Source organism: Modestobacter sp. L9-4, from assembly GCF_019112525.1.
Taxonomy (GTDB): Bacteria; Actinomycetota; Actinomycetes; order Mycobacteriales; family Geodermatophilaceae; genus Modestobacter.
The window spans coordinates 967,989-1,025,122 of sequence record NZ_CP077800.1 but is presented as its reverse complement, the minus strand read 5'-3'; the positions used below and the strand labels follow the sequence as shown (position 1 = coordinate 1,025,122).

The window sequence follows — 57,134 nt, the reverse complement described above, 5'->3', positions numbered from 1 at the left end:
GACGGCAGCTCGCGCACGGTGCCGTCGGCCTCGCGGACGGCGAGCCGGTCGGCGCCGTCCCGGCCGTACGCCAGCGCCACCCGGCCACCGGACAGCAGGGCGAACCGGCTCTGCCCGAACACCCACTGCGGGCCGGCGATGTCACTGCCCGGGTCGAGCACGAGCTCGATGCCCGCGGCGGGGGTCCAGCGGTAGAGCGCCCACACGTCGGTGCGGTCGGCGAAGAACCACAGCGACCCGTCCGCGGCCCAGGTCGGCTGCACGACCGACTCCGGCTGCGCCCCGGACCGGCCGCCGGCCACCACCGTCTCGGTGCCGTCGGGCGCGCGGACCACCAGCTCGGCGGCGTCCCAGGGCATGTCCGGGTGCTGCCACTGCAGCCAGGACAGCGAACCGTCGGGGGAGCGGCGCGGGTCGGAGACGAAGTCGGGCCCGTGCACCAGCACCTCGGTGGTGCCGTCGACGGCGACCCGCACCACCTCGTGGACGACGTCGGCGGAGGCGCCGCTCGCGGTGTGGGTCTCCCGGACGGCGAGCACCGCCGCGCCGTCCTCGACGACGGACAGGTCGGCGTACCGGACGCCGGCGGGCAGCTCCGGCTCGGGCGTCACCGCCACCGGCTCGGTGCTGCCGGCCGCGACCCGGTACAGCCGCTGGTCGTCGTAGGCGGTGAGCCACACGGCGCCGGCCGAGACCGTCCACGCGCCGCCGCCGTACTCGTGCACGCGGGTGCGGGCGTTCCACGGCGGCGGGAGCAGGTCGGTCGTCGTCCCGTCGGGGGAGCGGCGGACCAGGGCGGTGCGACCGCCCTCGCTGGGCCGGCCCTCGGCCCACCAGACGTCGTCCCCGTCGACGACGACCTCGCCCAGCCGGGCGGCGGCGCGCACGACGAGCTCGGAGGTGATCGGGGTGGGCCAGCTGCCGAAGGGGAGCGTCTGCGCAGGAGCGGTCACGGGTCTGACCGTAACGAGCGTGGCCGGTGGGCGCTGCGACCGTCCAGCCGGCGCCGGGACTGGACGATCGGAACCGGATCCGGACACGCTGTGCGCAATGGGGCCGGGGTCTCCGGTCGCGGTTTACCGTCGGAGCATGCCTGCTCGCGCGACGACGTCGAACCGGGCGCCTGCTCGCGGCGGCAGCCCTGCCCGCCCGCGCGCCGGCGGCTCGACTGCCAAGAAGCGGCCCCCCGCGAAGAAGACCGGTGCCACGGCCGCCCGCCGTCCCGCGCCGAAGAAGAGCTCCCCGCTCGCCGGCAGCCTGTGGCGCGGGGCGTCGGGTGCCTGGGGCCTGCTGGCCCGCGGCGCCGGCGGCGTGGCCCGCTCCGTGGCCCGCCCGTCCGAGACCGAGCCGCTGGGTCCCGAGCACCGCCGTGACGGGGTCGGCCTCGCCGTCCTCGGTCTGGCCATCGTGCTGGGCGCCGCGGCCTGGACCGACGGCATCGGCCCCGTCGGCTCGCTGCTCACCGACGCCGTCCACTGGGCCATCGGCTCGCTGACCATGGTGCTGCCGGTCGTGCTGTTCCTGGTCGCCGTCCGGCTGCTGCGCCACCCACCGCACCCCGAGGCGCGCGGGCGGCTGCTCATCGGCTGGGTGAGCGTGGTCGCCGCGGTCGTCGGCACCACCCACGTCGTCGGCTCGCACGCCGACGCCGGGCCCCGCTCGGGTGCCGGTGGGCTGCTCGGCTGGGCGGTCGGCACCCCGCTGACCGCCGGCGTCGGCAGCGTCGTCACGGTCATGCTGCTGGTCCTGCTGGCGTTCTTCGGCCTGCTCGTGGTCACCGCGACCCCCGTGCACCAGGTCCCCGAGCGGCTGCGCGGCTGGGTCGACCGGCAGCTGGGCCGCGACGACGAGGACGCCGACTACGACGCCTTCGACGAGATCTACGAGGAGGACGAGCCGCCGACGCCGCGCAGCCGCCGGGGCCGCAAGACCGCTGTGGCGGAGCTGCAGGACACCCTGGACACCGGGGAGATCCCGCTGCCGCGCGTCGACCACGGTGCGATGGCCGAGGCGCCGCTGGCCGTCGTCACCGAGCCGCCGCCCCCGCCGGTGCCCACCCGCCGCCCGATCGTCGACCGCACGGCCCCGCCGGAGGACCTCCCCCCGATCGAGGAGCCCGAGCAGCTGCGCATCCAGCCGGTCGAGGGCACCTACACGCTGCCCTCGGTCAGCGTCCTGCGCCCGGGCACCCCGCCGCGGGCCAAGTCCAAGGCCAACGACGTCGCCATCGAGGCGATCACCGGCGTGCTCGAGCAGTTCAACATCGACGCCGCCGTCACCAGCTACACCCGCGGCCCGACGGTGACCCGCTACGAGATCGAGCTGGGCAACGCGGTCAAGGTCGAGAAGATCACCGCGCTGACCAAGAACCTCGCCTACGCCGTCGCCAACGACAACATCCGCATCCTGGCCCCGATCCCGGGCAAGTCCGCGGTCGGCGTCGAGGTGCCCAACACCGACCGCGAGACCGTCAGCCTCGGCGACGTCATGCGCTCCCAGGTGGCCAAGCAGGACCCGCACCCGATGCTGGTCGGCCTGGGCAAGGACATCGAGGGCGGCTTCGTCTGCGCCAACCTGGCGAAGATGCCGCACCTGCTGGTGGCCGGTGCCACCGGCGCCGGCAAGTCCAGCTGCATCAACTCGCTGCTGACCTCGCTGCTGCTGCGGGCGACCCCGGACCAGCTGCGGATGATCCTGGTCGACCCGAAGATGGTCGAGCTCACGCCCTACGACGGCATCCCGCACCTGATCACGCCGATCATCACCGACCCCAAGAAGGCCGCCACCGCGCTGGCCTGGCTGGTGGAGGAGATGGAGCAGCGCTACCAGGACATGCGCGCCACCGGGGTGCGGCACATCGACGACTTCAACAAGAAGGTCGAGCGCGGGGAGATCACCGCCCCGCCCGGCAGCGAGCGGGTCTACCAGCCCTACCCCTACATCCTCACCATCGTCGACGAGCTCGCCGACCTGATGATGGTCGCCCCGCGGGACGTCGAGGAGTCGATCGTCCGGATCACCCAGAAGGCCCGTGCGGCCGGCATCCACCTGGTGCTGGCCACCCAGCGCCCCTCGGTCGACGTCGTCACCGGTCTGATCAAGGCCAACGTGCCCTCGCGGCTGGCGTTCTCCACCTCCAGCCTCACCGACAGCCGGGTCATCCTCGACCAGCCGGGCGCGGAGAAGCTGATCGGCATGGGCGACGCCCTGTTCCTGCCGATCGGCGCCGGCAAGCCGATCCGCGTCCAGGGCGCCTACGTCTCCGACGCCGAGATCGAGGCGGTCGTCGAGTTCACCAAGCGGCAGGCCGAGCCGGAGTACCGCGAGGAGGTCTTCACCGCCGCGGCGGGGGAGAAGAAGGAGATCGACGAGGACATCGGCAGCGACCTGGAGCTGCTGGTCCAGGCCGTCGAGCTGGTCGTCACCAGTCAGTTCGGGTCCACCTCCATGCTGCAGCGCAAGCTGCGGGTCGGCTTCGCCAAGGCCGGCCGGCTGATGGACCTGATGGAGAGCCGCGGCATCGTCGGGCCGTCGGAGGGCTCCAAGGCCCGCGACGTGCTGCTCAAGCCCGACGAGCTGGAGTCGACGCTGTTCCTGCTGCGCGGCGGCGGCGGCGACGTCTGAGGAAGGACCCCCGTGCCCCCACGACTCGCCCCGCTCGCCGCGGGTCCCTGCACGGGGGCCGGGGGACGGCGGGGGCCGGGGTGAGGGTGGCGCTGGTCTCCCCGGCGGTCGGCCTCCCGGCGCATAGGATGGTCAGGTGCCTGCCCTGCCCCGTCCCATGACGTCCCCCGAAGGGCAGATCCTCGCTGCTCAGCACTCCGGCGCTCGGCGGGTCGCCGTCGTCACGCTGGGCTGCGCCCGCAACGAGGTCGACTCCGAGGAGCTCGCCGGACGCCTCGCCGGTGACGGCTACGAGCTGGTCGCCGACGCCGAGGACGCCGACGCGGTCCTGGTGAACACCTGCGGGTTCATCGAGAGCGCCAAGAAGGACTCCGTCGACGCGATCCTCGCCGCCACCGACTCCGGTGCGCAGGTCGTCGCGGTGGGCTGCATGGCCGAGCGGTACGGCTCCGAGCTCGCCGGCGCGCTGCCGGAGGCCACCGTGCTGGGCTTCGACGACTACGCCACCATCGGCGACCGGCTCGACGACGTCCTCACCGGGCGCCCGCTGGTGCCGCACACCCCGCAGGACCGGCGGATGCTGCTGCCGATCAGCCCGGTCGACCGCACCGCCGCCGTCCAGGCGCCCGACGCCCCCGCCATCCCCGGCCACGACTGGCTGCGCCGCAAGCGGCTGGCCAGCGGCCCCTCGGCGGCGCTGAAGATCGCGTCGGGCTGCGACCGCCGCTGCTCCTTCTGCGCCATCCCGGCGTTCCGCGGCTCGTTCGTCTCCCGCCCGGCCGGTGAGGTCCTCGGCGAGGCGCACTGGCTGGCCTCGCAGGGCGTCACGGAGATCGTGCTGGTCAGCGAGAACTCCACCTCCTACGGCAAGGACGTCGGCGACCTCCGCTCGCTGGAGAAGCTGCTCCCGCAGCTGGCCGCGGTCCCGGGCATCGTGCGGGTGCGGGTGGCCTACCTGCAGCCCGCCGAGCTGCGCCCCGGCCTGCTGGAGACCATCGCCACGACGCCGGGTGTCGCGCCCTACTTCGACCTGTCGTTCCAGCACTCCTCGCCGACCCTGCTGCGCCGCATGCGCCGGTTCGGCGGCACCGACGACTTCCTCGGCATCATCGACCGGGCGCGCTCGCTGGCCCCGGGTGCGGGGTTCCGCACCAACGTCATCCTCGGCTTCCCCGGCGAGACCGAGGCCGACGTCGCCGAGCTCGAGCGCTTCCTCGTCGAGGGCCGCCTGGACGCCGTCGGCGTGTTCGGCTACTCCGACGAGGACGGCACCGAGGCGCTCACGCTGCCCGGCAAGCTCGACCAGGACGAGATCGACGCCCGGGTGCGGCGGATCACCGACCTGGTCGAGGAGCTCACCGCCCAGCGGGCCGAGGAGCGCATCGGCACGGTCGTCGAGGTGCTGCTCACCGACGACCTGGGTGCTGCGACCGAGCCCGGCACCTGGGGCGGGCACGCCGCCCACCAGGACCCGGACGCCGACGGCACCACCACCGTGACCGGGGTGCCCGAGGGCGCGGTGGCCGGGCAGGTCGTGCGCGCCGAGGTGGTCGACACCGAGGGCGTGGACCTCGTCGCCCGGGTGGTCGTGTCCACCGGCTCGACCGCCTGGGACCCGACGCTGGCCGTGCCGGCCGGGGTCTGAGGCCATGAGCGCGCTGGTACCGGACGGGGCAGCCGATCCTGCGGCGACCCCGCCGCAGACCGCGCGCCTGGTCAACCTGCCCAACGCGCTGACCGTGCTGCGGCTGGCGGTCGTCCCGCTGTTCGCGCTGCTGCTGCTCTCCGACGGCGGGATGGACGACGGCCGCCGCGGCTGGGCCACGCTGTTCTTCGCCCTGGCGATCATCACCGACCGCTACGACGGGATGATCGCCCGGCGCACCAACCAGGTCACCGAGTTCGGCAAGCTCGCCGACCCGATCGCGGACAAGGCGCTCACCGGCACCGCGCTGCTCGGGCTCTCGGTCCTGGGGCTGCTGCCGTGGTGGGTCACCACCGTCGTGCTCGTCCGCGAGGTGGGGGTGACCCTGCTGCGGTTCTGGGTCATCCGGCACGGCGTCATCGCCGCCAGCCGCGGCGGCAAGGCCAAGACCGTGCTGCAGGCGCTGGCCATCGGCATGTACATCCTGCCGCTGGACGGGCTCTTCGGCACCGCCCGCTGGTGGGTCATGGCCGCCGCGGTGGTGCTCACCGTGGTCACCGGGATCGACTACGTCTACCGGGCGCTCACCCTGCGTCGCACCAGCGCGCGGGCCATGGCGGCCGCCGCCCAGCGCCGCTCCGCCGGTGCGACCGGGGACGCCGCCGACGCCGGTGAGGCCAGGCGGGACACCGCGGCATGACCGGGCCCGGCCCCGGGACCTCGACGGTCCAGCGCGTCCACGAGGCCCTGCTCGCCCGCCGGGAGACCGTCGCGGCCGCCGAGTCGCTCACCGCCGGCCTGTTCTGCGCCACCCTCGCCTCGGTGCCCGGGGCGAGCGCCACCCTGCGCGGTGGGGCGGTCGTCTACGCCACCGACCTGAAGACCACCCTCGCCGGCGTCCCCGCGGACCTGCTCGCCGCCCACGGCCCGGTCAGCGAGCCCGCCGCCGCCGCGTTGGCCGAGGGGATCCGCAGTCGGTGCGGGGCGACCTGGGGGATCGGGCTGACCGGCGTGGCCGGCCCCGACCCCGTCGACGGGCACGCCCCGGGTCGGGTCTACCTGGGGCTCAGCGACGGCCTGGTCACCGTCGTGCACGAGCTGGACCTGCCCGGCGACCGGGCGCAGGTGCGGGCCGCCGCGGTCGAGACGGCGTTCCGGCGGCTGCTCGACCGGCTGGCCGAGCACCCCCTCCCCGACGGTCCGGCGGAGGGGAACGCGGACGGTGCACGGAGCGTTACGCCTGGAGCGGACGGGCCCGGCTCCGCACGGTGACCGGGGTCTCGGCCGCGTACGGTGAGCACACGGTGTCCGGCGGACCTCCGCCGGTGCCGCTGCTCGTTCGACGCGCTCGCCAGAGTGGACAGGAGACGGCCATGACGCTGCTGCGGACCCAGCTCGGCAACACGCTGCGGGGTCACCGCCTGCGGCAGCGGCGCACGCTCCGCGACGTCTCCGGTGAGGCCCGGGTCAGCCTGGGCTACCTCTCGGAGGTCGAGCGTGGGCAGAAGGAGGCCTCCTCCGAGCTGCTGGCGTCCATCTGCGACGCCCTCGACGTCGAGCTCGCCGACCTGCTGGCCGAGGTGAGCCTGGAGATGCGGCTCGCCGACCCGGCCGGCCGCCCGGTGCGGCCGGTCGCGCTGGCCCACCCGGGCACCCGCGAGGACGACGCTGCTGCCGCTGCCGGCGACGAGCCCGCCGGGCAGGACACCGGAGCCGTCGAGGCGCCGGTCGCCGAGCCGGCCCTGGCGCTGGTCGGCGGGGGTCAGGCCCCCCGGTCGGCCGCCCGCGCGCGCGGCGCCGTCTCCCTCGCTGCCTGAACGAGGCCGCACCGCTCGCAGGCTCGCAGCGGGTCCCCGCCAGCGACCGACCGTGGGGCGGGTGGGACTGGTCCTCGGTGGGACCGGCGGGCAGCTCTGGACGCTGGTCGTCCTGGGCCGGGTCCGTACAGGCTGGTCAGCGGCGCGTCCCGGTTCCGGTCACGGGGCTGCCGGATCGTCCACGGCGGGTGTGGGCGTACGACACGCACATCGCTCGGTGTCCACCTCCTTGACCCGGTGCGACCGGGGAGGCACAAAGAGTCCATGTCTTCCCCCGGATCCCGCTCCTCGCAGCCGCAGCACCCCTCGCTCCCGGTGCCGGCCGCCGGCGCGCGTGGCGGGGTCACGGTGCTGGAGGCCCACGCCGCCGAGGCGGCCGCTGCCGAGGCCGCGGCCGTCGGCGGGCAGCACCTGACCACGCCGGTGCCGGCCGGCGCCGCGTTCCTGCAGCCCCCGGCCCCCGGTCACCAGTACACGGCGCCGGTGCCGTCGCTGGCCGTCGCCGTCCCCGCGCCGCGGCCCATCGCGACCGGCCCGCGCCCGGACCCCCGCCGTCCGGCGGCCCGCACCGGCACGGCCATGAGCCGCACCCGCCGCGGGCTGCTCGCCGGGGCCCGCACCGCCTTCGCCGAGCGCGGGGTCAAGAAGACGACCATGCAGCACATCGCCGCGGCGGCCAACGTCGCCAAGGCCACGCTGTACAACCACTTCCGCACCAAGGACGACGTCGCGCACGCCCTGATCGCCTTCGAGCTCGACCGGCTCTCGGCCCTGGCGGCGGAGCTGCCGCTGACCGTGGCCGTGCCGGCGCTGGCCGAGGAGGTCGGCGGCCACCCGGTGCTGCGCCGGCTGGCGGAGAACGAGCCCGAGACGCTGGTGCACATGATGACGCTGGACGCCGAGCGCTGGGGCGACATCGTGGTGACCCTGGGGTCCGCGCTGCGGATCTCCCGCCCCGAGGCCGAGCTGGTCTGCCGCTGGCTGCTCGGCCTGGTGCTGCAGCCGGGCACGGTGCAGGAGCGCGCCGCGCAGGCCGCCGTCGTCACCGGGCAGCTCGTCGGCTGAGGCCGGGGGAGCGCCGGCGAGGGGGAGCGGACCGGGGGGTGCTCACCGGCCGGCGCCGGGAGCACCGGGGAGCGGATCGGGGTGGTCGACCCGGACGGCCGTCGTCCCGGCCGACCTCACACCGCAGCGGGACCGTCCGGTCGTGCCATCCGTGACAAGGTGACCCGGCGGCACCCCGGCGCCGCCTCCTCCCGACCCACCCATTCCTGGCCCTCCACCTCCTGACCCACCACCCCGGGAGCGCGCGATGCGGTACCTGTTCCGGCCCCCGGCCGCCGAGGCGGCGGGCTTGCTGTCCCTGCCGTGGGACCAGCCGCTGGAGGAGTGGGACGAGGACCTCCTGCTGGAGGTGCCGCAGCGCGGCATCTCCCGGCACGTCGTCCGGTTCACCGTGAGCGAGGGCAACGTCTACGCGCTGAAGGAGATCGCCGAGCCGCTGGCCCGGCACGAGTACGCGCTGCTCGGCGAGTTCGAGGCCGAGGGGCTGCCCTCGGTCACGGCGCTGGGCATCTGCTTCGACCGGCCCGACGACCAGCAGGCCATCCTGGTCACCCGCTACCTCGAGTACTCCATGTCCTACCGCTACCTGTTCTCCGGGCCGCGCGCCGGGGAGCCGGACCTGCTGCTGGACACCCTGGTGCAGCTGATCGTGCGGCTGCACCTGGCCGGCGTCTACTGGGGTGACTGCTCGCTGTCGAACACGCTGTTCCTCCCCGACGCCGGCACCTACACCGCCTACCTCGTCGACGCCGAGACCGCCGAGCGCTACCCGAGCCTGTCGGCGGGCAAGCGCGCCTACGACCTCGAGCTGGCCCGCGAGCGGGTGGGGGCCGAGCTGATGGACCTGCAGGCCGGTGAGCTGCTGCCGCCCGAGCTCGACCCGGTGGAGATCGCCAACAGCCTGCCGGCGCGCTACGAGGCGCTGTGGGACGAGGTGACCCGCGAGGAGGTCTTCCGGGTCGACGAGCAGGCGGTGCGGGTCGCCGAGCGGCTGCAGCGGATCAACGACCTGGGCTTCGACGTCGGCGAGATCGAGCTGGTCACCTCGCCCGAGGGGGCGCGGCTGCGGGTGGAGACCCGGGTCGCCGAGCCGGGCCAGCACCGGCACGAGCTGGTCCGGCTGACCGGGCTGGAGGTGCAGGAGAAGCAGGCGCTGCGGCTGCTCAACGACCTGCGCTCCTACCGGGCCTACCTCGAGCAGCGGACGGGGGGCACGGTGCCGGAGGGGGAGGCCGCGCGGCGCTGGCTCACCGACGTCTACCAGCCGGTCGTGCGCGCGGTGCCCGAGGAGCTGGCGGGACGGCTGGAGCCCGCGGAGGTCTTCCACGAGGTGCTCGAGCACCGCTGGTTCCTCTCCGAGCAGGCCGGCTTCGACGTGGGCACGTGGGCGGCCGCCCGCTCCTACGTGCAGAACGTGCTGCCCCGCACCCCGGCGGTGCTCACCACCCCCTCGGTGCGGGCCCACCGCGCGACGCCGGCCCACACGCCCGCGTGAGCTGATCAACTCGGCGTCCGCCCGGTTGACACCGCCTGTGACCCAGGCCACTCTCCGAGGTCCACGGGGACGACGAGGTCCCCGCGGACCGACGGAGGCGGTGCACCGTGCCGGACGCGTTCAGGGCTGGGGACGACGCAGGACGGGGTGGGCGCGCAGGTCCGCTCGGCCGGCGGTGGCGGCGGGCCCTGGCCGGTGCGGCCGCGGCCGGGGTGGTCGCCTCCACGCTAGCCGCCTGCGGCGGCGGGTCCGGCGGCGTCCCGACGCTGACCTGGTACACCAACCCCGACGCCGGTGGGCAGACCGAGATCGCCGCGCGGTGCACCGAGGCCGCCGGTGGCCGCTACCGGATCGAGACCGCGACGCTGCCCCGTGAGGCCTCCGCGCAGCGCGAGCAGCTGGTCCGGCGGCTGGCCGCCAACGACACCTCGATCGACCTGATGAGCCTGGACCCGATCTTCGTCCCGGAGTTCGCCCAGGCCGGCTTCCTCGCCCCGGTGCCCCCGGAGCTGGCCGGCCGCGTCACCGAGGACGTCGTCCCGGCCGCGGTGGAGACCTCGACCTGGGAGGACCAGCTGGTCGCCGTCCCGTTCTGGTCGAACACCCAGCTGCTCTGGTACCGCAAGTCCGTCGCCGAGGCCGCCGGGCTGGACATGACCAAGCCGGTCACCTGGGACCAGGTGGTGTCCGCGGCCCAGGACCAGGACAAGCTCATCGGCGTCCAGGGGATCCGCGCCGAGGCGCTGACCGTGTGGTTCAACGCGCTCATCGAGTCCGCCGGTGGGTCGATCATCGCCGAGAACTCCACCGACCCCGAGCAGGTCACCCTCGGCCTGGAGTCCGACGCCGGACGCCGGGCCACCGAGCTGATGCGCGACATCTCCAACAGCGGGCAGACCGGGCCGGCGCTGTCGACGGCGAACGAGGACTCGACGGCCACCGGCTTCGAGTCCGCCGACGGCGGCTTCATGGTCAACTACTCGTTCGTCTACGCCCGGGCCCTCGGCAAGGTCGAGGACGGCACGATGGACCAGGCCACCGTCGACGACTACGGCTGGGCGCTGTACCCCCAGGTCGACGAGGGCACCGAGAGCGCCCCGCCCTACGGCGGGATCAACCTCGGCGTCGGTGCGCTGAGCGAGCACCCCGACCTCGCCTACGACGCGACCGAGTGCATCACCTCGACGGAGAACCAGGCCTACTACTTCGTCCACGACGGCAACGCGGCGTCGGACACCACGGTCTACGACGACCCGGAGGTGGTCGAGGCCTTCCCGATGGCGGAGACGATCCGGGAGTCGCTGGAGCAGGCGGCGCCGCGACCGCTGACCGCCTACTACAGCGAGGTCACCGGCGGCCTGCAGCGCCGCTACCACCCGACCGGGTCGGTCGACCCGGCCACGACGCCGCGCGAGGCCACCGAGTTCATCACCGCGGTGCTGCGGAAGGAGCAACTGCTGTGACCACCACGACCCTCCCACCGTCGGAGAAGACCCAGCCGGTCTCCGCACCGGGGCACACGACCAGCGACCGGGCGCGCAGCGAGCGCAAGCTCGGCTGGCTGCTGGCCGGCCCGGCGCTGGCGGTGATGCTGCTGGTGACCGCCTACCCGATCCTGCAGGCGGTCTACGACTCGCTGTTCGACTACCGGCTCACCGACCCGGACAACCGCTCCTTCACCGGGCTGAGCAACTACCTGGTGATCCTGTCGGACTCCACGTGGTGGATCTCGATGGGCGTGACCGTCCTCATCACCCTCGTCACCGTGGCCGTCGAGCTGGTGCTCGGCTTTGCGCTGGCCTTCGTGATGGCCAAGGCGCTGAAGGCGATCCGGCCGGTGCTGCGGGCGGCGATCCTCATCCCGTACGCGGTCATCACCGTGGTCTCGGCGTTCGCCTGGCGGTTCGCCTTCGCCATCGACACCGGGTTCGTCAACACCTGGTTCGGCTGGCTGCCGGGCATCGGCGCGGACACCGACTGGTTCGGCGGGCAGTGGTCGGCGCTGTTCGTCGTCTGCATCGCCGAGATCTGGAAGACGACGCCGTTCATCTCCCTGCTCCTGCTGGCCGGCCTGGCGCAGGTGCCGGAGGTGCTGCAGGAGGCGGCCAAGGTCGACGGCGCCACCTGGTGGCAGCGGCTGCGGAAGGTGACGCTGCCGAACATGAAGGCCGCGATCATGGTCGCGCTGCTGTTCCGCACCCTGGACGCCTTCCGCGTCTTCGACTCGATCTTCGTGATGACCGCCGGGGCCAACAACACCGAGTCGGTGTCCTTCCTGGCCTATCGGCAGACCATCTCCCGGCTGGAGATCGGCCTGGGGTCTGCGGTGTCGGTGCTGCTGTTCCTGGTGGTCGTGGGGATCGCGGCGCTGTTCATCAAGGGCTTCAAGGTCGACCTGGCCTCGGCGCGAGGGGAGGGCTGATGTCGACGAAGGAGAAGACCTGGTGGATCGTCGCCGGGGTCGCGATCGTGGTCTACGCGCTGTTCCCGGTCGCCTGGATCGTCTCGCTGTCGTTCAAGGCGCCCGGTGACCTGGCCAACGGCCAGTTCCTGCCCACCGGCGGGACGGCGACCCGGGAGAACTACACCGGCATCCTCACCGGCGCCGGCGGGGACCTGTTCCTCCCGGCGCTGCGGAACTCCTTCGGGATCTGCCTGATCGCCACGTTCATCTCGTGCCTGCTGGCGATGTTCGCCGCCTACGCGATCGCCCGGCTGGACTTCCCCGGCAAGAAGCTGATCCTGGGTACCGCCCTGGGCGTGGCGATCTTCCCGGTGATCTCGATCGTGACGCCGCTGTTCAACCTGTGGCGCAACATCGGCCTCTACGACACCTGGCCGGGGCTGATCATCCCGTACCTGTCGCTGACCCTGCCGATCTCGATCTGGACCATGTCGGCGTTCTTCCGCGAGATCCCCTGGGAGATGGAGCAGGCCGCCCAGGTGGACGGGGCGACCACCTGGCAGGCGTTCCGCAAGGTGATCGTGCCGCTGGCCGCACCCGGGGTGTTCACCACCGCGATCATCGCCTTCTTCATCGCCTGGAACGACTTCGTCTACGGCATCTCGCTGACCTCGACCAGCGCCGCCCGGCCGGTGCCGGCCGCGCTGGGCCTGTTCTCGGGGGCCTCCCAGTTCGAGGACCCCACCGGTGCGATCGCGGCTGCCGCGGTCATCGTCACCATCCCCGTGGTCGCCCTCGTGCTCGTCTTCCAGCGGCGCATCGTCGCCGGCCTCACCAACGGCGCCGTCAAGGGCTGAGCACCCCCCACCCGCCCCACCGACTCCGCACAACCGAGAGGACTCTGCTGTGGCATCGATCGAGATGAAGCACATCGTGAAGCAGTACGGCGACGGGTTCCCGGCGGTCAACGACGTGAGCCTGGACGTCGCCGACGGGGAGTTCATGATCCTGGTCGGGCCCTCGGGCTGCGGGAAGTCGACCCTGCTGCGGATGATCGTGGGCCTGGAGGACATCACCAGCGGCGACATGGTCATCGGCGGCACCCGGGTCAACGACAAGGCCCCGCGGGAGCGGAACCTGTCGATGGTCTTCCAGAACTACGCGCTGTACCCCCACCTGACGGTGTTCGAGAACATCGCCTTCCCGCTGCGGCTGGCCAAGATGGAGGACGGCGAGGTCCGCAAGCGGGTCAACGAGGCCGCCGACGTCCTGGAGCTGCACGAGCACCTGGAGCGCAAGCCCGCCAACCTCTCCGGCGGCCAGCGGCAGCGGGTGGCCATGGGCCGGGCGATCGTGCGGCAGGCCGAGGCGTTCCTCTTCGACGAGCCGCTGAGCAACCTCGACGCCAAGCTGCGCGGCCAGATGCGCACGGAGATCTCCCGGCTGCAGCGCCGGCTGGGCATCACCACCGTCTACGTCACCCACGACCAGACCGAGGCGATGACCCTCGGCGACCGGGTCTGCGTGCTGCGCAAGGGGAAGATCCAGCAGGTCGCCTCCCCGCGGGAGCTCTACGACCAGCCGGTCAACCTCTTCGTCGCCGGCTTCATCGGCTCCCCGCCGATGAACTTCCTGCCCGCCACCGTGGACGGCGCCCGGCTGACCACGCCGTTCGGCACGATCGACCTCGACGAGCGCCGGGCCGCCGCCGTCGCCGGCCGCGACCTGCTGCTCGTCGGCATCCGGCCGGAGTACTTCGAGGACGCCTCGCTGGTCGACGAGGCCAAGCGCCCGCTGGGCTCGGTGTTCCGCGCGCGGGTCGACGTCACCGAGTGGCTGGGCGACCAGCAGTACGCCTACATCCCCTACGAGGCGCCGGAGGCGATCCGCACCCAGCTGCGCGAGCTGTCCAAGGAGCTCGACGCCGAGGAGCTGCGCACCCAGGCGATCGTGTCCATCGACTCGACCAGCCGGATCCGCGAGGGCCGGGAGGCGGAGTTCTGGCTCGACACCCGCAAGGTGCACGTGTTCGACCCGCACTCGGGGGAGAACCTCACCCGGGACGCCGAGGCCGGCGCCGCGCTGACCCGGATGGCCACCGAGGACCGGCTCGAGCAGGTCGGGGAGGCGCAGCAGCGGAGCGCCGGCACCAGCGGCGCCCGGACCGGGGCGACGTCGGTCGGGGCGGCCTGACCGGCCGCCGGGACCGCTGTGCGGGGGCCGGGTGCGGCCGGGGATGATCGCGCCGGGGGTTTGTCGCGTGTCCCGGCTGCGCACTCCCCGACCGACCCTGGCCGGACCGTTGGAGGCACCAGCATGGACATCACCTCGACCGACGAGTGGGCGGCCCTCGCCGACCACCACCGCGGGGTGTCAGCCCGCACGCTGCGCGAGCTGTTCGCCGAGGACGCCGAGCGTGGCACCCGGCTCACCGGCACGGCGGGTGACCTCTACGTCGACTGGTCCAAGCACCGGGTCACCGACGAGACGGTGCAGCTGCTGGTCGCCCTCGCCGAGAAGGCGGGCCTGCCGGCGAAGATCGAGGCGATGTTCACCGGTGAGCACATCAACGTCACCGAGGACCGCGCCGTGCTGCACACCGCGCTGCGCGCCCCGGCGTCGGTGCCGCTGACCGTCGACGGGCAGGACGTCACGGCCGACGTGCACGCGGTGCTGGACAAGATGGGCGACTTCGCCGACCGCGTGCGGTCCGGTGAGTGGCGGGGCGCGACCGGCGAGAAGATCACCGCGGTGGTCAACATCGGCATCGGCGGCTCCGACCTCGGCCCGGCGATGGCCTACCTCGCGCTGGCCGACTACAGCGACCGCGGCCTCACCGCCCGCTTCGTGTCCAACATCGACCCGACGGACTTCTTCGAGAAGACCCGCGACCTGGACCCGGCCACCACGCTGTTCGTCGTCTGCTCCAAGACGTTCACCACGCTGGAGACGCTGACCAACGCCACCGTGGCCCGCGACTGGCTGCTCGCCGGCGTGGGCGGCGACGCCTCGGCCGTGGCCAAGCACTTCGTCGCGGTGAGCACCAACGCCGACGCCGTGGCCGAGTTCGGCATCGACACCGACAACATGTTCGGCTTCTGGGACTGGGTGGGCGGGCGCTACTCCTTCACCTCCGCCGTCGGCCTGTCGCTGATGGTCGCCATCGGCCGCGAGCACTACGGCGAGATGCTGGCCGGCTTCCATGCCGTCGACGAGCACTTCCGCACCACCCCGCTGGCAGAGAACCTGCCGGTCCTGCAGGGCCTGCTCAACGTCTGGTACACGAACTTCTTCGGGGCCCAGACCCACGCCGTCCTGCCCTACAGCCAGTACCTGTCGCGGCTGCCGGCCTACCTGCAGCAGCTGACGATGGAGAGCAACGGCAAGTCCGTGCAGTTCGACGGCGAGCCGGTGACGACGTCGACCGGCGAGGTCTACTGGGGCGAGCCGGGCACCAACGGCCAGCACGCGTTCCACCAGCTGCTGCACCAGGGCACCAGCATCGTCCCGGCCGACTTCATCGGCTTCGGCGAGCCCAACCACGACACCGGCGACATGCACGACCTGCTGATGGCCAACATGTTCGCGCAGAGCTCCGCGCTGGCCTTCGGCAAGACCGCCGAGGAGGTCGCCGCCGACGGCACCGCTGCCGCCGTCGTCCCGCACAAGGTCATGCCGGGCAACCGGCCCTCGACCACGATCCTGGCGCCGAAGCTGACGCCGTCCACGCTGGGTCAGCTGATCGCCTTCTACGAGCACACCGTGTTCGTCGAGGGCGTCATCTGGCAGATCGACTCCTTCGACCAGTGGGGCGTGGAGCTGGGCAAGGTCATGGCCCGTGAGCTCGCTCCGGCCCTGACCAGCGAGACCGCGCCGGAGATCGACTCCGACCCCTCGACCGTCGCGCTCGTGCAGCACTACCGCCGCCTCCGCGGCCGCCCCTGACGGCGCACCCCGGGCACGCACCTGCACGGGGGACGTGGACGGGGTGACCTCGGTCGACGGCTGTCCTCCCGCACCGACGCCGGTGCGGGAGGACAGCCGTCGGTGCACCCGGACGTCGCCCGACGGCGGGTGCCGGCGGCGGCGCGGGTCAGCGGTGGCTGCCCGGGTACTGAGCCTGAGACCATGATCGACGACAGCGTCGCCCGGATCGCGCCGTCCACCGCCCGGTGGACCGGCGCACCGGATCAGGAGGAGCCATGCCGAACCCGTTCGTGAAGCTGTGGAAGTACCTCACGGCCTCGGCCAACGACCAGATCGACCAGCGCGCCGACCCGAAGATCCAGATCCAGCAGGCGATCGAGGCCGAGCAGCAGCGGCACCAGGCCCTGGCCAACCAGGCCGCCGCGGTGCTGGGCAACCAGCGCCAGCTGGAGATGCGGCTCAACCGGCAGCTGGGTGAGATCGAGAAGCTCCAGGCCTCGGCGCGGCAGGCGCTCAACCTCGCCGACCAGACCCGGGCCGCCGGTGACGCGAACAAGGCCGGCGAGTACGAGCAGGCCGCCCAGGCGTTCGCCACCCAGCTGGTCAGCGCCGAGCAGGCGGCGGAGGACCTCAAGCGGAGCCACGACGAGGCGCTGCAGGCCGCCGAGCAGGCCAAGGGCGCGGTGGAGACCAGCCGGATGCGGCTGCAGTCGACGCTGGCCGAGCGCACCAAGCTCATGTCGCAGCTGGAGCAGGCCAAGATGCAGGAGCAGGTCTCGGCCTCGCTGCGCTCGGTCAACGAGCTCTCCGCGCCGGGCAACACCCCCTCGCTCAACGACGTCCGCGACAAGATCGAGGCCCGCTACGCGAACGCCCTCGGCTCCGCCGAGCTGGCGCAGAACTCGGTCGAGGGCCGCATGCTCGAGGTGCAGAAGGCGACCATCGACGTCGCCGGTGCCTCGCGGCTCGCCGAGATCCGCGCCTCGATGGGCGGCGGCACGCAGGCCATCAGCGGCAACCAGGCCGCCGGGGCGATCGAGTCCGGCGGCACGGTGGGCGGCACCGCGCTGGGCGCCGACCAGTCGGCCGAGCGGCCCGACCACGCCTGAACGACCTGATCGACCGGCCCACCCTCTCGGGGCGAGCTGGAGCCGGAGCCCCGTCGTCCTGGTGGACGGCGGGGCTCCGTCGTGTCCGGCGGTGGTGGGTCAGGTGGCGGCGATGGACGCCGGGTGGCCGGGCTCGCCGGTGCGCGCGAGCGGGTCGATCGGGCTGCGCGCGGCCTGGCACTGCGGGCACCAGTAGGTCACCCGCTCCTGGGTGTCCGGCCCCTGGTCTCCCAGCAGGATCGTCGTGCGGCAACGGCGGCACGGTCGGCCCCTGCGGCCGAACACCCAGTGGTCCTCCCCGCGCCGCATCGAGCCGGTGGTGCTCTGCTCGGGGTGGTCGCGGTTGGCCTGCATCAGGGTGCGGGCGCGGGTGACCAGGCCCGGCAGGTCGGGGACGTCGGCGACCCGGGTCCAGGGGTGGGTGCGGGTCATGAACAGCGTCTCGACCTTGTAGAGGTTGCCGATGCCGGCCAGGTTCCGCTGGTCCAGGATGGCGACGCCGATCTGCTCGTCGGGGTGCGACCGCAGCCGGCGCAGCGCCTCGTCGAGGTCCCAGTCCGGGCCGAGCACGTCGGGGCCGAGGTGGCCCACCAGGTCACCCTCGGCACTGGTCGGGACGATCGTCATGTCGTGCAGCCGGTACCCGACGCAGTCCCACGCGTCGGTGGACAGGACAGCCCGGATGCTGTGCGCCGGCCCGCCCTTCCACGGGGTGCCCTTGCGGTAGATGTGCCAGCTGCCGTCCATCCGGTAGTGCGTGCGCAGCGTGCGGCCGTCGGCGAAGCGGGTCAGCATGTGCTTGCCGCGGGGGACGACCTCGGTGACCGTCGCGCCGGCGAGGTCGACCGTGGCCAGCTGGGGCACCCGCAGCTCGCCCTTGGTGAGCGTGGCACCGGCGAGTGCGGTGTTCATCCGGTTGGCGGCCAACCAGACGGTGTCTCCTTCGGGCATCCCCCCATGATCCCCGGCCGCCGGGGTCCGCGCCTCAGTAGGAGGCGCGACGGGGCTCGGTGCCGGGCAGGCCGGTGCGGGCCCGCGGGTCGACCGGCAGCGGCGTCGCCTGGCAGGTGGGGCACCACCAGGTGACCCGCTCCTGCAGGTCCGGGCCCTGGTCGCCCAGCGCGATCGGTGTCCGGCAGCGTCGGCACGGTCGGCCCTTCCGGCCGGCGACCCAGTGGTCCCAGCCGCGGCGGGTGATCCCGGTGGTGCTCTGCGCCGGGCGGTCGCGGTTGGCCAGCATCAGCGTGCGGGCCCGCTCGACCAGCGCGCGCAGGTCCGGGACGTCGGCGACCCGGGCCCACGGGTTCACCCCGGTGAGGAACAGGGCCTCGGTCTTGTAGAGGTTGCCCGGGCCGGCCAGGTTGCGCTGGTCCAGGATCGCGACGCCGATCTGCTCGTCGGGGTGCGCCCGCAGCCGGCGCAGCGCCTCCTCGACGTCCCAGTCGGGACCGAGGACGTCGGGTCCGAGGTGGCCGACCACGTCGTCCTCGCGGGCGGTGGGCACCAGCGCCATGTCGTGCAGCCGGTAGCCGACGCACTCCCACTCCTCGGTGACCAGCACCGCCCGGACCTCGTGGGCCGGCCCGCCGCGCCACCGGGCGCCGGGGCGCTGGATGTGCCAGCTGCCGTCCATCCGGTAGTGGGTGTGCAGGGTCCGGCCGTCGGCGAGCCGGGTGAGCATGTGCTTGCCGCGCGGCACCACCTCGGTGACGGTGGCGCCGGTCAGGTCGATCGCGGCGAGCCGGGGGACGCGCAGCTCGCCCCGGGTGAGGACGGCCCCGGCGAGGGCGGTGTTCATCCGCTGGGCCGCCAGCCACACGGTGTCTCCCTCGGGCACGCCGTCCATCGTCCCCGTCCGGTGCCGCCTGCGCCCGTGCCACGATCGCCGGGTGACGCTCTCCGGACCGCCGCGCGGGCCCCTCGAGGTGCCGCCGGTGGTGCGCGCGCTGGCCGGTGGCGTCCCGGCAGCGCCGGTCTGGCAGAACTGGGCCGGCGGTGTCACCTGGCAGCTGGGGTCGGGCGCTGGGCGACGGTTCCTCAAGTGGGCACCGGCCGGCAGCGGGCTGCCGATCGCCCGCGAGGCGCAGCGGCTGCGGTGGGCGGCGCGGTTCACGCCCGTGCCGCCGGTGCTGGACGCCGGCAGCGACGCGGACGGCGACTGGCTGCTCACCGCGGGGCTGCCCGGCGACAGTGCCGTCGACGCGCGCTGGACGGCGGATCCACTGACCGCGGTGCGGGCGATCGGCACCGGCCTGCGCGCCCTGCACGACGCCCTCCCGGTGGCGGACTGCCCGTTCGACTGGTCCGCGCGCACCCGGGTGGCCGACGTGCACCGGCGCGCCGCCGTCCTCCGCCCGGCGTCGTGGCACCCCGAGCACGCCGGGTTGTCGGTGCCCGAGGTGCTCGCCCGGCTGGCCGACGTCCCCGACGACGACCTGCTGGTGGTCTGCCACGGCGATGCCTGCGCGCCCAACACTCTCCTCGCCGAGGACGGCACGTGGGCCGGCCACGTCGACCTCGGCTCCCTGGGCCTGGCCGACCGGTGGTCGGACCTGGCCGTGGCGACGTGGAGCACGCAGTGGAACCACGGCCCCGGCTGGGAGCGCCCGCTCCTCGACGCCTACGGCATCGCGGAGGACCCGGAGCGGACGGCGTACCACCGGCTGCTCTGGGACGCCGGTCCCTGACCGGTCCCGCTGCTCGCCCGTGAGGGTGACCCCGCTGTGAACGCGCTGACAGACGGGAAGAGGGCGGTCGGCAGCAGCGCTCTGCACCTCGTGACCGTGACGACCCGCCTGCGCAGCCTGCCGGTTCGACTGACCGGGAACTCGGTGGCCCGGCAGCCGGTCACCCCGGCGCCCGAGCCGGTGACCGTGACCGTGGCCCGGGTCGTGCGGCCCGAGGAGCACGAGGCGTTCGAGCGGTGGGCGGCCGACGTGCAGGAGCTGGTCGGCAGCTTCCCGGGTGCGCTCGGGTCGTCGCTGCTCCGGCCGGGTCCGGCCAGCGACGAGTACCACCTCGTCTACCGGTTCAGCGACGACGCCGCGCTCGCGGTCTGGGAGCGGTCGCCGGAGCGCCGGGCTGCGCTGGAGCGGGTCAGCCGGCTGGTCGAGCAGGAGCGCACCGCCCGCGCCGTCGGCCTCGAGACGTTCTTCGCGGTGCCGGCCCGCCCGGGCCCGGCCTGGCGCAGCTGGGCGCTGACCGTCGCCGTCGTCCTCGTGCTGACGTCGAGCTTCCAGCTGGTCGCGGTGCCGTTCGTGGGCGGCTGGCCGTGGCCGGCGCGGCTGCTGCTGTCGGCGCTCTACGTGGTGACGTCGCTGCGGCTGCTCATGCCGCGGGTCAGCCGCTGGCTGGGCCCCTGGCTGCAGGGCACCCGCCGCCGCTGACGCCTGCCCGCCGCCAGCGCACGACGGGCCGCTGACCGGGCGGGGACGTGTTCGACGTCGGTCGCCCGGCCGGCGGCTCAGCGGCGGAGTCGGAGGCCCTGGGGCGTGGCGATGAACCCGGCCGCCTGGAGGGCGGCGGACAGTGCGCCGGACTCGTGCACCGAGGCGCCGTCGGCCTTCTGCACGGTGATCCGGCCCAGTGCCCCGGAGGCCACCGCACTGGACAGCGCCGTGGCCGCCTCCTTGAGCGCGGTCTCCTCCTCGGTCCACGACAGCAGCGTCTTGCCGCCGCGCTCGACGTAGAGCACCAGCTCGCCGTCGACCAGCACGACCAGGGCCCCGGCCTTGCGCCCGGCCCGGTGCCCGGTCTTCTTCGCCGTCGGAGCCGCGGTGCCCTCGCCGAGGTCGACGCCCTCCTCGGTGCTGCCGGCGGTGCGCTCGGGCCAGGGCAGGGCCGCGCCGTAGACGTTGGCCGGGTCGGTGGCGGCCAGCACGACCGGGCCGGCCGGCACCCGGTCGGGGCTGGCGAAGCTGCGCAGCCGGTCGACCGAGCCGGGCGTGCCGAACTGGGCCGCGCCCAGGGTCTCGACGAAGTAGCCGCGGCGGGCCCGGCCGTTCTCCTCGAAGGCCCGCAGCACCGGGTAGACGGCGGAGAAGCCGCCGGTGACCTGCTCGGCCTGCACCGCGCCCCGGGTCAGCACACCGTGCCGCTCCAGCAGCGCCTCGGCGCGGGCGGTGGTGCGCTTGGTGGTGTTGGTCTCCAGGTCCGGCAGCCGCGACCAGCGCCCGGCCATCGACGGCGGGCCGGTGCGGCTGGGCATGGCCGGGCGGCCGAGCCGGGTGCGGCCGTAGCGGCTGCGGTCGAGCCGGGCGCGCGGCGCGGCCGGCGTCTTCTTGTGCGTCCCGCCCCCGGACAGCCGGGTGCGCAGCGGGGCGAGGGTGTCGTTGGTGAGCGCCCCGGCCCACACGAGGTCCCAGATCTCCTCGGCGAGCGCCGGGTCGTCGGTGGCGCCCACCCGGTCGGACAGCGAACGGAAGAACATCGCCTGCCCGCCGGAGAGCTCGTCGAGCAGCTGCTGTCCGACCCCGCCCTCCAGCACGGCACCGGCCGGGGGCTCGGGCAGCAGCAACGGGGCCAGGTCGGCCGGCACGAGGGTCACCCAGCCGTCGCCACCGGACAGGCCCCCAGCGCCGGCCCACAGCACCTCACCGGCGCTGGTCAGCTCGTCGAGCATCGCGGGGGAGTAGCCCTGCACCCGGGAGGGGAGCACCAGCGACTCCAGCGCGGAGGCCGGCACCAGCGCACCGGCCAGCTGCTCGACGACCGCCAGCACGCCGTCGACCCCGCGCATCCGCCCGCCGACGGACTGCCAGCTGGGGGTGAACCGGGCCAGCGTGTCGATCGGGACGGGCTCGACCTCCTGGCGCAGCTTGGACAGCGACCGCCGACGGACCGAGCGCAGGACCTCCGCGTCGCACCACTCCTGGCCGATGCCGCCGGGCCGGAACTCACCCGTCACCAGCCGGCCGGTGCCGACCAGCCGCTGCACGGTGGCGGTCACGACCGCGACGCCCAGCCCGAGCCGGGCGGCGACCTCGGGGGGTGCGAACGGGCCGTGGGTGCGCGCGAAGCGGCCGATGAGGTCACCGAGGGGGTCGGCGACCGGTTCGGTGAAGGCCTCGGGCACGCCGACCGGCAGGGCGGTGCCGAGCGCGTCGCGGAGCCGGCCGGCGTCCTCGATGGCGACGTACCGCTCCTCACCGGCGATCCGCACGACCAGCGCGCGCCGGGAGACGACGAGCTCCTCCAGCCACGCGGCCGGCACCCCGCGGGCGGCGGCCTCGGCGACGGTCAGGTCGCCCACCCCGCGCAGCAGGTCGCTGGCGCCGTCGACGTCGCGGGGGTGCCGCTGCTCCGGCAGCCGCTGCAGCTCGGCCTCGATCTCGGCCATCGCGTCGCCGTCGAGCAGCTCGCGGAGCTCCGAGCGGCCCAGCAGCTCGGCCAGCAGCCCGGTGTCGAGGGCCAGGGCCTGGGCGCGGCGCTCGGCGAGCGGGGCGTCGCCCTCGTAGATGAACTGTCCGACGTAGCCGAAGAGCAGCGACTGGGCGAAGGGCGAGGCGCTCTGGGTCTGCACGTCGACCAGGCGCACACGGCGGGCGCGCACGTCGCTCATCAGCTCGACGAGGCCGGGCACGTCGTAGACGTCCTGCAGCACCTCCCGGACCGCCTCGAGGGTGATCGGGAAGGAGGAGAACTCGCTCGCCACCGACAGCAGCTGGGCGGCCCGCTGTCGCTGCTGCCACAGCGGGGTCCGCCGGCGCGGGTCGCGGCGGGGGAGCAGCAGCGCGCGGGCGGCGCACTCGCGGAACCGGCTGGCGAACAGCGCGGAGTTGCCGACCTCGGCGGTGACCTCGCGCTCGACGTCGTCGGGGTCGAGCAGTGCCAGGTCTGCCTCCGGCGGCTCGCCGGTGGTGTCGGGCAGGCGCAGCACGATGCCGTCGTCGGCGTGCATGGAGGCGACGTCGACGCCGTACCGCTCGCGCAGCCGGGCGGCGAGCACCAGTGCCCACGGGGCGTTGACCTGGGCGCCGAAGGGGGAGTGGACGACCAGCCGCCAGTCGCCGAGCTCGTCGCGGAACCGCTCGACCAGCAGCGTGCGGTCGTCGGGCAGGTGGCCGGTGGCGGCCTTCTGCTCGGCCAGGTAGGCGAAGAGGTTGCTCGCCCCCCAGGCGTCCAGGCCAGCGGCGCGGGCGCGCTCCATGCCGGCCTCGGGGGTGGCCGTGCCGACCTCGCGGAGGAAGGCGCCCAGCGCGCGGCCGAGTTCCAGCGGGCGGCCCAGGGTGTCGCCGTGCCAGAACGGCATCTTGCCGGGCTGGCCGGGGGCAGGGCTGACCAGCACGCGGTCGTGGGTGATCTCCTCGATCCGCCAGGACGAGGAGCCCAGGAGGAAGACGTCACCGACCCGGGACTCGTAGACCATCTCCTCGTCGAGTTCACCGACCCGGCGTCCGCCGTTCTCCCCGGCACCGGAGACCAGGAAGACGCCGAACAGGCCGCGGTCGGGGATGGTGCCGCCGCTGGTGACCGCCAGCCGCTGGGCCCCGTTGCGGGCGGTGAGGGTGTCGGTGATGCGGTCCCAGGTCAGCCGGGGGCGCAGCTCGGCGAAGGCGTCGGAGGGGTAGCGGCCGGCCAGCATGTCCAGCACCGCGTGCAGCGCGGAGTCCGGCAGCGAGGCGAACGCGGCCGACCGGCGCAGCACCGCGGACACCTCGTCGACGGTGCGCGGCTTCTCGGAGACGATCGCGACGATCTGCTGGGCCAGCACGTCGAGGGGGTTGCGCAGGTAGCGGGTGGACTCGATGGCCCCGGCCCGCATCCGCTCGGCGACCACGGCGCTCTGCACCAGGTCGCCGCGGAACTTCGGGAAGATGACGCCCTCGCTCACCGCGCCCACCTGGTGGCCGGCCCGGCCGACCCGCTGCAGGCCGGCGGCGACGTTGGGCGGGGACTCGACCTGCACGACCAGGTCGACCGCGCCCATGTCGATGCCCAGCTCCAGTGAGGAGGTGGCCACGACGGCGGGCAGCTGCCCGGACTTCAGCGCCTCCTCCACGATCGCCCGCTGCTCGCGGGAGACCGAACCGTGGTGGGCGGAGGCGACCGGCTTGACGTCGGTCGAGGTGCCCGCTCCGACGCCGGTGCCGGCCTGGGCCATCAGCTCGGCCGGGTTCGCCCCGTGCGGCATCGGCTCGCCGGTGGCCCGCTCGTAGGCCAGCTCGTTGAGCCGGCTGGTCAGCCGCTCGGCCAGCCGGCGGGAGTTGGCGAACACGATGGTGCTGCGGTGGCTCTCGATGAGGTCGAGCACCCGCTCCTCGACCGCCGGCCAGATCGACGTCCGCGGCTGGTTGCCGGCCGCGGAGCCGGACAGCTCACCGGTGGGCTGCCCCAGCTGCGACATGTCCTCGACCGGGACGACGACCGACAGGTCCCACTGCTTCGTCGACGGCGGCGCCACGACCTGCACCGGGCGGCCGCCGGCCAGGAAGGTCGAGACCTCCTCGATCGGGCGGACCGTGGCCGACAGCCCGATCCGCTGGGCCGGTGCGTCGAGGAGCTCGTCGAGCCGGTCGAGGGAGACGGCCAGGTGCGCCCCGCGCTTGCTGCCGCAGACCGCGTGCACCTCGTCGAGGATCACCGTCTCGACGCCGCGCAGCGACTCCCGGGCCTGGCTGGTCAGCAGCAGGAACAGCGACTCGGGGGTGGTGATGAGGATGTCCGGTGGGCGCTTGGTGAACAGTCGGCGCTCGTCGGCGGGGGTGTCGCCGGAGCGGATGCCGACGGTGATCTCCGGCCGCTCCAGCCCGAGGCGGGCGGCGGCCTGGCCGATGCCGGTCAGCGGCGCCCGCAGGTTGCGCTCGACGTCGACGGCCAGTGCCTTGAGCGGGGAGACGTAGAGGACCCGGCAGCGGCGCAGCGGGTCCTCCGGCGGGGGAGCGGCGGCCAGCCGGTCCAGCGACCAGAGGAAGGCGGCCAGCGTCTTGCCCGAGCCGGTGGGGGCGACGACGAGCGCGTGCCGGCCGCTGCTGATCGCCGTCCAGGCGCCCTCCTGGGCGGCGGTGGGGTGCTCGAACGCGCCGGTGAACCAGGCCTGCGTGGCCGAGGAGAAGCGCTCCATCGCAGGCGTGGGGGCGGACGGCATGGTCGACACGTCCTCAGTGTCCACGCGGGTACGACAGTCCGCCGTGGTCAGCCGGACGGTCACCCGCCCGGAGGAACGCCGGGAGTCGCCGTGTCGACAGGTCGACATGGGGATGTTGATCACCTGAGCGGGATGACACCGGTGTAATTACGACGTTGTAGTGCACATGGCGACGCAGCGGGCCGGGGTGCGGTCCTCGAGCGTGCGCTGGGTGGGTTACGACCTCGACGAGCACGTGCTGGAGATCGGGTTCGTGAGCGGGGGCGTCTACCGCTACCCGGGTGTCCCGCCCGAGGAAGCGCTCGCCCTCCTGGAGGCCGACAGCATCGGCCGGCACCTCAACACGGTGATCAGGCCGCGGTACGCCGGCTCCCCGGCCCGCCGCGCGGGCTGAGCCCTCAGCGCCGCATGTTCCGCACGGTCAGCACGATCGCCACCAGCAGGGCCGCGGCGAAGGCGACCTGCAGGACCGTGTCCCAGGGGCCCGAGGCGTTCATGCGCCGAGCGTAGGGCGGCGGCCCCGGCTCCGCGGGACGACGGCGATGGGTACCGTCGACGGTGTGCGGCTGCAGGAGTTCAGGACCCGGATGGACAGCCAGTTCGGCGCGATGCGGGCGCAGAGCGTGGCCCGTGACCACGTCTTCAGCACCCTGGGCGGCCGTTCGGCGCTGGACGCCATCGACGCCGGGGTGCCGGTGCGCACCGTCTGGCTGGAGATCTGCAAGGAGTACGACGTCCCGCCGAAGGACCGCTGAGCCCTCGGGCGGGACGCCGGGTGCTCAGGAGCTGAGCACGCCCTGCACGTAGGTGGACAGCGGGGTGGTCGGCCGGCCGTTCAGCTGCGAGAGGTCGGTGCTGCCGGTGTCGAGAGCGCCCTGGGCGATGGCCTGGTCCAGGCCGACGACGAAGTGCGCCGTCCCCTCGGGGAGCCCGGCGTCCAGCAGCGCCTGGACGTGCTGCTCGGCGGTCAGGTCGGTGTAGGTGACCTCGCGGCCCGACGCGGTGGAGACGGCGGCGGCCAGGTCGGCGAGGGTGAAGGCGTCGTCGCCGCCGAGCTCCCGGATGCCGGGAGCGGGGGAGTCGGCCGTGAGGACGGCGACGGCCGCGGCGGCGTAGTCGGCGCGCGTGGCCGCGGCGATCCGGCCGCTGCCCGAGCTGCCGATCAGGCTGCCGGTCTGCGCGGCCTGGGCGATCTGCTGGTCGTAGTTCTCCAGGTACCAGTTGTTGCGGAGCACGACCGCCGGGATGCCGGAGTCGGCGATCAGCCGCTCGGTGGCGATGTGCTCGGGCGCCAGCGGCAGCGGGGTGTCGTCGGCCTTGGTGGCGCTGGTGTAGACGAGCAGCTCCACGCCGACGGCCTTCGCCGCCTGCAGGACGTTGGTGTGCTGGGCGACGCGCTGGCCGACCTCGCTGCCGGAGACGAGCAGCAGCCGGTCGGTGCCCTGCAGCGCCGCCTCCAGGGCGGCTGCGTCGGTGTAGTCGGCCTGGCGGACCTGCACGCCCCGGTCGGACAGGTCGGTGACCTTGTCGGGCGTGCGGACGACGGCCACGATCTCGGCAGCCGGGACGCCGGCGTCGAGCAGGCCGGTGACGACGAGCCGGCCGAGGTGGCCGCTGGCTCCGGTGACGCTGATCATGCGATCTCCTCGGGTGCTGGCACTAACTCTTGGTTAGCGCTTTCGTCGGCACAGTACCCTGGGGTCGAGGTCCGACGCGGAGGAGTGGCGATGAGCACGTCCCAGCAGGCGGCCGACGTCTTCAGCCGCCACTGCCCGTCCCGCGAGGTGTTCGAGGACGTCACCGGCAAGTGGGCGGTGCTGGTGCTCTCGGCCCTGCACCAGGGCCCGCACCGGTTCGGCGAGCTGCGCCGGCGGGTCGACGGCGTCAGCGAGAAGATGCTGTCCCAGACGCTGCAGGTGCTCGAGCGCGACGGTCTGGTGCACCGCGAGGTCCGCTCCGCCACCCCGCCGCACGTGGAGTACAGCCTCACCGGGCTGGGAGCGGGGCTGGCGCCCCGGCTGCTCGCGCTCATCGGCTTCGTCGAGGACGCCCTGCCGCAGGTGCTCGCCGCCCGCACCGCCCGCGACGACCGCGGCTGACCGGCCCGACCGGTCCCGCGGGGGCGTGCCGGAGGTCATGGCGGCGTGTCGCTGGAATCGAACAGGTGTTCGGCATACCGTGTCCACAGACCCGGTGTCCGTCCACAGATGCGCTCCGGTTCGCGAAAGTGTCAGACCCCCGCCCTAGCGTCGGCGACGACCCGCTACAGCGACATCCGAAGGTGGCCACCATGGCAACGCTCGACCGCGACAAGGCCCTCGACATGGCCCTCGCCCAGATCGACAAGCAGTTCGGCAAGGGCTCCGTCATGCGCCTCGGGGACTCGCCCGAGATCGCCATGAAGGTCATCCCGACCGGCTCCATCGCCCTCGACATCGCCCTCGGCGTCGGCGGCCTGCCGCGCGGCCGGGTCGTCGAGGTCTACGGCCCCGAGGCCTCCGGCAAGACGACGGTCGCCCTGCACGCGGTGGCCAACGCCCAGGCCGCCGGCGGCATCGTGGCCTTCATCGACGCCGAGCACGCGCTCGACCCCGACTACGCCCGGGCCATCGGTGTCGACACCGACGCCCTGCTGATCAGCCAGCCCGACACCGGTGAGCAGGCGCTGGAGATCGCGGACATGCTGATCCGCTCCGGTGCCCTCGACCTGATCGTCGTCGACTCGGTGGCCGCCCTGGTGCCCCGCGCCGAGATCGAGGGCGAGATGGGCGACAGCCACGTCGGTCTGCAGGCCCGGCTGATGAGCCAGGCCCTGCGCAAGATCACCGGTGCGCTCAGCAACTCCGGCACGACCTGCATCTTCATCAACCAGCTGCGCGAGAAGGTCGGCGTCGTCTACGGCTCGCCGGAGGTCACCACCGGTGGCCGCGCGCTGAAGTTCTACTCCTCGGTCCGCCTCGACATCCGTCGCATCGAGACCCTGAAGCAGGGCACCGACGCCGTCGGCAGCCGCGTGCGGGTCAAGGTCGTCAAGAACAAGGTCGCGGCACCGTTCAAGCAGGCCGAGCTCGACCTCATCTGGGGCACCGGCTTCAGCCGCGAGGGTGGCCTGATCGACATCGGTGTGGAGCAGGGCTTCGTCCGCAAGTCCGGTGCTTGGTACACCTACGAGGGTGACCAGCTCGGTCAGGGCAAGGAGAACGCCCGTACCTTCTTGCGGGACAACCCCGACCTCGCCGACGAGATCGAGAAGAAGATCAAGGAGAAGCTGGGCATCGGCGTCCCCAAGGTCGACGCGGGCGCGGCGGCAGCCGAGCCGGCCGACTTCTGATCGACCGATGACCGGTCCGCTGTCCGACGGCGCTGCGGGCGCCGCCCCCGACCGGGACGAGCAACCGGCCGACGACTCAGGTCGTCGGTCCGGTCGCCGCTCGGGCCTGGGCGGTGCCCGCAGTGGCAGCAGTTTCGGCGACGGCGGTTCCGGCCGGCGCGGTGCCCGGAGCGGCAGCAGTTTCGGCGGCGGCGGCTCCGGCCGGAGCGGCAGCAGCTTCGGTGACGGCGGCTCCGGCCGTCGCGCCAAGGGTGCCCGTGACGAGGGCGGGTCCGGTCGCGGCGCGAGCGGCCGGGCCAGCGGTCCGCAGTGGAGCTCGCGTGCCACGGATGCCGACAGCGCGCCGGCCGAGCCCGAGGACCTCGAGGCCCAGGCCAAGGGCATCTGTCTGCGTGCACTCACCGGCATGGCCAAGACGCGCAAGCAGTTGGCCGACCTGCTGGCCAAGAAGGAGATCCCGGCCGAGGTGGCCGATGCCGTTCTCGACCGGTTCACCGACGTCGGCCTGATCGACGACGCCGCCTTCGCTGCGGCCTGGGTCTCCAGCCGGCAGTCCGGGCGTGGGCTGGCCCGGCGGGCCCTCGCTTCCGAGCTCCGCGCCAAGGGCGTCGACGGGGAGGTCGCCGCAGCGGCCGTCGCCGAGGTCGACCCGCAGGACGAGTGGGACTCCGCCCGTGCACTGGTCGCCCGCAAGATGCCCTCGATGCAGCGGCACGACCGGGTCACCGCCGAGCGGCGTCTGATGGGCATGCTCGCCCGCAAGGGCTATGGCGGCGGCCTCGCCGGTTACGTCGTCCGCGAGGCGCTCGACGACGCAGGCAAGGCAGAGGACGCCGCGGCCGAGGCCGAGCCGTTCGAGGACGACGAGCCGAGCTGGTCACCCGCCGAGGCGCCCGTGTGGACCGCGGCGCGTTCCGCCGCCCGGTCCGCGCTCCGCTCGACGGCGCCGGCGTCCAGCTTCACCGCGGCCGCGGGCACCGAGGTCGGCGAGGGACAGGCACGGGCGATCGGTCGCCGGTCCGGGGCCGCACGCCCCGCTGAGGGGCCCGTCGACCCGTTCTGATCGGTCGGGTCGTCGTCGGTGCGGAGCCGTGCGTCCCGCCGAGGGGCCCGTCGACCCGTTCTGATCGGGTCGGGTCGGTCGCCGGTCCGGGGCCGCGCGTCCCGCTGAGTGGCCCGTCGACCCGTTCTGATCGGCTTGGTCGTCGGTCTGGGGCCTCGCGTCCTGCCGTCGACTCCGCCGACCCGTCTCGGTCGGGTCGGTGGCCGACCCGATCGGTCGGCGACTCGGGGTCGGTCGTCGATCCGGCTGTCGTTCCCTGGGCCAGTCGTCGTTCCGGCGGTTGATCGGGTGCGCCGCACGAGCCGGCCGCCGCCGGACACGGGCCGCCGCCACGGTCGGGCGCCGGCACCTGCGAGAGCTGCGGGTCCGACCCCGCTGCTGCTCGAGCCGGGGCGACCGGGCGGGCTCCTGCGTCCCGCGGGCTGCGAGGTGGGGCTGCTGACGCCGGTGGGGCGATCGGGGCCGACACCGGGCCGGCGGTGGGCGACGTCCCGCGCCGGGGGTGTGTCAGCGACCTACGGTCGCGGTGGCCCGGCCACCGGTCGGCCGCACGGTCCCTCGACCCAGGAGCGTTCCCCGTGGGCCCCACCGCCGCCGGACCCGCCCGCTGCCGCACCCGGCCGAGCCACCTCGCCGTGAGCCCTGTCGGGGCGGCCCGCCCCGCAGGCGGGCACACCGGGGGTGAGCGCATCGGGACCGGGCACAGCGGCCGCCTCGTGGGCGGGCGCAGCGCGGGCAGCTGCGTCGCAGCTCGCCGGTACCTGGGCGCCGTCCTGCTGGTCGGTGTCGTGTCGACCGGGGCAGTGGGCTGCGGGTCGTCCGAACCGCCGCCCGTCGCCGCCGCCGCCATCCCCACCCCGACAACGGCCCCCGCGCCGCCGCCCCCGCCACCGCCGGTGCTGTGGCCGCTCACCGGGCTGGACAGCGGCCACGCCCTGGCCCGTCCGGCGCTGGCGGTGAAGGTCGAGAACAGCGTCGACGCGCGTCCGCAGACGGGGCTGGGTGCGGCCGACCTGGTGTGGGAGGAGGTCGTCGAGGGCGGCATCACGCGCTACGTCGCCGTCTACCACTCCACCCTGCCCGCCGAGATCGGGCCGATCCGGTCGGTCCGCCCGATGGACGCCGCGATCGCCGCCCCGATGCACGGGCTGTTCGCTTTCTCCGGTGGTCAGCCCGCCTTCGTCGACGAGGTGGCGGACGCCGGGATCCAGGTGGTCAGCAACGACGCGGGCGCCTCCGGCTTCTACCGGATCGACACCCGCTCGGCCCCGCACAACGTCTACGCCGACCCCTCGACCCTGCTGGCCCAGGCCGACCACCAGCACCTCGCCGACCCGGCCGTCCAATTCGAGATCGCCGGTGCCGGCAACCAGCCCACCGCGGTCACCGCCGGGACCCCGGCCACCGCCGTCGCGCTGCAGCTGTCCGCGGTCAGTCGGCCGAACTGGACGTGGAGCGCCCCTGACGGCCGCTGGGTGCGGGCCGAGGGCAGCACGCCCGCCGTCGAGGTCGACGGCACACCGCTGCGCGCGACCAACGTCGTCGTCCTGCGCACCGAGAGCGTCGACACCGGCACCACCGACCCGGCCGGCAACCCCGTGCCCGAGACGCTGCTGGTCGGCACGGGGGAGGCCCTGGTCGCCAGCGCCGGTCACACCGTGGCCGCGACCTGGGTGAAGAACGCCGTCGGCGAGCGGCTCGTGCTCCGTGGGCCCGACGGCAACCCGGTGCGGCTGGCCCCCGGCACCACCTGGGTCGAGCTGGTCCCCTCGGGCAGCACGGGCTCGGTCACCGTCCGCTGACGGTCGGGACGGCGGCGACGCTCCCGGCGGGCACGCGCGACGCCGGGGCCGGCGGAGGACCACGGGACCGGGGTCTAGCCGCCACCTGCGAGGGCCGCCCCCGGAGGCAGGCCGCGGCGTCGCCGTCGAGCAGGACCCCGGTCGCCCGCGGGCCGAGAACGGATCAGCCGGTGCGACAGGGGTCGCACCGGCTGATCGTGGTCGGGGTGGCCTCGTCGTCGCCCCGTCCGACCGGCAGCGGTGCCGGTCGGAGGTCAGGGGTGGTGCGGGAGCCCGGTCCGGAGGTGACCGCGGCGGGCGTCCCGCCCGCTCACCCGAGGAGGGTCAGCGGTCCAGCCAGGCGGTGACGTCGATGGCCACGCCGCCGGCGGCCTCCTCGTCCGGCACCAGCCAGCGTCGGCTGCGCTCCTGGCCGGCGCCGAGCCACAGCTGGATGGCCGTGTCGAACTGGGACATGGTGATCTCCTTGGCGCTGGTCGACGTGCTGACCGGGCCGAGGAAGGTCACGTCGGCCTCCTGGCCGTCGCCGTACTGCAGCACCACGCGGCAGCGCGAGCGCCGGTGCCGCGCCGGGGGGACGGCCTCGCGCACGATCGCCTGCTCCGCGCCGGCGGCCCGGGCGAACCCGGCGGCGCTCGCCCGCAGCTTGGTGACGAAGATCTGCGTCGTCGTCGCGAGGTCCTCGTCGTCTTCGAGGTCGTGCTGCATGTGCCGCGGGGCGGTGGCGGTGGAGGTCACACCCTCCCTCTCGGCAGGCCCGCCGGTGCAGCCCACCGGCGCAATGTGCCAAGCCACACCGGCCCGTCCGGCAAGACCGCCCGTGCGGCCGGCGGGGTCACGGCCGCCCGCGGACGGTGCCCGCCCCCGCCGGACCGGGGGCGGGCCCGCCTCAGCCCGCGTACGCCCGCCGTCCGGCCTCGGCCACCTGGTGGTCCTCGTCGACCGTCCCCGCGCTGACCCCGACGCCGCCGGTGACCGCGCCGCCGGCATCGGTGAGCAGGACCCCACCGCCGAAGACGACGAGGCGCCCGCCGGTGGTGGACTCGATGCCGAACAGCGGCTGCCCCGGTTGCACCAGCGCTGCGAGGTCCCGGGTGTCGGTCTGGAAGTAGACGGCGGTCAGCGCCTTCTTCTGCGCGATGTCGACCCCGATGAGCTTGGTGCCGTCCATCGACGCGAAGGCCACGAGGTTGCCGCCGTCGTCCACCACGGCGATGTTCATCGGCTGCCCGACGGCCTCGGCCTCCGCCTGGCACGCGGCCAGGACGGTGTCCGCCTGCGCGAGGGTGATCTGTCTGCCCATGACGTTCTCCAGTCGGGTGCTGTCGGCGGGTCGTGCGGGTGCGGTCAGAACACCCGGATCGGGACCTCGGCGGGGGCGTCGAGCAGTGCGTCGATCTCCTCGTCCAGCTTCACCAGGGTCAGCGAGGCGCCGGCCATGTCCAGCGAGGTGCAGTACTCGTTGACGTAGCTGCGGGTCACCGTGATGCCCCGCTCGGCGAGCTGCTGGTGGGCGCGGCGGAACAGGATGTAGAGCTCGCTGATCGGGGTGCCGCCGAGCCCGTTGACCATCAGCGCCACCTCGTCACCGGAGCTGTAGGGCAGGTCGGTCACGACGGCCTCGAGCAGCTCGTCGACGATGGCGTCGGCGTTCGTCATCTTCTTGCGCTCCCGGCCCGGCTCGCCGTGGATGCCCACGCCCATCTCGATCTCGTCCTCGCCGAGCTCGAACAGCGGGGAGCCCTTGGCCGGCGGGGTGCAGGCGGTGAGCGCCACGCCCATGGTGCGGGTGACGTCGTTGACCTTCTTGCCGACCCGGATGACCTCCTCGAGGTCGTCGCCCCGGGCGGCCGCCGCACCGACCGCCTTGATGACGAAGAAGTTCCCGGCCACGCCCCGCCGGCCCACGGTGTAGGTGGAGTCCTTGACCGCGACGTCGTCGTTGATGGTGAGGATCTCGACCTTGATGCCCTCGGACTCGGCCATCTCCTTGCCCATGTCGAAGGCCATCCGGTCGCCGGTGTAGTTGTTCACCAGCAGCAGCACGCCCTTGGGCGAGGCCAGCAGCTTCGCGGTCTCGTAGACGTAGTTCATCGGCGGGGCGGCGAAGACGTCGCCGGGGCACGCGGCGTCCAGCATGCCCTTCCCGACGATCATCACGTGCGCGGGCTCGTGCCCGGAGCCGGAGCCCTGCACGATCGAGACCCGGTCGTCGCTGGGGGAGTCCGCCCGCATGACCAGGTTGTGTTCGGGGACGTAGCGGAGGCTGTGCGGGTTGGCCAGGGCCAGGCCCTCCAGCATCTCCGGCACGAACTGCTGGGGGTCGTTGACGAACTTCTTCATGACGCTCCTTCTCTCTGCCACGCCTCGTCGATCCGGCCGAGGATCACGGCCACGCCCATGGCGCCCGCGTCGACCGAACCCCTGCTCCGCTCGCCGGTGTAGGACGCCCGGCCCCGCCGGGCGACCATGTCGGCCGTGGCGTCGGCGGCCTCCCGCGCGGTCGCGGCCATCGCGGCCAGCGCCTGCGCCGCGTCCGAGCCGGCGGCCAGCTCGGCCTCCAGCCGGTCGGTGACGGGCACCAGCACGTCGAGCAGGGTCTTGTCGCCGACGTCGGCCTGGCCGCGGGCCTTGATGCCCTCGACGGCCGCGCGCAGCATCGCCACGACCTGCTCGCCGGTGAGGGTGTCGGTGGCGCCTGCAGTCATCCCCGCGCGCATGAAGGCCGTCCCCCAGATCGGGCCCGAGGTGCCGCCGATCCGGGCCGTGATCACCATGCCGATCTTCTTGAGGAACGTGCCGATGTCGCTGCGGTCGACGTCGTCCCAGCCGGCGAGCACGTTCTCGAAGCCGCGGGCCAGGGAGTAGCCGAAGTCGCCGTCACCGACGACGGCGTCGAGGTCGCCGAAGTACTTCTCGTTGTCCACGGCCGCCTGGGCGATCGTGCGGACGACGAGGTCGACCTGCTGCTGGGACGTGCTGCTCACGCCGTTCCCCTCTCGGGACGTCGGTCGGGCCCGGTGCCGGGGGACGCGGCCCCCAGGCACGCCCGGGCGTCGGCCAGCACGACGTGGTGGCCGGGGTGCGCGCGGCCGCGGGCGGCCAGGACCTCGATCGGTGGACGGTCGGGGTCGCCCAGCTCGGACACCACCAGGACGGCCTCGTCGAAGGGTTCGTGCCGGGTGTAGCCGTTCACGGTGACCAGGCAGGGCAGCCCGGCGCCGGTCGCGGCGAGCAGCCCGTTGCGGGAGTCCTCGACCACGAGCGTGTCGTCGCGGTCCAGCCCCAGCGTCGTCACCACCAGGTCGTAGATGGCGGGATCGGGCTTCTTGGCCGGCACGACGTCCCCGGCGAAGACCGGGACCCGCGCGGCCACGGCGGCGCCGACGGCGTGCTCGAGGACGGCGCGGACGGACTCCTCGGCCGAGGTCGAGGCCACCGCGACGGTCCACCCGTCGTCCAGTGCCTCGGTGACCAGCCGGGCGACGCCGGGCCGGGCCGGGATCTCCCCGGCGGCCACCAGCGCGCGGAACCGCGCCGTCTTGGTGCGGTGCCAGTCGGCGAGCAGCTGCCGGCGGGCGTCCTCGTCGTCCGGGACGCCGGCGGCGCGCACGAAGTCCGGGTCGTCGAACAGGCTGGCCATCCGCTCCTTGCCACCGCCGATCGCCAGCTTCTCGCCGTAGTCCTCCTCGCTCCACCGCACCGGCAGCCCGTGCTCGGCGAAGGTCGCGTTGAAGGCCGGCAGGTGGCCGTAGCGCTCGGTGTCGGCGAGCACCCCGTCGCAGTCGAGCACCAGTGCGCTCACCAGGCGCGCCCGGAGCTGCCGAAGGTGCGCATGTGCTCGGCCGCCATGTCCATGACCGCGGTCCGCTGGTGGGCGAAGAAGGACGGCGGGTCCCACTTCCCCCGCGTCTCGGCCTCGCGCAGGAACGCCAGGCTGGACTGCAGGAAGACCTGCTTGAGCGCGGTGGAGATGTTCACCTTCGCGCAGCCGCGGGCGATGAGGTCCTGGAACTGCTCCGCCGAGAGCCCGGTGCCGCCGTGCAGCGCCATCGGCACACCGGTCGCCGCCACGAGGTCGCTGACGCGCTGGTGGTCCAGCACCGGGGCGGCGGTGTACTGGCCGTGGGCGTTGCCGATGGCGGGGGCGAAGCAGTCGACGCCGGTGCGCTGGATGAAGTCGACGGCCACATCGAGGCTCTGCACGACGGGGGCGTCGTCGGAGCCGACGCCGTCCTCGACCCCCTGGATGCCCTCGATCTCGCCCTCGACGTGCGCGCCGCGGGCGTGGGCCTCGGCGACGACCTCGGTGGTCTGCCGCAGGTTCTCCGCCACGTCGAGCTCGTGGGCGTCGAAGAGGACGGAGTTCCAGCCACCGGCCAGGCAGTCGCTGATCACCGCGCGGTCCGGGCAGTGGTCCAGGTGCAGCGTCACCGGCACGTCGACGTCCCGGGTGAGGGTGGCGACGACGTCGAACAGCTGGCGGCGGCCGTACGTCCGCACCGTCTTCACCGACGTCTGCAGGACGACGGGGGAGCGTTCCTGGACGGCGGCCGCCAGCACCGCCTCGGTGGTCAGGTCGTTGACCACGTTGAACGCCGGCACGCCGTACCGCTCGGCCAGGGCCCGGTCGAGCAGGTCCTTCATTCCGACGACGGGCACCGGTGCTCCTGTTCGCTGGGTGGCTGGCTCGCGTCGCCGAGTCAAGCGTGGTCCAGGTCACAGGTCCATGGGGTGGATCACCCAGTTACCGGTCCGGCAGCCACCCCCGGTGCAGGCCGGTCATCACCGCGGCGGTGCGGCTGTGGGTGCCCGTCTTGCGCAGCACCTCGGCGACGTGCTTCTCGACCGTCTTGGGCGCGAGCACCAGCGCCCCGGCGATCTCCCGGTTGCTCAGCCCGCCCGCGAGGAGGGCGAGGGTCTCCTGCTCCCGCCGGGTGAGCGGGGAGGTGGCGTCGGGCTGCTGCCCCGGGGGGTGCAGCAGGTGGGTCAGTGCGGGGTCCTCGGCGCCCAGCCGCACGAGCTCGGGGACCGCCGACTGGGTGAGCAGCTCCAGCTCGTCGACCTCGGCGAGGGTGAACCGGCGCGGTCGGCAGGCGAAGACGACGTTGGCACCCACCACGTCACCCCGCCACCACAGCGGGACGGCGAGGACGGCGCCGGCGTGCGCGGCCCCGCCGGCGGCGAGGTGACCGGCGTGCACCTGGCCGTAGGTCGCCAGCACCACCGGCCGCCGGTGCGCGACCACCTGACCGGTGACCCCCTCGTCCAGGGAGAAGCTGCTGCCGAGCCGGCACGACGTGCCCCGCTCGGCGAGCTTGGCGTACCGGTCCCGGGAACCGTCGACCAGCGAGACGCTCCCGGCTGCCGCCTCCACGAGGCTGCCGCTGGCCGCGATGAGCCGGCGCAGCAGCCCTGCGACCGGTGCGACGACGGAGGGGGTGCTGTCCTGCGCGCGCGGTGCCATGCGACTCCTCGTCGAGTCCGCGGCCGGACGGTGGCGCCGTGCTGGTCCACCCGTCCACCGCGCGCGGACCGGGGTCGGTCGGGTGCGCGGCGCCGCCGGCCGACAGTACGACGACGGCAGGGGAGAGGAACAGGTCCGGGCACGTCATCGGTGGCGGGGCCACCGGCGACGTGCCCGGACCGTGTACCGACCGGAGCCGGTGTCAGACGACCTGGCCGCCCGTGGAGGACCCGTCGTCCAGGAGGGCGGGTGCTGCGGCGGCAGCGGTCCTCGCGTTGCGCCGGGTGCGCCGCTCGACGAGCTTGGCCAGCTGGGACAGCAGCACGTTGACCACGATGTACATCAGCGCCGCGGCCACGTAGAGCTGGAACGTGTAGTCGTTGCCGAACCGCGGGGTGAAGTACTCGACCAGGCTGCGTGCCTGCCGCAGCAGCTCGAAGTAGCCGATGATGAAGCCCAGTGAGCTGTCCTTGAGCAGCACCACCAGCTGGGCGATGAGGATCGGCAGCATCCGGCGCACCGCCTGCGGCAGCAGGACCAGGCTCATGACCTGCGACTTGCGCATGCCCACGGCCAGGGCGGCGTCACGCTGGCCGCGGTCGACCGACAGGATGCCCGCGCGGACGATCTCGGCGATGACCGCCATGTTGTAGAGCACCAGCCCGGCGGTGAGCGCGGCGTAGGTGCTCAGCCGGATGCCGAAGCCCGGCAGGACGAAGTAGAGCGCGAAGATCACCACCAGCAGCGGGATCGCGCGGAAGAACTCGATGACCGCCGAGACCGGCAGGCGCAGCCAGCGGTGGTCCGACAGTCGGGCCACCGCCAGCAGCAGGCCCAGCGCGGTGGCGATCACCATGGCGACGAGGGCCACCCGCAGCGTGCGCAGCAGCGCCTCGAACAGCCGTTGGGGCACGTTGGTGTTCGGGTCGAACAGGACCGCCCAGCGCTGTCCCTCGAGCTGGCCGTTGCCACCCAGCCGGACGAGCACGAAGGCGACGATCGCCAGCACGAGCAGGGCGCCGACGACGGTGCCGATCCGGATCCGGGCGCGTGCCCGCGGCCCGGGGACGTCGAAGAGGACGGGCGTGGTCATCGGAGGATCGCCACCCGGCGCTCGATGTGGTGGATCCCGTACGCCGACGGCACCGTGATCAGCATGTAGCCGACCACCACCGCCAGCAGGATCAGCAGGATGTCACCGGCGTTGGCGTTGGCCAGCCGGGGGAGCGTCGCGGCGAGCTCGGTGGTGGCGAAGCCGGCGGCGATGGAGGTGTTCTTGACCATGGCGATCCAGACGTTGCCCAGCGGGGGGACCACGGTCCGGAACGCCTGGGGCAGCACCACCTCGCGCAGCGACTGGCCGAACGTCAGCCCGATCGCCCGGGCTGCCTCCGCCTGGCCCGGGCCGACGGCGTTGATGCCCGAGCGCAGGGCCTCGGCCACGAACGCCGCGGTGTACATGCCCACCGACACCACCGCGCCGACGAAGAAGCTGACCACGAAGTCGATCTGCGGCAGGCCGAAGATGATGAAGAAGAAGACGACGGTCAGCGGGGTGTTGCGGAAGGTCTCGACGTAGAAGGTGGCCAGCCCCCGCAGTGGCGGGACGGGGCTGACCCGCATGGCCGCCAGCAGGGTGCCGAGCACCAGCGCCAGCAGGCCCGACAGCAGCGACAGGCCCAGCGTCGTGAGGAAGGCGTCCCGCAGCAGCGGGAGGTTGTCGGAGAAGAACTGCACTGCGCCCCCTCTCGAGGCCAGGTCGCGGTGCCGCCGGGATGGTCACCCAGCGGCACCGCGGGAGGTCAGTAGCGGTCGACGGTCGGCGGCGTGGGTGCCGGGGTGCCGCTGATGGCACCGGCCGTCGCGTCCCAGGCCTTCGCCCACGAGCCGTCCTCGAACGAGGCCTCGAGGGTGTCGTTGATGAAGGTGCGGAAGTCGTCGTCGCCCTTCTTGATGCCGATGCCGTAGGGCTCCTTGGTGAAGGGCTTGCCCACCAGCTCGAACCCGTCGGGGTTGCCCGCGACCAGCCCGGTGAGGATGACGTTGTCGGTGGTCACCGCGTCGACCTGGCCGTTGGTGAGGGCGTCGGCGCACTTGGAGTAGACGTCGAAGAGCGTCAGCTTCGCCTCGGGGTACTTCGTGCGGATGTTCTCCGCGGGCGTCGAGCCCTCCACCGAGCAGACGTTCTTGCCCGCGAGGGCATCGGGCCCGGTGATGGCCAGCGGGTTGCCCTTCTTGACCATGATGTCCTGGCCGGCCTCGTAGTACGGGCCGGCGAAGTCGATCAGCTGCTTGCGCTTGTCGTTGATCGTGTAGGTGGCGACGACCATGTCGACCCGGCCCTCGGTGATGGCCGACTCGCGGTTGGCCGAGACGGTCTCCACCCAGGTGATGTCCGAGGGCTCGATGCCGAGCTTGCCGGCGATCAGCGTGGCGACCGAGGCGTCGAAGCCCTCGGGGACCTTGTCCGGGTTGAGCAGGCCGAAGCCGGGCTGGTCGAACTTGGTGCCGATGGTGATCTTGCCGGCGTCGGACAGGCGGGCCATGGTGCTGCCGGCCGGGAACTCCACGGCGGTCTCGACCGCCGGGGCGTTGCTGGCGGCCTGCTCGGCCTGGTTGCCGGCGTCGCTGGAGCAGCCGGACAGCATGACGCCGGCGCTCAGCACGGCCAGTGCGGCGACGTGTCGGGTGATGCGCATGGAGGGTCCTCTCGAGGGGGTGCGGACGGTCAGTGGTTCAAGATCTTGGAGAGGAAGTCCTTCGCGCGGTCCGAGGACGGCGCGGTGAAGAACGTCTCCGGGACGGCGGACTCCACGATCCGGCCGGCGTCCATGAACACGACCCGGTTGGCGGCCCGGCGGGCGAAGCCCATCTCGTGGGTGACCACGACCATGGTCATGCCGTCGCGGGCGAGCGAGGTCATCACGTCGAGGACCTCGTTGATCATCTCCGGGTCCAGGGCCGAGGTGGGCTCGTCGAAGAGCATCACCTTCGGGTCCATGGCCAGGGCGCGGGCGATCGCCACGCGCTGCTGCTGGCCACCGGAGAGCTGGGCGGGCACCTTGTCGGCCTGGTGGCCCACGCCGACCCGGTCCAGCAGCTCGCGGGCGCGCTTCTCGGCGTCGGCCTTCGACTGCTTCCGGACCTTGATCGGCCCCAGCGTCACGTTCTCCAGGATCGTCTTGTGCGCGAAGAGGTTGAAGCTCTGGAACACCATGCCGACGTCGGCGCGCAGCCGGGCCAGCTCCTTGCCCTCCTCGGGGAGGCGCTGGCCGTCGATGGTGATCTCACCGCCCTCGATCGACTCCAGGCGGTTGATCGTGCGGCACAGCGTCGACTTGCCCGACCCCGACGGGCCGATGACGACGACCACCTCACCGCGGTCGATCGACAGGTCGATGTCCTGCAGGACGTGGAGTTCGCCGTACCACTTGTTGACGCCGGACAGGCGGACGAGAGGCTCTCCGGTCGGACGTTCGGTCACAGCGGGTGACCTTAGGCGGCTGCCGGACGCCTGATGGTCGCCTCGGCATCACGAAGCTGTAACGACGCTGTGAGTTCCCGGAGCGGGTGTCGATCGGGTCACGACCGGCAGCCGACGGTGCCGCCCGGGCCGGTCTCTACGATGCGGTGGTGGACGGCAAGACCTACCTCGTGCGCACGTACGGCTGCCAGATGAACGTGCACGACTCCGAGCGGCTCTCCGGCCTGCTCGAGTCGGCCGGTTACACGGCGGCCCCCGAGGGCACCGACGCCGACGTCGTCGTGCTCAACACCTGCGCGGTCCGGGAGAACGCCGACAACCGCCTCTACGGCAACCTCGGCCACCTGCGCCCGGTCAAGGACGCCCACCCCGGCATGCAGATCGCCGTCGGTGGCTGCCTGGCGCAGAAGGACCGCGGCGAGATCGTCCGCCGCGCGCCCTGGGTCGACGTCGTGTTCGGCACCCACAACGTCGGCTCGCTGCCGGCGCTGCTGGAGCGGGCCCGGCACAACGAGGAGGCCCAGGTCGAGATCAAGGAGGCCCTGGAGGTCTTCCCCTCGACCCTGCCGGCCAAGCGGGACTCCGCGCACTCGGGCTGGGTGTCGATCAGCGTGGGCTGCAACAACACCTGCACGTTCTGCATCGTCCCGGCGCTGCGCGGCAAGGAGAAGGACCGCCGTCCCGGCGACGTCCTGGCCGAGGTGCAGGCGCTGGTCGACCAGGGCGTGCTCGAGGTGACCCTGCTGGGCCAGAACGTGAACGCCTACGGCGTGGAGTTCCGCGAGCGCGGCGCCTTCGCCGACCTGCTCCGTGCCGCCGGCCGGATCGAGGGCCTGGAGCGGATCCGGTTCACCAGCCCGCACCCGCGCGAGTTCACCGACGACGTCATCGACGCGATGGCCGAGACGCCGTCGGTCTGCCACCAGCTGCACATGCCCCTGCAGTCGGGCTCGGATGACGTGCTGCGCCGGATGCGCCGCGGGTACCGGCGCGACCGCTACCTCGGCATCATCGACCGGGTGCGGGCCGCGATGCCCGACGCGGCGATCACCACCGACATCATCGTGGGCTTCCCGGGCGAGACCGACGCCGACTTCGAGGACACCCTGGACGTCGTCCGGCAGGCGCGGTTCTCCAGCGCCTTCACCTTCCAGTACTCCAAGCGCCCGGGCACGCCGGCGGCCGACATGGCCGACCAGCTGCCCAAGGAGGTCGTGCAGGAGCGGTACCTGCGGCTGACCGCCCTGCAGGACGAGATCAGCTGGGCGGAGAACACCGCGCAGGTCGGCCGCCGGGTCGAGCTGCTGGTCGCCGCGGGGGAGGGCAGCAAGGACGCCGCCCGCGGCCGGCTGTCCGGACGGGCGCGCGACGGCCGGCTGGTGCACTTCACCACCGCGGACGGCGTGCGGCCCGGGGACGTGGTGGAGACGGTCGTGACCGCGGCGAAGCCGCACTTCCTGGTCGCGGACGGCGTCCTGCTGTCCCACCGCCGTACCCGCGCCGGCGACGCCACCGAGGCCGGCACCCGCCCGACGACGCCCGGCGTCATGCTCGGCCTGCCGCAGATCGGTGTCCCGGCCCCGCTGCCCGCAGTCCTCGCCTGCAGCTGACACCTGGGGCATTGGTACCAACACGTGCGTCCTGACGGCCAGGACGCAGGCATCGGTACCAATGCCTGCGGCGAGGGGCCCGTCATCCCGGGGGGATGACGGGCCGCTGGCTCACTTGCCGGGGTGCAGCAGGACCTTGGTCCAGCCGTCCTCGCGGTTGTCGAACTTGTCGTAGCCCTCGACGGCCTGGTCGAGACCCAGCTCGTGGGAGACGATGAAGCCCGGGGTCGCCCGGCCGGTGATGATCAGGTCCCGGAGCTCGCGGTTGTACCGCTTCACCGGCGCCTGGCCGGTGCCCATCGACTGGCCCTTGGTGAAGAACTGGCCGTAGGAGAAGGGGATCCGCCCCTCCTTGGCCAGGTCGGACGAGGCGCCCGGGTCCGAGGGCATGTAGACGCCGACGACGCCGATGCCGCCGCGGGCCTTGACGACCTGCACCAGGTTGTCCAGCACCAGCTCGGGGTGCTCCTCGCCGGCGGAGTCGTGCGCCTGGTAGCCGACGGCCTCCACGCCACGGTCGACGCCGACGCCGTTGGTGGCGTCCATGATCTGCTCGACCGGGTCGCCGGCGCTGAAGTCGATCGGGGTGGCCCCGATCTGGGACGCCAGCGCCAGCCGGTCGGCGGCCTTGTCGACGACGAACACCTGCGAGGCGCCGCGCAGCATCGCGCTGTGGGCGGCCATCAGGCCGACGGGGCCGGCGCCGAAGACGGCGACCCGGTCACCGGGGACCTGGCCGGAGAGCTCCACGCCGTGCCAGCCGGTCGGGAAGACGTCCGACAGCATCGTGAAGTCGTTCTCGTGGTCGGTGCCCTCGGGGAGCGTCAGCAGGTTGAAGTCCGCCCACGGCACGCGCAGGAACTGGGCCTGGCCACCGTCGTAGGGACCCATGTTGGCGTAGCCGTAGGCCGCGCCGTCCATGCCCTCGGTGGGGTTGGCGCGCAGGCAGAACGACGACCAGCCCTCGAGGCAGTTGCGGCAGGAGCCGCAGCCGATGTTGAAGGGCACCGACACGCGGTCGCCGACCTTGATGCGGTCGACGCCGGGGCCGACCTCCTCGACGATGCCCATGTTCTCGTGGCCGAGGACCTTGCCCTCCTCGACGTTCGTGCGGCCCTCGTACATGTGCAGGTCCGACCCGCAGATGTTCGTGGTGGTGATCCGCACGACGACGTCGGTGGGTGCCTGGATCGTCGGGTCCGGGACGTCCTCGACGGCGACGTTCTTCGGGCCTCGGTAGACGACTGCCTTCATGGTGGTGCTCCTCGTCCTCGTCGGATGGTGACCGGGCCGTGGCGGGGGAGCGGGGCGCCCGCCCGATGGAGCCGGGCTGCACACCCGGTCGGCCGCCCGACGGCCCCGGTCCTCTTCGGCCTACCCGACTGGTTGTGCGCTACACCGATGTGGGCCGCCGGATGCGCCGTCTCGCACGTCACACCACCGGGGTGAGACGCAGCAGGGCCCGTCCGGACGACCGGACGGGCCCTGCTCGGCCTCCCACGGGGGAGGTCCTGCGTCAGCGGCGGGAGGACGCCTTCTGGGCCTCGGTCAGCCACTCGCGCCGGGTGGACAGCGCGGCCTCGGCCTCGGCGATCCGCTTGGCGTTGCCGGATGCCTGGGCCTTGGTCAGCTGCTCCTCGGCCTTGGTGACCGCCGCGCGCATCGACGTCAGCAGCGGGTTCTCCGGCTCGACCCGCGGACGCCCGGCCTCGGCCGCGCCGCGGACCTTCTCCTCGACCGCGCGCATCCGGTCCTCCAGGTCGCGCATGACGCCGCGGGGCACGTGCCCGATGGCGTCGTAGCGCTCCTGGATCTTGCGCAGGGCCTCCTGCGCGCCCCGGGCGTTCTTGCCGGGCTCGATCTTCTCGGCCTCGGCGAGGAGCTCCTCCTTGGCCTTCTGGTTGGCCACCTCGTCGCTGCTGCGCGCCTGGTCGTTGGCGGTGCGGGCGGCGAAGAACACGTCCTGCGCCCCGCGGAACTTCTTCCACAGGTCGTCGTCGGTGTCCCGGCCGACCCGCGGCACGGCTTTCCAGCGGTCCATCAGCGCGCGCATCGCGGCACTCGTCGGGCCCCACTCGGTGGAGGTCGACAGCTTCTCGGCCTCGGCGATGAGCTCGCTCTTGGCCGCGCGGGCCTCCGAGCGCTGGGTGTCCAGCTGGGCGAAGTGCGCGCCCCGGCGGCGGCCGAAGGCGTCCCGCGCGGCCGCGAAGCGCTGCCACAGCGCCTCGTCGGTCTTGCGGTCGATGCCCTTGATCGTCTTCCACTCCTCGACGATCGCCTTCAGGCGGTCGCCGGCGGCCTTCCACTGCGAGGAGTTCTCCGCGATGTCCTCGGCCTCGGCGGCCAGGGCCTCCTTGCGCTGCACCTGCACGACGCGCTGGGCGGCCTTCTCGGCCCGGTTCGCCGCGACCGCGGTGTCGGCCATGCTGACCATCGCCCGCGCGCGGGCCGACAGGCTGTCGAGGTCGCCGACGGCCTGCGCCAGCGGGATGGTGTCGGCCAGCTCCTGGGCCTTGGTGCGGATCTCGCCGGGGTTGCCGGTGTGCGCGGCCAGCCGCGCCTCCAGCAGGGTGACCTCGGTGGCCAGGTCGTCGAAGCGGCGGCCGTAGTGGGCCAGGCCCTCGGCGGGCGCGCCGGCCTGCCACGAGCCGACCGAGCGCTCGCCGCCGGCGGTCTTCACGTAGACGGTGCCGTCCTCGTCGACCCGGCCCCAGGCGGAGGGGTCCGAGGCCGGCATGGCCGGGACGACGCTCGGGACGTCGCTGGGGGCGCGGCCGCCGGACCGGGCAGGCGCGGGTGCGGCAGGGGTCTCGGCCGCGGGGGTCTCGACGGCGGTGGGGGTGGCGTCCTGGGGCTCGGCGTCGGGGGTGGCACCCAGCGGGCCCTCGTCGACGGGGGCGACCTCGGTGACGGCGACGTCCTCGGCGGCAGGCGCCGGGGCGTCGGTCTCCACGGGCACCGCGACGGGCGCCGACTGCTCGGCGACCGGCTCGGTCGTCCCGGGGGTCACCGTCTCAGGGGTCACCGCCTCGGCGGTCACCGCTGTGGGGTCGCCGTCCTCGGGGACGGCGGCGTCCGGCGTGGCACCCAGCGGCCCCTCGTCCACCGGGGCGACCTCGAGGACTGCTGTCTCGGGCTGCTCCTCGGGGGTGGTGGGCTGCTGCGTCCGGTCTCCGGTGTTCTCCGTGCTCGACACGCTGACGAGTCTCCCACGACTCATCCGCGACACTCCCTGGCGTGAGTCCTCCTCCGGTCACGGTCGCCTTCTGCCCGCAGCCGCCGCTGCTGCTGCCCGCCGTCTCCGGCCTGCCCGGTGCGGCCCTGACCGAGCTGCGCGCCGCGGCGACGGCCGCCGTGGCGACCCTGCTGGCCGCCGGCCCGGCCGTCGTCCTGGTCGTCGGCGAGGGTGCGGACGGGGTGCGCCTCGGGCCCGGCGACAGCGGGAGCCTGCGCGGTCTCGGCGTCGACCTGGACGTGCCCTTCGCCGGGCCGGCGGCGCCCGGCGGGCGTCCGGTGCCGCTGCCGCACCTGGTCGGCGCCTGGCTGTTGGACGCGGCCCGGCACACGGGGGCGCGGGTCGGCGTGGGACCGGGCGACCTGGCGGCGGCGCTGTCCGGGGCGCCGGGTCCGGTGGGCGTGCTGGCGATGGGCGACGGCTCGGCCCGGCGCACCGAGAAGGCCCCCGGCGCCCTCGACCCCGCCGCCGGACCGTTCGACGCCGCGGTCGCCGCCGCCCTGGCCGCCGGTGACCCGGCCGCGCTCGCCGCCCTCGACCCTGCCGAGGGGCAGCGGCTGCTGGCCGCCGGGGTGCCGGTGTGGCGGGCCGTCGGGACGGCGCTGGCCGGGCGCACCTCCCGCGCGCAGCTCAGCTACGACGCCGCACCGTTCGGCGTGGGCTACCTCGTGGCCACGTGGACCGCGCCGTGACCGGGCTGCCGCCCGTGGTCGCGGTCGTCGGGCCGACCGCCACCGGCAAGACCGCGCTTGCCGTGGCGCTGGCGCACCGGCTGGGCGGGGAGGTGGTCAACGCCGACTCGATGCAGCTCTACCGCGGCATGGACATCGGCACCGCCAAGCCCACCGCCGCCGAGACCGAGGGCGTGCCGCACCACCTGATGGACCTGTGGCACGTGCGGGAGCCGGCCTCGGTGGCCGAGTACCGGCAGCGGGCGCGCGCGGAGGTCGACCGGCTGCGTGCCGCCGGCGTCGTCCCGCTGCTGGTCGGCGGCTCGGGGCTCTACGTCCGCGCCGTCCTCGACGAGCTGGACTTCCCCGGCACCGACGCCGCCGTCCGCTCCCGGCTGGGCGAGGAGCTGGCGCTGGCGGGCCCCGCGGCGCTGCACGACCGGCTGGCCGCACTCGACCCGGCCGCGGCGACGGCGATCATGCCCAGCGACGGACGGCGGGTGGTGCGGGCGCTGGAGGTCATCGAGCTCACCGGGCAGCCGTTCTCCGCGCGGCTGCCCGAGCCGCGGGCGCACTACCCGGCGGTGACCGTCGGGCTGGACCGGGAGACCGCCGAGCTCGACGACCGGCTGGCGCGGCGGGTCGAGGCGATGTGGGCCGCCGGGTTCGTCGCCGAGGTCGAGCGGCTGGCCGCCGACGGGCTGCGCGAGGGCCCGACGGCGTCCCGGGCGCTGGGCTACGCGCAGGTGCTGCAGCAGTTCGACGGGCTGCTCACCCCCGCCGAGGCGGTCGAGCGCACGGTGGTCACCACCCGACGGTTCGTCCGCCGGCAGCGGTCCTGGTTCCGCCGGGACGCCGCCACCACCTGGTTCGACGCCGCCCGGCCCGACCTGGTCGACGCGGTGGAGGCGCTGGTCGGCGCCCGTACGATCGGGGCGTGATCGACAGCGACCCGCGGGTGCTCCTGGGCCACGGCACGGAGAACGACTTCGTCGTCCTGCCCGACCCCGACGGGACGGTGTGGCCGGAGGAGCGCCTGGACGCGGAGCTGGTGCGCCGGCTCTGCGACCGGCGGGCCGGGCTCGGCGGCGACGGCGTCCTGCGGGTGGTCCGCAGCGTGCACGTGCCCGACGCCCCCGCCGTCCTCGGTGCGGCGCTGGAGGACTGCGAGTGGTTCATGGACCACCGCAACGCCGACGGCTCGCACGCCGAGATGTGCGGCAACGGGATCCGGCTGTACCTGCACGTGCTGCTGGCCGAGGGGCTGCTGGACCGGGCGGCCGCCGAGGCCGGTGTGCTGGTCGGCACCCGCGGCGGCCCGCGCCGGGTGGGTGCGCGCCCCGACGGCGGCTACTGGGTGGACATGGGCCCCGCCGTCCCGCTCGGGCGCAGCGCGGCCCGGATCGCCGGCGTGGCGTACCCCGGGTCGGGGGTCTCGATGGGCAACCCGCACCTGGTCTGCCTCACCCACGTCGAGGTGGACACCCTCGACCTCACCGCGCTCCCCGGCGTCGACCCGGCGATGTTCCCGGACGGCGTCAACGTCGAGATGGTCAACATCCTGGCGGCGACCGACGCCCCCACCGGTGCCTCCGCGCACGTCCGGCTGCGGGTGTACGAGCGCGGCGTGGGGGAGACCCGGTCCTGCGGCACCGGCGCCTGCGCCGCCGCCTACGCCACCCTGCAGGCCGGCGGCCGGACCGCCGGGACGGTCTCGGTGGACGTCCCGGGCGGCCGGCTCGAGGTGGCGTTCGACGGGACGGCGACGGTGCTCTCCGGCCCCGCCGTCGTCGTGGCCACCGGCGTGCTCACCCGGGAGTGGCTCGCGGGCTGAGCTGCCCGGCTCAGGGCTGGGCGGCGCCGCCCTCGGCTGCGTCGTTGTCGCCGGGTGCGTCACCGTCGTCGCCGCGCGGGGTGCCGCGGCCGGTGTCCTGGTCCGCGCCGCCGAGCGGGTTGCGCGGCACCTCGAGGCCGACCGGGTCGCGGCCCGGGTCGTCGAGCTCGCCGTCGGAGTTGGTCGTGGGCTGGGTCATCGTCGTCCTCCGGTGTGCTGGATGCGTCCAGCGCGACCTACCCGGCGCTGCCGGACCCAACCGGCGCGGCCGTGACGTCCAGCTCCCGCGGCAGGTCGCGCATGGTCACCAGCGGGCTGAACAGCACCGGCAGGCAGGCCAGGAAGCCGCCCGCGGTGGCGATCCAGAGTGCGGGCAGGACGCCGAGCCACTCGCCGAGGACGCCACCGAGCAGCCCGCCCAGCGGCATCCCGCCGAAGACGATGAAGCGCACCGAGGCGTTCATCCGGCCCAGCAGCCCGGGCGGGCACAGCCGCTGCCGGAAGCTGACCTGGGTGACGTTGTAGACGACGGCGGACCAGCTGAGCACGAACCAGCCGGTCGTCAGCAGCACCGCCGGGGCACCCGCGGCGGCCAGCGGCACGAACGCCCCGGCCGCGGCGAACGTGACGGCCGACAGCGGGATCGACCTGCCCTCACCGACCAGGCGGGCGACGCGGGCGGCGGTGGCCGCGCCCAGCAGGCCGCCGACCGCGCCGAGGGAGAAGACCAGCCCGAGGGTCGCCTCCGACAGGCCCAGGGTGCGGATCACGTAGAGCACGAGCAGGGCGTTGGTCATCGCGCCGAACAGGTTGCCCGTGCCGGTGCAGGCCACGATGCGGCGCAGCAGCGGGTGCCGGACGACGAAGGACAGCCCCTCGCCGATCTCGGTGCGCAGCGGGCGCCGGGCCGCCCGGTCGGGCACCGCGTCGGGCGTGCGGATGCGGCCGATGAGGAGCGCCGAGAGCAGGAAGGAGACCGCGTCCACCGCGACCAGCAGGGGCGCGCCGAGCACCCGCAGCAGCACGCCGGTCACGCCCGGGCCGGCGACGTGCGCCACCGCCCGGCTGGCCTCGAGCTTGCCGTTGCCGTCGACCAGCTGGTCGGGGTCGACCAGCGCGGGCAGGTAGCTCTGGTAGGCCACGTCGAAGAACACCGTCGCGGTGCCGGTGACCGCCGCGACGACGAACAGCTGGCCCAGGCTCAGCAGGTCGGCCAGGTACGCCACCGGGAGCGTGGCGAGCACGACCGCGCGCACGAGGTCGGCGGTCACCAGCACCCGCTTCCTCCGCCACCGGTCCACCCAGGCGCCGGCCGGCAGCCCGACGAGCAGGAAGGCGGCGGTCTCCAGGGCGGTGAGCACGCCCATCTGCAGCGGGGTGGCGTCCAGCAGGGTCACCGCGATGACCGGCAGGGCCAGCATCGTCACCTGGGTGCCGACCTGGCTCACGGTCTCGGCGGCCCAGAGCTGACGGAAGTCGCGGTGCCGCAGCAGGCTCCGGTCGGTGGTCACGGGCGCAGCCTGGTGGCAGTGATTGGGGAGTGTCAATCGCTTTGCGGCGCGTCGTCCTAGGCTGGCGGGGTGAGCGGACCCGCGGGTGAGGAGCGGCGGCCGGCCACCGACGCCGAGGCGCGCGCGCTGGCCTCCGCCGTCCGGCTGCGGATCCTGCGGCTGTGCCGCGACACCGCGCTCACCAACAAGGAGCTCGCCGCCCGGCTCGGCCGCAACCCGGCCACCGTGCTGCACCACGTGCGCACCCTGCGCGAGACCGGGTTCCTGGCCGCCGAGCCCGAGCGCCGCGGCCCCCGCGGGGCCCGCGAGGTGCCCTACCGGGCGACCGGCAAGAGCTGGCACATGGACAACGCCGGTGGGCCGGGGCCCAGGAAGGACCCTGCGCTCGGCGCCTTCCTGGAGGAGGTGGCCGAGGTGGGGGAGCAGCGCCTGGAGAGCACCCGGCTGGCGCTCCGGCTGACCCCGGCGCAGAAGGCCGAGCTGGAGGACCGGGTGCAGGAGCTGCTCGACGAGTTCGTCGCCCGGCCGGCGGACCCCGAGGGGCAGAAGTGGTCGCTCTACCTCGGGATGCACCCGGAGCTCTGAGGTGTTGTAACGGACAAGATGACGACAACTCACTCGCCCCGCTCGCAGGGGCATGCCACGCTGGAGACGATGACGACACCGCAGAACCGCGCGATCCTCGCCGACGCCGAGGACCGGGCCGACAAGGCCGGCCGGTCGCGCGACACGACCACCCCTTCTCAGTGGGACCTGCCGGGCGAGACGCCGGGGTCCTACGCGCTCGAGGAGCGCAGCGCGCTCCGCCGCGTGGCGGGGCTGTCCACCGAGCTCACCGACGTCACCGAGGTCGAGTACCGGCAGCTGCGCCTCGAGCGCGTCGTGCTGGTCGGCGTCTGGACCGAGGGGACGGCCGTCGACGCCCAGCGCTCGCTGGCCGAGCTCGCCGCCCTCGCCGAGACGGCCGGTTCCGAGGTCCTCGAGGCCCTCGTGCAGCGCCGCGACAAGCCCGACGCGGGCACCTACGTCGGCTCGGGCAAGGCCAACGAGATCCGCGACATCGTCGCCTCCACCGGCGCGGACACCGTGATCTGCGACGGCGAGCTGACCCCCGGCCAGCTCAACCAGCTGGAGAAGATCCTCAAGGTCAAGGTGGTCGACCGGACCGCGCTGATCCTGGACATCTTCGCCCAGCACGCCACCAGCCGGGAGGGCAAGGCCCAGGTCGAGCTGGCGCAGATGCAGTACATGCTGCCGCGCCTGCGTGGCTGGGGTGAGTCGCTGAGCCGGCAGGCCGGTGGTCGTGTCGCCGGCGGTGGCGGCATCGGCACCCGTGGCCCGGGTGAGACCAAGATCGAGACCGACCGTCGCCGCATCCGGTCCCGGGTCAGCAAGCTCCGCAAGGAGATCGCCGGCATGTCGACCGCCCGGACGACGCAGCGCAACTCCCGCGACCGCAACGCGACGCCGAGCGTGGCGATCGCCGGCTACACCAACGCCGGCAAGTCCAGCCTGCTCAACCAGCTCACCGACGCCGGTGTGCTGGTGCAGGACGCGCTCTTCGCCACCCTGGACCCCACGGTCCGGCGCGCGGAGACCGTCGACGGCCGGGAGTACACGCTCACCGACACCGTCGGCTTCGTGCGGCACCTGCCGCACCAGCTGATCGACGCCTTCCGGTCGACGCTGGAGGAGGTCGCGGCCAGCGACCTGCTGCTGCACATCGTCGACGGGTCCGACGCCGACCCGCTGGGCCAGATCAACGCCGTGCACACGGTGCTGGCCGACATCGACGCCTCCTCGGTCCCCGAGCTGATCGTGGTCAACAAGGTCGACGCGATGAGCGAGGAGGACGTCCTCCTGCTCCGCCAGGCGCTGCCCGGCGCGGTCTGGGTCTCCGCCCGCACCGGTGAGGGCCTGGAGGCGCTGCGCGACGTGATCGCCGCGCGGCTGCCGCACCCCGCCGTGCACGTCGAGGTGCTCGTGCCCTACGACCGCGGTGACCTGGTCGCCAAGGTGCACCGGGACGGCGAGGTGCTCGAGGAGGTCCACGAGGCCGAGGGCACCCGGCTGGTGGCGCAGGTCGACGCGGGGCTGGCCGCCCTGCTGGAGCCCTACCCCGCACCGGCCCTCGAGGTCTGAGCGAGGACCCCGCCACCACCGCCCGGTGGGTGCGGCGGGGTCAGCAGCAGGGCCGTGCCGCACCGCGGCGCGGCCCTGCTGCGTTCCCGGGACGCGCGGTCGGGGCCGGTACGGTGACGCGGTGGCCAGCAGCGGAGCGTCGCGACCGCTGACCCGGCCCGAGGACGCCGCCGCGCCGGTGACCGGCACCGGCCGCCCGCCGTGGTGGCTGCTCGCCGTCGCCGCCGTCGTCCTGGTGGCCGTGACGGTCGACCTGCTGACCGGTGGGGTGCTGGAGGCGCTGGACCTGCGGGTGTCCGGCGTCGTCGACGGCTGGGACCTGCGCCACTCCGCCCTCTACTGGCCGGTGTGGGTGTTCACCCAGGCCGGTGGCCGCGGCACCGTCCTCATCGTGCTGGCCGGGCTCGTCGCCTGGACCGCCGTCCGGCGGCGCACGTACGTACCGGCGCTGCGGATCCTGGCCGCGCTGGTGCTGCTCACCGCCGTCGTCTACGCGTTCAAGTGGGGCACCGGCCGCACCGCCCCGGAGTACCCCGGCTCGTACTTCCACCGCGGGGGCGGCAGCTACCCGTCGGGTCACGTCACCAACGCGGTCCTCATGTGGGGCGTGGCGCGCTGGCAGGCCGTGGAGTTCGGGCTGCCGGCGTGGGTGCAGCGGGCCGCCCGGCTGCTCGCCGTCGCGGGACCCTTCGTCAGCGGCATCGCGATGGTCGCGCTCAACTTCCACTGGGTCAGCGACGTGCTGGCCGGGCTGGCCGTCGGCGTGCTGCTGTTGGGCGTGGTTCATGCGCTCGACACGCTGCCGGTGTCACGCTGGGCCCGTGCTCGAGCGGGCCGACAGCCGTCGTGACCGCGCCCGCCGCCGCACCCGGGTGGCCGGCGCGGCGCTGACCGCACCCCTGGGCCTGCTGGTCGTGCTGCCGGTGTCCCCGGCCGTCGCGGCCGAGGCGTACGGCGCCCCCACCACGCGGTGCGAGATCACCGACCCGCGGCTGCCCGAGCTCTCCGGGCTGGTGGGCGTGGGCGACGGCATGCTGGCGATGAACGACGGTGGCGACCGGGTGGAGGTCTACGCGCTCGACGGCGCGTGCACGGTCGGCGAGGTGCGCACCGCCGACGTCGACCCCTACGACCCCGAGGACCTCGCCGTGGGCGCCGACGGCACGGTCTGGCTGGCCGACACCGGGGACAACGAGCAGAAGCGGGAGACCGTCGCGCTCATCGGGCTGCGCACCGACGGCAGCAGCACGCTGACCCGGCTGACCTACCCCGACGGTGCGCACGACGCCGAGGCCCTCCTGCTGGCCCCGGACGGGACGCCGTACCTGGTGACCAAGGAGGTGCTCGGCGCCAGCTCGGTCTACCGGCCCGACGCCCCCCTGGCCGACGGTGCGACGGTGCCGATGACCCGGGTGCTCGGCATGGGCTTCACCCTCACCGGCACGCCCGGGGGGCCGGTCGGACGGGCGGGCCAGCTGCTGGTCACCGGGGGAGCGGTCTCCGCCGACGGGCAGCGCATCGCCCTGCGCACCTACACCGACGCCTACGTGTGGCCGCTGACCGGTTCGGACGTCACCGGGGCGCTCAGCGGGTCGCCGGTGCGGGTGCCGCTGCCGGACTCCCCGCAGGGCGAGGCGATCGCGTTCGCCGGTGACGAGCGGAGCCTCCTGGTCAGCAGCGAGAGCCTGCCGGCGGCGGTGACCCTGGTGCCGGTCGCCGGCGACCTCGCGCCCGCGCCGCCCGCAGCCGGGGACGACGGTGCTGCCGCCGCGGCGCCAGCCGAGGCCGCCGACCCGTCCCGTCCGGTCGGTCCGGTCACGGCCGGGCTGATCGCCGCCGGCGTGGCGACGGGGCTCATCTGGATCGGCGGCCGGTTCCGCCGTCGCCAGGCCTGACGAAGGCCCCCTCGCCTGCGAGGGGGCCCTGGTGGTGCCGCTGTGGCCCACCGCTGCCCGAGGGGCAGCGGTGGGCCGACTGGTCAGACCCGGCGCAGCACGGTGACGACGCGGCCGAGCACCGTCGCGTCGTCGCCGGGGATGGGCTCGTACGCCGGGTTGTGCGGCATCAGCCAGACGTGGCCGTCGCGGCGCTTGTAGGTCTTCACCGTCGCCTCGCCGTCGATCATCGCGGCGACGATCTCGCCGTTCTCCGCGGTGGGCTGCTGACGGACGACGACCCAGTCGCCGTCGCAGATGGCCGCCTCGACCATCGAGTCACCGGCGACCTTGAGCATGAAGAGCGTGCCCTCGCCGACCAGCTCGCGGGGCAGCGGGAACACGTCCTCCACCGCCTGCTCGGCCAGCACCGGGCCACCGGCGGCGATCCGCCCGACGAGCGGGACGTACGTGGGCCGCGGGTTGCTCGTCTCGTCGGCAGCAGCAGCGGTGGCCTGCGTCTCGGCGGGCGACTCGGCCATGACGGTGGTCTCACCGGGCATCCGCACGTCCAGGGCGCGCGGCCGGTTCGGGTCGCGGCGCAGCCAGCCCTTCCGCTGCAGCACCGAGAGCTGGTGGGCCACCGAGGAGGCCGAGGACAGCCCGACGGCTTCGCCGATCTCGCGGACCGAGGGCGGGTAGCCGCGGCGGTCGATGGAGTCGCGGATGACCTCGAGCACCCGGCGCTGACGCTGGGTCAGGCCGTCGCCGGCCTCCCCGCGGTCGGGGAACTCGCGGACCGCGGCCACCGCCCCGGTCCCGGTGGTGGCGTCGGCGGCCTGGGCCGTCGCGCGGGTGCGTCGCGAGGGGCTCGTGCCGCCTGCCGTGGGGCCGTCGGCCGCCATGTGTCCTCCTCGTCCGGCTGCCGGGGCAGCGGTACCCAGTGGCCCACCCGGCGCCTGGGGCCGGGAGAGCTGTCCGGTCAGCGATCTCGGTGTCACGGTAGCGGGTTACACCGGTGTTGTTCAAACACCTGTTCGAAGATGTCGCGCGTCAGGGGTGGGACTTGTCGGAGGGATGCGGTAGACATCGCACAGACGTTCGATTCGAACAGGCGTTCGAGGCGACCACCTCCCGGTGGCCGGCCTCGGGGGGACCGCCCGCTCGCGCCGGACGCCCGACGACGTCCCACCGCCAGACCTCCAGGAGCACCCCGATGGTCAGCCCGCAGCAGCTCGACGCCCCCGTCCCCGTGTCCGCCGCCTCCGTGTCCTCCGCCCCCGGGGCACCCGTACCGGCGCCCACGCCGCCGTCGCCGTGGCGGCCCGTGGCCGCAGCCCGCCGGGTCGCCGCCCGTGTCCCGGCGGCGACCGGCCGTGGGCCGCAGCCGGCCGCGCCCGCCACCGCCCGGCGCGACGCGGCCCGCCCGGGGGCCCGCCCGGCGCGGCTCGACGGGCTCCCGGCCGGGCGGGCCGTCCGTGGCGGTTGCGCCACCGAGCCCCGCCCCGCGGCGGGACGGGAGCGGTCGGGGGTCCGCCGGCCGCCGCCGCCGCTGCGGCTCACCGCGCGCGGTCAGCGGGTGGTCGCCGGGCTGTCGATCGCGATCGGGCTGTCCCTCGCCGCGGCCACGGTCGTGCACGTCGAGATGAACCGGGAGAGCGGCCTGCAGCTGGCCGGTTCCGACACGTTCGTCGTCCGGTCGGGGGACTCCCTGTGGTCCATCGCCCGCGCCGTCGCGCCCGAGGAGGACCCGCGCGCGGTGATCGACGCGATCGTCGCCCTCAACGGCCTCGACAGCGTCGACCTCCTGCCCGGCGCCGAGCTCCAGCTGCCCTGACCGGCGCTGCGCCCGGCGTGTCCGGGGAAAGTGCCTGGTACGGGCGGGGCGGGTGCGTCTCAGGAAGACGCGCCGGGGCCCAGGGGTTGTACCTGTAGTGGTGCGGGGCTAACCTCACCCCAACATCTTGTGTGACAGAGATGTAGTTCCTCTCCACAGGCGCGTCCCCAGGTCAGCCCCAGGACATCCACCGGATGTCCCCCGGCCGGTCCACAGGGCGCGTCACCACGGTCGCTCCGGCGGCCCGCCGATCGAGGAGGTGCCCCGGTGCGCTGCCCCTTCTGCCACAGCCCCGACAGCCGGGTCGTCGACTCGCGGGAGACCGACGAGGGCGCCAGCACGCGCCGCCGCCGGTCCTGCCCGGTGTGCGGGCGGCGCTTCACCACGGTGGAGGAGCCGGTGCTCGCCGTCGTCAAGCGCAGCGGCGTCAGCGAGCCCTTCGACCGCAACAAGGTCATCGCCGGTGTGCGCCGGGCCTGCCAGGGGCGCCCGGTCGACGAGGGCCAGCTGGCCGTCCTGGCCGCCAAGGTCGAGGACGCCGTGCGGGCCACCGGTTCCGCCGAGGTGCCCAGCAACGAGGTCGGCCTCGCCATCCTCGGCCCGCTCCGCTACCTCGACGAGGTCGCCTACCTCCGGTTCGCCAGCGTCTACCGGTCCTTCTCCTCGGCCGCGGACTTCGAGAAGGAGATCGCCGAGCTCAAGCGGCTCCGGCCCGACGTCGCCGACAACGGCCCGCCCGCCGGCCCCGACGGCGCAGCCGCCGGGGCGCCGACCGGCTGACCCGCCCGACCAGCTGCCCGACCTGCCCGACCACCCGGTCGCGGCGCTCCCGCCCCGCGGGACACCCACACCACCGGCTCCCGGCAACCGCCGGACCTGCAGCCATCCAGTTCAGCACGCCTCACCAGGGGAGCACGCTTTGACCGAGACAGCCGACCGCCTCTCTCCCAGCCGGAACCGCCGCACCGCGGGCAAGACCCCCACCCGGGGGAAGGGCCTGAAGGTCAAGCGGGTCTTCACCACCGCTGGGGTGCACCCCTACGACGAGGTCGTGTGGGAGCGCCGCGACGTCGTCATGACCAACTGGCGGGACGGCTCGATCAACTTCGAGCAGCGCGGGGTCGAGTTCCCCTCCGAGTGGAGCATCAACGCCACCAACATCGTCACCACGAAGTACTTCCGTGGCGCCGTCGGCAGCCCGCAGCGCGAGACCAGCCTGCGCCAGCTCATCGACCGGGTCGTGCTGACCTACGGTGCGGCCGGCCGCGAGCACGGGTACTTCGCCACCGACGAGGACGCCGAGGTCTTCGAGCACGAGCTGACCTGGATGCTCATGCACCAGGTGTTCAGCTTCAACTCCCCGGTCTGGTTCAACGTCGGCACCGCCTCGCCGCAGCAGGTCAGCGCCTGCTTCATCCTGGCCGTCGACGACACGATGGACTCGATCCTCAACTGGTACCGCGAGGAGGGCCTGATCTTCAAGGGCGGCTCCGGTGCCGGCCTGAACCTCTCCCGCATCCGCTCCTCCAAGGAGCTGCTGTCCTCCGGTGGCACCGCGTCGGGCCCGGTCTCCTTCATGCGCGGCGCCGACGCCTCCGCCGGCACCATCAAGTCCGGTGGCGCCACCCGCCGCGCGGCGAAGATGGTCGTCCTCGACATCGACCACCCCGACATCGAGGAGTTCATCGAGACCAAGGCGCGCGAGGAGGACAAGATCCGCGCGCTGCGGGACGCCGGGTACGACATGGACCTCGGCGGCAAGGACATCACCAGCGTCCAGTACCAGAACGCCAACAACTCCGTCCGCGTCAACGACGAGTTCATGCGCGCGGTCGAGAGCGGCTCGGAGTTCGGGCTGCGGGCCCGCGAGGACAACCGGGTCATCGAGACCGTCGACGCCCGCGAGCTGTTCGGCAAGGTCACTCAGGCCGCCTGGGAGTGCGCCGACCCGGGCATCCAGTACGACGACACGATCAACGACTGGCACACCAACCCCGAGACGGGGCGGATCAACGCCTCGAACCCGTGCTCGGAGTACATGAGCCTGGACAACAGCTCGTGCAACCTGGCGTCGCTGAACCTCATGAAGTTCCTCAAGGAC

The 57,134-nt window shown here is 73.8% G+C and carries 53 protein-coding genes (2 of these 53 cut by a window edge); 32 read left to right on the top strand and 21 right to left on the bottom strand.

Translation table 11 applies throughout. From position 1 onward, the window contains the following. A protein-coding gene (locus tag KUM42_RS04735) for a prolyl oligopeptidase family serine peptidase (RefSeq protein WP_237495405.1) crosses the window boundary here: on the bottom strand, positions 1–953 show its beginning. Its footprint begins 1,006 nt before the window's first position; 953 of the gene's 1,959 nt are visible here — the first part of the coding sequence; it begins with the start codon at positions 951–953; its stop codon lies off the left edge, out of view. 136 nt (positions 954–1,089) lie between these two features. Between KUM42_RS04735 and KUM42_RS04730 the strand changes: the two genes are divergently transcribed. The 13 genes from KUM42_RS04730 to KUM42_RS04670 all read left to right on the top strand — a co-directional run bounded on the left by KUM42_RS04730 (position 1,090) and on the right by KUM42_RS04670 (position 17,086). Continuing rightward, the gene (locus KUM42_RS04730) at positions 1,090–3,624 is read left to right on the top strand and encodes a DNA translocase FtsK (protein ID WP_237495404.1); all 2,535 of its coding nucleotides are present in this window, start codon (positions 1,090–1,092) and stop codon (positions 3,622–3,624) included. Positions 3,625–3,781: 157 nt separating this feature from the next. Then, positions 3,782–5,269 carry a 30S ribosomal protein S12 methylthiotransferase RimO gene (gene rimO, locus KUM42_RS04725; protein ID WP_237495402.1) on the top strand — a complete coding sequence of 496 codons (1,488 nt, stop codon included), beginning with the start codon at positions 3,782–3,784 and terminating at the stop codon, positions 5,267–5,269. A gap of 4 nt (positions 5,270–5,273) precedes the next feature. Beyond that, a complete protein-coding gene (gene pgsA, locus KUM42_RS04720) occupies positions 5,274–5,969 on the top strand; it encodes a CDP-diacylglycerol--glycerol-3-phosphate 3-phosphatidyltransferase (RefSeq protein ID WP_237495400.1) in 696 nt (231 codons plus the stop codon). After that, positions 5,966–6,541, top strand: coding sequence for a CinA family protein (locus tag KUM42_RS04715; protein WP_237495398.1), 576 nt, complete (start codon positions 5,966–5,968; stop codon positions 6,539–6,541). Before pgsA ends, KUM42_RS04715 begins: the two co-directional genes overlap by 4 nt. Before the next feature lie 101 nt (positions 6,542–6,642). Further along, positions 6,643–7,086, top strand: coding sequence for a helix-turn-helix domain-containing protein (locus tag KUM42_RS04710; RefSeq protein WP_237495396.1), 444 nt, complete (start codon positions 6,643–6,645; stop codon positions 7,084–7,086). Positions 7,087–7,350: 264 nt separating this feature from the next. Next, positions 7,351–8,151, top strand: coding sequence for a TetR/AcrR family transcriptional regulator (locus tag KUM42_RS04705; RefSeq protein ID WP_237495395.1), 801 nt, complete (start codon positions 7,351–7,353; stop codon positions 8,149–8,151). A 247-nt stretch (positions 8,152–8,398) separates the two neighbouring features. After that, complete coding sequence (locus tag KUM42_RS04700) at positions 8,399–9,646, top strand: DUF4032 domain-containing protein (protein WP_237495393.1); 1,248 nt, start codon at positions 8,399–8,401, stop codon at positions 9,644–9,646. Between the two features lie 212 nt (positions 9,647–9,858). Then, positions 9,859–11,109 (top strand): extracellular solute-binding protein, encoded by a 1,251-nt coding sequence (locus KUM42_RS04695; RefSeq protein ID WP_237495391.1) that lies wholly within the window; start codon positions 9,859–9,861, stop codon positions 11,107–11,109. Further along, entirely contained in the window at positions 11,106–12,068 is a 963-nt protein-coding gene (locus KUM42_RS04690) for a carbohydrate ABC transporter permease (protein WP_237495389.1), read from the top strand. The genes KUM42_RS04695 and KUM42_RS04690 overlap by 4 nt, the downstream gene beginning before the upstream one ends. Beyond that, entirely contained in the window at positions 12,068–12,907 is an 840-nt protein-coding gene (locus tag KUM42_RS04685; protein ID WP_237495387.1) for a carbohydrate ABC transporter permease, read from the top strand. The genes KUM42_RS04690 and KUM42_RS04685 overlap by 1 nt, the downstream gene beginning before the upstream one ends. A 49-nt stretch (positions 12,908–12,956) precedes the next feature. Next, positions 12,957–14,243 carry an ABC transporter ATP-binding protein gene (locus KUM42_RS04680; protein WP_237495385.1) on the top strand — a complete coding sequence of 429 codons (1,287 nt, stop codon included), beginning with the start codon at positions 12,957–12,959 and terminating at the stop codon, positions 14,241–14,243. 123 nt (positions 14,244–14,366) lie between these two features. Further along, on the top strand, positions 14,367–15,995 hold the full coding sequence (gene pgi / locus KUM42_RS04675) for a glucose-6-phosphate isomerase (RefSeq protein ID WP_237495383.1): 1,629 nt from the start codon (positions 14,367–14,369) through the stop codon (positions 15,993–15,995). A gap of 257 nt (positions 15,996–16,252) precedes the next feature. Further along, positions 16,253–17,086, top strand: a complete 834-nt coding sequence (locus KUM42_RS04670; RefSeq protein WP_237495381.1) for a PspA/IM30 family protein — start codon at positions 16,253–16,255, stop codon at positions 17,084–17,086. A 99-nt stretch (positions 17,087–17,185) separates the two neighbouring features. Here KUM42_RS04670 and KUM42_RS04665 read toward each other — a convergent pair whose 3' ends face one another. Both KUM42_RS04665 and KUM42_RS04660 read right to left on the bottom strand, forming a co-directional pair. Beyond that, on the bottom strand, positions 17,186–18,037 hold the full coding sequence (locus tag KUM42_RS04665; RefSeq protein ID WP_237495379.1) for a DNA-formamidopyrimidine glycosylase family protein: 852 nt from the start codon (positions 18,035–18,037) through the stop codon (positions 17,186–17,188). A gap of 34 nt (positions 18,038–18,071) precedes the next feature. Next, positions 18,072–18,923: a DNA-formamidopyrimidine glycosylase family protein gene (locus tag KUM42_RS04660; protein ID WP_237495377.1), complete on the bottom strand. Its 852-nt coding sequence runs from the start codon at positions 18,921–18,923 to the stop codon at positions 18,072–18,074. A gap of 52 nt (positions 18,924–18,975) precedes the next feature. Here KUM42_RS04660 and KUM42_RS04655 point away from each other — a divergent pair, with 52 nt between their 5' ends. Next, positions 18,976–19,773 (top strand): aminoglycoside 3'-phosphotransferase, encoded by a 798-nt coding sequence (locus tag KUM42_RS04655; protein ID WP_237495375.1) that lies wholly within the window; start codon positions 18,976–18,978, stop codon positions 19,771–19,773. Positions 19,774–19,869: 96 nt separating this feature from the next. Further along, positions 19,870–20,472 (top strand): antibiotic biosynthesis monooxygenase, encoded by a 603-nt coding sequence (locus KUM42_RS04650; protein ID WP_237495373.1) that lies wholly within the window; start codon positions 19,870–19,872, stop codon positions 20,470–20,472. A 77-nt stretch (positions 20,473–20,549) separates the two neighbouring features. On the opposite strand, the gene KUM42_RS04645 is transcribed toward KUM42_RS04650, so the two are convergent. After that, positions 20,550–25,172 (bottom strand): ATP-dependent helicase, encoded by a 4,623-nt coding sequence (locus KUM42_RS04645; RefSeq protein WP_237496638.1) that lies wholly within the window; start codon positions 25,170–25,172, stop codon positions 20,550–20,552. Between the two features lie 166 nt (positions 25,173–25,338). Between KUM42_RS04645 and KUM42_RS04640 the strand changes: the two genes are divergently transcribed. Both KUM42_RS04640 and KUM42_RS04635 read left to right on the top strand, forming a co-directional pair. Then, the gene (locus KUM42_RS04640; RefSeq protein WP_237495372.1) at positions 25,339–25,566 is read left to right on the top strand and encodes a KTSC domain-containing protein; all 228 of its coding nucleotides are present in this window, start codon (positions 25,339–25,341) and stop codon (positions 25,564–25,566) included. 148 nt (positions 25,567–25,714) lie between these two features. Continuing rightward, positions 25,715–25,927, top strand: a complete 213-nt coding sequence (locus KUM42_RS04635) for a DUF3046 domain-containing protein (RefSeq protein WP_237495369.1) — start codon at positions 25,715–25,717, stop codon at positions 25,925–25,927. 24 nt (positions 25,928–25,951) lie between these two features. Here the strand turns inward: KUM42_RS04635 and KUM42_RS04630 are convergent, their stop codons facing one another. Next, positions 25,952–26,809, bottom strand: a complete 858-nt coding sequence (locus KUM42_RS04630) for an NAD(P)H-binding protein (protein WP_237495367.1) — start codon at positions 26,807–26,809, stop codon at positions 25,952–25,954. 90 nt (positions 26,810–26,899) lie between these two features. On the opposite strand from KUM42_RS04630, the gene KUM42_RS04625 reads away from it, so the two are divergent. The 4 genes from KUM42_RS04625 (at position 26,900) to KUM42_RS04610 (ending at position 31,368) form a co-directional block, all read left to right on the top strand. After that, positions 26,900–27,271, top strand: coding sequence for a helix-turn-helix domain-containing protein (locus KUM42_RS04625; protein WP_237495365.1), 372 nt, complete (start codon positions 26,900–26,902; stop codon positions 27,269–27,271). A 191-nt stretch (positions 27,272–27,462) separates the two neighbouring features. Then, the gene (gene recA / locus KUM42_RS04620) at positions 27,463–28,503 is read left to right on the top strand and encodes a recombinase RecA (protein WP_237495363.1); all 1,041 of its coding nucleotides are present in this window, start codon (positions 27,463–27,465) and stop codon (positions 28,501–28,503) included. Between the two features lie 7 nt (positions 28,504–28,510). After that, positions 28,511–29,566 carry a regulatory protein RecX gene (locus tag KUM42_RS04615; protein ID WP_237495361.1) on the top strand — a complete coding sequence of 352 codons (1,056 nt, stop codon included), beginning with the start codon at positions 28,511–28,513 and terminating at the stop codon, positions 29,564–29,566. Positions 29,567–30,201: 635 nt separating this feature from the next. Continuing rightward, positions 30,202–31,368: a DUF3048 domain-containing protein gene (locus tag KUM42_RS04610; protein ID WP_237495359.1), complete on the top strand. Its 1,167-nt coding sequence runs from the start codon at positions 30,202–30,204 to the stop codon at positions 31,366–31,368. 324 nt (positions 31,369–31,692) lie between these two features. Here KUM42_RS04610 and KUM42_RS04605 read toward each other — a convergent pair whose 3' ends face one another. The 11 genes from KUM42_RS04605 to KUM42_RS04555 all read right to left on the bottom strand — a co-directional run bounded on the left by KUM42_RS04605 (position 31,693) and on the right by KUM42_RS04555 (position 40,283). Further along, positions 31,693–32,106 (bottom strand): hypothetical protein, encoded by a 414-nt coding sequence (locus KUM42_RS04605; RefSeq protein WP_237495357.1) that lies wholly within the window; start codon positions 32,104–32,106, stop codon positions 31,693–31,695. 151 nt (positions 32,107–32,257) lie between these two features. Next, positions 32,258–32,671, bottom strand: coding sequence for a heme-binding protein (locus KUM42_RS04600; protein ID WP_237495355.1), 414 nt, complete (start codon positions 32,669–32,671; stop codon positions 32,258–32,260). 44 nt (positions 32,672–32,715) lie between these two features. Continuing rightward, positions 32,716–33,711, bottom strand: a complete 996-nt coding sequence (gene dhaK, locus KUM42_RS04595) for a dihydroxyacetone kinase subunit DhaK (protein ID WP_237495353.1) — start codon at positions 33,709–33,711, stop codon at positions 32,716–32,718. Next, positions 33,708–34,355, bottom strand: a complete 648-nt coding sequence (gene dhaL / locus KUM42_RS04590) for a dihydroxyacetone kinase subunit DhaL (protein WP_237495351.1) — start codon at positions 34,353–34,355, stop codon at positions 33,708–33,710. The genes dhaK and dhaL overlap by 4 nt, the downstream gene beginning before the upstream one ends. Continuing rightward, positions 34,352–35,173 (bottom strand): HAD-IA family hydrolase, encoded by an 822-nt coding sequence (locus KUM42_RS04585; RefSeq protein ID WP_237495349.1) that lies wholly within the window; start codon positions 35,171–35,173, stop codon positions 34,352–34,354. Before KUM42_RS04585 ends, dhaL begins: the two co-directional genes overlap by 4 nt. Then, a complete protein-coding gene (locus KUM42_RS04580) occupies positions 35,170–36,030 on the bottom strand; it encodes a class II fructose-bisphosphate aldolase (RefSeq protein ID WP_237495347.1) in 861 nt (286 codons plus the stop codon). The genes KUM42_RS04585 and KUM42_RS04580 overlap by 4 nt, the downstream gene beginning before the upstream one ends. An 85-nt stretch (positions 36,031–36,115) precedes the next feature. Further along, positions 36,116–36,835, bottom strand: a complete 720-nt coding sequence (locus KUM42_RS04575; protein ID WP_237495345.1) for a LuxR C-terminal-related transcriptional regulator — start codon at positions 36,833–36,835, stop codon at positions 36,116–36,118. A gap of 202 nt (positions 36,836–37,037) precedes the next feature. Beyond that, positions 37,038–37,928 (bottom strand): amino acid ABC transporter permease, encoded by an 891-nt coding sequence (locus KUM42_RS04570; protein ID WP_237495343.1) that lies wholly within the window; start codon positions 37,926–37,928, stop codon positions 37,038–37,040. Continuing rightward, positions 37,925–38,572, bottom strand: coding sequence for an amino acid ABC transporter permease (locus KUM42_RS04565; protein ID WP_237495341.1), 648 nt, complete (start codon positions 38,570–38,572; stop codon positions 37,925–37,927). The genes KUM42_RS04570 and KUM42_RS04565 overlap by 4 nt, the downstream gene beginning before the upstream one ends. Positions 38,573–38,637: 65 nt before the next feature. Then, a complete protein-coding gene (locus KUM42_RS04560) occupies positions 38,638–39,534 on the bottom strand; it encodes a glutamate ABC transporter substrate-binding protein (RefSeq protein WP_237495339.1) in 897 nt (298 codons plus the stop codon). A gap of 29 nt (positions 39,535–39,563) precedes the next feature. Then, on the bottom strand, positions 39,564–40,283 hold the full coding sequence (locus KUM42_RS04555; protein ID WP_370629352.1) for an amino acid ABC transporter ATP-binding protein: 720 nt from the start codon (positions 40,281–40,283) through the stop codon (positions 39,564–39,566). 185 nt (positions 40,284–40,468) lie between these two features. Here KUM42_RS04555 and miaB point away from each other — a divergent pair, with 185 nt between their 5' ends. Further along, positions 40,469–41,929, top strand: a complete 1,461-nt coding sequence (gene miaB, locus KUM42_RS04550) for a tRNA (N6-isopentenyl adenosine(37)-C2)-methylthiotransferase MiaB (protein ID WP_237495336.1) — start codon at positions 40,469–40,471, stop codon at positions 41,927–41,929. Between the two features lie 111 nt (positions 41,930–42,040). Here the strand turns inward: miaB and KUM42_RS04545 are convergent, their stop codons facing one another. Together KUM42_RS04545 and KUM42_RS04540 are read right to left on the bottom strand one after the other, a co-directional pair. Next, a complete protein-coding gene (locus tag KUM42_RS04545; protein ID WP_237495334.1) occupies positions 42,041–43,183 on the bottom strand; it encodes a glutathione-independent formaldehyde dehydrogenase in 1,143 nt (380 codons plus the stop codon). Between the two features lie 262 nt (positions 43,184–43,445). Continuing rightward, positions 43,446–45,125, bottom strand: a complete 1,680-nt coding sequence (locus KUM42_RS04540; protein ID WP_237495332.1) for a DUF349 domain-containing protein — start codon at positions 45,123–45,125, stop codon at positions 43,446–43,448. A gap of 41 nt (positions 45,126–45,166) precedes the next feature. Here KUM42_RS04540 and KUM42_RS04535 point away from each other — a divergent pair, with 41 nt between their 5' ends. Genes KUM42_RS04535 through dapF form a run of 3 tightly spaced genes read left to right on the top strand, consistent with a single transcriptional unit; the run spans position 45,167 to position 47,669 of the window. Further along, a complete protein-coding gene (locus KUM42_RS04535; protein ID WP_237495330.1) occupies positions 45,167–45,856 on the top strand; it encodes a hypothetical protein in 690 nt (229 codons plus the stop codon). Beyond that, the gene (miaA, locus tag KUM42_RS04530; protein ID WP_237495328.1) at positions 45,853–46,776 is read left to right on the top strand and encodes a tRNA (adenosine(37)-N6)-dimethylallyltransferase MiaA; all 924 of its coding nucleotides are present in this window, start codon (positions 45,853–45,855) and stop codon (positions 46,774–46,776) included. Before KUM42_RS04535 ends, miaA begins: the two co-directional genes overlap by 4 nt. After that, complete coding sequence (gene dapF / locus KUM42_RS04525) at positions 46,773–47,669, top strand: diaminopimelate epimerase (protein ID WP_237495327.1); 897 nt, start codon at positions 46,773–46,775, stop codon at positions 47,667–47,669. The genes miaA and dapF overlap by 4 nt, the downstream gene beginning before the upstream one ends. Positions 47,670–47,679: 10 nt before the next feature. Here dapF and KUM42_RS04520 read toward each other — a convergent pair whose 3' ends face one another. Both KUM42_RS04520 and KUM42_RS04515 read right to left on the bottom strand, forming a co-directional pair. Further along, positions 47,680–47,868, bottom strand: coding sequence for a hypothetical protein (locus KUM42_RS04520; protein ID WP_237495325.1), 189 nt, complete (start codon positions 47,866–47,868; stop codon positions 47,680–47,682). A 37-nt stretch (positions 47,869–47,905) separates the two neighbouring features. Continuing rightward, entirely contained in the window at positions 47,906–49,180 is a 1,275-nt protein-coding gene (locus KUM42_RS04515) for an MFS transporter (RefSeq protein ID WP_237495323.1), read from the bottom strand. 69 nt (positions 49,181–49,249) lie between these two features. Here KUM42_RS04515 and KUM42_RS04510 point away from each other — a divergent pair, with 69 nt between their 5' ends. From KUM42_RS04510 to KUM42_RS04495, 4 genes are all read left to right on the top strand, one after another. Further along, positions 49,250–49,765 (top strand): transcriptional regulator, encoded by a 516-nt coding sequence (locus KUM42_RS04510; protein WP_237495322.1) that lies wholly within the window; start codon positions 49,250–49,252, stop codon positions 49,763–49,765. A 69-nt stretch (positions 49,766–49,834) separates the two neighbouring features. Further along, on the top strand, positions 49,835–51,322 hold the full coding sequence (gene hflX / locus KUM42_RS04505; protein WP_237495320.1) for a GTPase HflX: 1,488 nt from the start codon (positions 49,835–49,837) through the stop codon (positions 51,320–51,322). Between the two features lie 121 nt (positions 51,323–51,443). After that, on the top strand, positions 51,444–52,172 hold the full coding sequence (locus KUM42_RS04500) for a phosphatase PAP2 family protein (protein ID WP_237495318.1): 729 nt from the start codon (positions 51,444–51,446) through the stop codon (positions 52,170–52,172). Then, complete coding sequence (locus KUM42_RS04495; protein ID WP_237495316.1) at positions 52,144–53,217, top strand: hypothetical protein; 1,074 nt, start codon at positions 52,144–52,146, stop codon at positions 53,215–53,217. The genes KUM42_RS04500 and KUM42_RS04495 overlap by 29 nt, the downstream gene beginning before the upstream one ends. 83 nt (positions 53,218–53,300) lie before the next feature. Here KUM42_RS04495 and lexA read toward each other — a convergent pair whose 3' ends face one another. Next, positions 53,301–54,101 carry a transcriptional repressor LexA gene (lexA, locus tag KUM42_RS04490; RefSeq protein WP_237495314.1) on the bottom strand — a complete coding sequence of 267 codons (801 nt, stop codon included), beginning with the start codon at positions 54,099–54,101 and terminating at the stop codon, positions 53,301–53,303. A gap of 311 nt (positions 54,102–54,412) precedes the next feature. On the opposite strand from lexA, the gene KUM42_RS04485 reads away from it, so the two are divergent. From KUM42_RS04485 to KUM42_RS04475, 3 genes are all read left to right on the top strand, one after another. After that, on the top strand, positions 54,413–55,033 hold the full coding sequence (locus KUM42_RS04485; RefSeq protein ID WP_237495313.1) for a LysM peptidoglycan-binding domain-containing protein: 621 nt from the start codon (positions 54,413–54,415) through the stop codon (positions 55,031–55,033). A gap of 267 nt (positions 55,034–55,300) precedes the next feature. Beyond that, positions 55,301–55,813, top strand: a complete 513-nt coding sequence (gene nrdR / locus KUM42_RS04480; protein WP_237495310.1) for a transcriptional regulator NrdR — start codon at positions 55,301–55,303, stop codon at positions 55,811–55,813. 139 nt (positions 55,814–55,952) lie between these two features. Then, a protein-coding gene (locus KUM42_RS04475; protein WP_237495308.1) for a vitamin B12-dependent ribonucleotide reductase crosses the window boundary here: on the top strand, positions 55,953–57,134 show its 5' portion. It continues 1,728 nt past the right edge of the window; 1,182 of the gene's 2,910 nt are visible here — the first part of the coding sequence; its start codon is at positions 55,953–55,955; its stop codon lies beyond the right edge, outside the window.

Coding starts and splice junctions, on each gene's coding strand:
- KUM42_RS04665 (WP_237495379.1), bottom strand. CDS start 18,037: ATGCCCGAAGGAGACACCGTCTGGTTGGCCGCCAACCGGATGAACACC.
- KUM42_RS04645 (WP_237496638.1), bottom strand. CDS start 25,172: ATGCCGTCCGCCCCCACGCCTGCGATGGAGCGCTTCTCCTCGGCCACG.
- KUM42_RS04710 (WP_237495396.1), top strand. CDS start 6,643: ATGACGCTGCTGCGGACCCAGCTCGGCAACACGCTGCGGGGTCACCGC.
- KUM42_RS04635 (WP_237495369.1), top strand. CDS start 25,715: ATGGGTACCGTCGACGGTGTGCGGCTGCAGGAGTTCAGGACCCGGATG.
- KUM42_RS04715 (WP_237495398.1), top strand. CDS start 5,966: ATGACCGGGCCCGGCCCCGGGACCTCGACGGTCCAGCGCGTCCACGAG.
- KUM42_RS04600 (WP_237495355.1), bottom strand. CDS start 32,671: ATGGGCAGACAGATCACCCTCGCGCAGGCGGACACCGTCCTGGCCGCG.
- recA (WP_237495363.1), top strand. CDS start 27,463: ATGGCAACGCTCGACCGCGACAAGGCCCTCGACATGGCCCTCGCCCAG.
- KUM42_RS04700 (WP_237495393.1), top strand. CDS start 8,399: ATGCGGTACCTGTTCCGGCCCCCGGCCGCCGAGGCGGCGGGCTTGCTG.
- KUM42_RS04625 (WP_237495365.1), top strand. CDS start 26,900: ATGAGCACGTCCCAGCAGGCGGCCGACGTCTTCAGCCGCCACTGCCCG.
- KUM42_RS04640 (WP_237495372.1), top strand. CDS start 25,339: ATGGCGACGCAGCGGGCCGGGGTGCGGTCCTCGAGCGTGCGCTGGGTG.
- KUM42_RS04730 (WP_237495404.1), top strand. CDS start 1,090: ATGCCTGCTCGCGCGACGACGTCGAACCGGGCGCCTGCTCGCGGCGGC.
- lexA (WP_237495314.1), bottom strand. CDS start 54,101: ATGGCGGCCGACGGCCCCACGGCAGGCGGCACGAGCCCCTCGCGACGC.
- rimO (WP_237495402.1), top strand. CDS start 3,782: ATGACGTCCCCCGAAGGGCAGATCCTCGCTGCTCAGCACTCCGGCGCT.
- dhaK (WP_237495353.1), bottom strand. CDS start 33,711: ATGAAGAAGTTCGTCAACGACCCCCAGCAGTTCGTGCCGGAGATGCTG.
- hflX (WP_237495320.1), top strand. CDS start 49,835: ATGACGACACCGCAGAACCGCGCGATCCTCGCCGACGCCGAGGACCGG.
- KUM42_RS04685 (WP_237495387.1), top strand. CDS start 12,068: ATGTCGACGAAGGAGAAGACCTGGTGGATCGTCGCCGGGGTCGCGATC.
- pgsA (WP_237495400.1), top strand. CDS start 5,274: ATGAGCGCGCTGGTACCGGACGGGGCAGCCGATCCTGCGGCGACCCCG.
- KUM42_RS04570 (WP_237495343.1), bottom strand. CDS start 37,928: ATGACCACGCCCGTCCTCTTCGACGTCCCCGGGCCGCGGGCACGCGCC.
- KUM42_RS04615 (WP_237495361.1), top strand. CDS start 28,511: ATGACCGGTCCGCTGTCCGACGGCGCTGCGGGCGCCGCCCCCGACCGG.
- KUM42_RS04630 (WP_237495367.1), bottom strand. CDS start 26,809: ATGATCAGCGTCACCGGAGCCAGCGGCCACCTCGGCCGGCTCGTCGTC.
- KUM42_RS04545 (WP_237495334.1), bottom strand. CDS start 43,183: ATGAAGGCAGTCGTCTACCGAGGCCCGAAGAACGTCGCCGTCGAGGAC.
- KUM42_RS04575 (WP_237495345.1), bottom strand. CDS start 36,835: ATGGCACCGCGCGCGCAGGACAGCACCCCCTCCGTCGTCGCACCGGTC.
- KUM42_RS04560 (WP_237495339.1), bottom strand. CDS start 39,534: ATGCGCATCACCCGACACGTCGCCGCACTGGCCGTGCTGAGCGCCGGC.
- KUM42_RS04520 (WP_237495325.1), bottom strand. CDS start 47,868: ATGACCCAGCCCACGACCAACTCCGACGGCGAGCTCGACGACCCGGGC.
- pgi (WP_237495383.1), top strand. CDS start 14,367: ATGGACATCACCTCGACCGACGAGTGGGCGGCCCTCGCCGACCACCAC.
- KUM42_RS04705 (WP_237495395.1), top strand. CDS start 7,351: ATGTCTTCCCCCGGATCCCGCTCCTCGCAGCCGCAGCACCCCTCGCTC.
- KUM42_RS04670 (WP_237495381.1), top strand. CDS start 16,253: ATGCCGAACCCGTTCGTGAAGCTGTGGAAGTACCTCACGGCCTCGGCC.
- KUM42_RS04485 (WP_237495313.1), top strand. CDS start 54,413: ATGGTCAGCCCGCAGCAGCTCGACGCCCCCGTCCCCGTGTCCGCCGCC.